Here is a 56989-nt window from a genome sequence, read left to right as displayed (position 1 = left end):
TACGGGCCGAGGAAGTCCGGAATCACCGCCAGCAGACTTTTCGACATGGCGTCGACCATGCCGGTTCCGGACAGGATACCGGTGAAGATGCCCGCAGCGAAGATCAGACTGACCACCGACAGCACGCTGCCGGCGTGGGCCGCAACGCGGTCCTTCTGCATTTGCAGGCACGGGTAGTTGACGATCATCGCGATGCTGAACGCCACCATGAACAGCACCGGCAGTGGCAGCAGGCCGGCGATCAGGGTGCACATCAGCGCCAGGGTCAGCAGGCCGTTGAACCAGATCAGCTTCGGACGACGGGCATCCGGGAACTGCGACACGCTGATTTCGCTGTGGTCGATCTCATCGCCGATCAGGTGCAGTTCACCCAGACGCGCACGTTCACGTTTGCCGTAGAAGTAGGCAATGATCAGGATCGCCACCACACCGGCGGCCATCGCCGGGATCATCGGCACGAAGATGTCCGACGGATCGACATGCAGCGCACTCGCGGCACGGGCGGTCGGGCCGCCCCATGGGGTCATGTTCATCACGCCACCGGCGAGGATGATCAGACCGGCCATGATTCGCGGGCTCATGCCGATGCGGCTGTACAGCGGCAGCATGGCGGCCACGCAGATCATGTAAGTGGTCGCGCCGTCACCATCCAGGGAAACGACGAGCGCCAGCACGGCGGTACCGACCGAAACTTTCAACGGGTCGCCCTTGACCAGTTTGAGGATTTTGCGCACGGCCGGGTCGAACAGGCCGGAGTCGATCATCAGGGCGAAGTACAGAATGGCGAACATCAGCATCACGCCGGTCGGCGCGAGCTTGGTGATGCCTTCGAGCATCATCGGGCCGATCTTCGGTGCAAAGCCACCGAACAGGGCGAACAGAATCGGGATGATGATCAGGGCGATCAGCGCAGACAGGCGCTTGGTCATGATCAGGAACATGAACGTGATGACCATGGCAAAGCCAAGGAAAGTCAGCATGGGAATACTCCAGGCGTAGCGCGGCGAGTGAAGTGAGCGGATCGGACGGGATCAGCGCAGAACGGGAAGCACGAGGCGTACGGGCGGAGTTGGAGCGAGGAGGCGGGTTACAGAGGACATCAGAATCACCATTGTTGTTGTTAATTGGGCCTGTCGTGCGAGCGATCACACGCATCGGCCAACCGGTCTGTTGCCGGTAGTGGCGGCGATCCTAATCGGGCAACCTTTCAGCTACCTTTCGCTGAAGAAAGCGTGGGGCGAATGGTCAACCGGCCGTCGGATGCGGCTAGAGTCAATCAATTCGGGGACGGGAGGGCGCGGACATGGGTGTATTGCACAACGGTGGCTGCCACTGCGGACACATTCGCTATCAGTTCAGCGGGACTTTACGTGACATCGCCCACTGCCATTGTTCGATCTGCCGCAAGGTCAGCGGTGGCATCGTCACCACGTGGATCACGCTGCCAGCGGCCAGCTTCCACTGGCTGGCCGGCACGCCTTCGCGTTATGACTCGTCGAGCAGCTGCGCGCGTTACTTCTGTGCGCAGTGCGGCGCGCAGCTGGCGCTGGTGACCCTGCTCAGCCCCGAGAGCATCGATGTGACCATCGCCACGCTGGATCACCCGGAGCACGCAGCGGCCGAGCGGCATATCTGGACCGACAGCCAACTGCCGTGGCTGCACCTGGACGAGCATCTGCCGGGTGAACCGCAAGAAACCCTGTAGGTTTACAAAAGCCTGATCAAAAAACAGACAGCTCCAGCGGGCGTATCGCGCCCATCCAGATCGCATGCTCGGTGTGGTCGAGCAAATCATCGCCAGTGTCCGGGTGCAGGAACACCACCAGTCCCTTGCGATTGAGCGCCAGCCACGGCAGCACCTCGCCAATCAGCTCCGGGCCGAAGGCCAGTTGGCAGCTCCAGTCCGGGTGCGGGCCGACCGGGCGTTCGTGCATCCGGCCCATCTTCAAGGCAAATGTCTGCGCGGCCTGTTCGCACAGGGCCCGGGCCTGGGCGATGGTGCTGGCGTCGTAATAGATATGGGCGTGGTAGCCCTTGATCGTGTGCATGTTGCAAGCCTCTGAATCGATTCGAACCCTCGCCGTTTCCTGTGGGTCACACGCCATATGACAGGAACAGGAGCTCAGCCATGAAAAATGCCGAAACCCCGACGGTGAAAGTGGTGCTGTATGGTGCCATGGCCAGCCTCGGCGGCGCGTTGATGGCTGAATTGCTGCGCAGGCAGCACGAAGTCATCGCGATTCTCGACGATTTGAACGTGCTCGCGCCACGTCCCGGCCTGCGTACCAAAAGCGGCGATCTGTTCGACGCCGAGCGGGTCAAGCAAAGCGTCGCGGGAAGCTCGGCGGTGATTTGCCTGCTGGACGCGCCGGGCTTGCCGTTCAGCAGCGACCATGTGGAGCGCTCCGTGGTGCTCGGACCGGTGGAACAGGTGCTGGCGGTCGATGCGTTGGTCGACGGCTTACAGGCGGCCAACGTGCCACGGCTGTTTCTGGTGGGGAATTTTGCCGTCCTCGATGAACCGGATCTGGACGACGGGCTGCAACGCCACGCCGCCGAAGAAATCCACGAAGCCCTGCAAAGCAGCCCACTGCAATGGACACTGGTGAACGCGCCCCATGGTGTAGCGGGGCTGACCATTGAGCATTTCAGCCAGGTCGGCGGCAATCTCGAGCCGGGGCTGGCAGAGCCGCTGGAACGGTTGAACCGGGTCGCGGTGGGGATTGCCGATGAGCTGCGGCTGAATCTGCATGTGGGGCAGCATGTGAATTTTGTCGCCGCCTCGGGTACGTAAAAAGCCAATCAAATCGCAATCGAAGGCAACGCCACGCTTGTCAGGGATTCGGCGCTGCTGGCCTGCTCGGCCATCAACCAGTCGACAAACTGTTGAATCAACGCACCACGGCGTTTGCGTTGCGGCAGCACCACGTAATAACCCAGACGCGACAGAGTGGTCTCGGCGATGGGCCGGCACAGCAACCCCTGAGTCAGCAAGTTATCCACAAGGTGACGCCAGCCGATGGCGACGCCCTGACCGCCAATCGCTGCTTGAATCAGCAGCGTGTAATTGTCGAAACGCAATTGCCCCGGTGCCGGCGGGGTAGTGATGCCCAGTTCGCGAAACAGTCCGCTCCAGTCGAACCAGTTGCTGCTGTTTTCACCGCGCAGGTGCAGCAGCGGAAATTCCAGCAACGCCTGGGCGGGCAGGGGCAGGGGCCGGTTCTTGAGCAATTGCGGGCTGCACACTGGAAACACTTCCTCACTGAACAGCCAATGGCTTTCGCCCTGTTTGAAGCGTCCGTCGCCAAACAGCACCGCAACATCGATGTCGGTGCGCAGCATGTTGTGGTTGCGCTCGCTGGTCACCAGGCTGACATCGACCTGCGGATTGGCTTCATGAAAGCGGTGCAGGCGCGGCATCAGCCAATACGCGGCAAAGGCGAAGTCGGTGGCGACCTGCAATACCTCATGCTGTTGTTGTGTGCTGATTGCGCTCAATCCTGCATCGATATTCTGCAAACCGAGCTGAACCTGCTCGAACAGAATTGTCCCGCCGTCGGTCAGTTCAATGCCCCGGTAGATCCGGTCGAACAGCCGCGCGCCCAATTGCTCTTCCAGACGCTTGATCTGTTGGCTGATGGCCGGTTGCGTGGTGCCCAGTTCTACCGCCGCCGCAGTAAAACTGCGATGGCGCGCCGCCGCCTCGAAGGCGCGCAACAGGTCGAGCGACAGGTTTCCGAGGGCGTCATACATAAGCTGTGCTTATCCTAGTCATTGTCCGGCGCGGGCTTTACCGGACTGGGCATGGGCTCCATGCTCGATCGCAGCAATGTCGCATAAATATTCACTATGGAATGCCGCGATCACATGAAGCGCAAGAACATTCTTTTCATCATGGCCGATCAAATGGCCGCGCCAATGTTGCCGATCTACGGCCCGTCGCCGATCAAACTGCCGAATCTTTCGCGCCTCGCCGCCCAAGGCGTGGTGTTCGATGCCGCTTACTGCAACAGCCCGTTATGCGCGCCGTCGCGTTTCACCCTGGTCAGCGGCCAATTGCCGAGCAAGATCGGCGCGTACGACAACGCCGCCGATTTCCCCGCCGACATTCCCACTTACGCTCACTACCTGCGCCGCCTCGGCTATCGCACCGCGCTGTCGGGCAAAATGCATTTCTGCGGCCCGGATCAACTGCACGGCTATGAAGAACGCCTGACCAGCGACATCTACCCGGCCGACTACGGCTGGGCGGTGAACTGGGACGAACCGGACGTGCGCCCAAGCTGGTACCACAACATGTCATCGGTGCTGCAGGCCGGGCCGTGCGTGCGCACCAACCAGCTGGATTTCGATGAAGAGGTGGTGTTCAAGGCCCAGCAATACCTGTTCGACCACATTCGCGAGGACGGCGACCAGCCGTTCTGCCTGACCGTGTCGATGACTCACCCACATGACCCGTACACGATTCCCAAGGCGTTCTGGGATTTGTATGACGACGGCGACATCCCATTGCCGACAACCCCGGATCAACATTCCCTCGATCCACACTCGCAACGCCTGCTCAAGGTCTATGACCTGTGGGACAAGCCGCTGCCTGTGGCCAAGGTTCGCGATGCACGCCGTGCCTATTTCGGCGCTTGCAGCTATATCGACGCCAACGTCGGCAAACTCCTGCAAACCCTCGAAGATACCGGGCTGATCGACAACACCATCATCGTTTTCTCCGGCGACCACGGCGACATGCTCGGCGAGAAGGGCCTCTGGTACAAAATGCACTGGTTCGAGATGGCCGCGCGGGTGCCGCTGTTGATCAGTGCACCGGGGCAGTTCGCGGCCGGTCGGGTCAGCGCCGCAGTGTCCACCGCCGACCTGTTGCCGACCTTCGTCGAGCTGGCCGGCGGTAGCCTGGAACCGGGCCTGCCGCTGGATGGGCGTTCACTGGTGACGCATCTGCAAGGGCAGGGCGGCCACAACGAAGTGTTCGGCGAATACATGGCCGAAGGCACGGTCAGCCCGCTGATGATGATCCGTCGCGGCGCGTACAAATTTATCTACAGCGAAAGCGACCCTTGCCTACTCTTCGATGTGCACAACGATCCCCGTGAGCTCGAAGAACTCAGCCAGTCGCCGCAACATCGCCAGCTGTTCGACGACTTTCTCGCCGAAGCACGGGCCAAGTGGGACATTCCGGCAATCCACCGCGATGTGCTCGCCAGCCAGCGCCGCCGCCGCTTCGTCGCCCAGTCGCTGAGCCTCGGCAAGCTGAAGAGCTGGGACCACCAGCCGCTGGTAGACGCCAGTCAGCAGTACATGCGCAACCACATCGACCTCGACGATCTGGAGCGCAAGGCCCGTTATCCACAACCCTGCCAAAACCAATAATGTTAAGGGGAAGTCCATGCGCAAGTTATCCACAGCACTGACGATCGGCCTGTTGGCCCTGGGCAGTGCCTCGGCCTTCGCCGAGCAAAGCTGCGAAACGGTGAAGATGGCCGATCCGGGCTGGAGCGACATCGCCGCGACCAACGCCATCGCCGGTTTTTTGCTGGACGGCATGGGCTACAAGGCCAAGGTCGACACCCTCGCGGTACCGATTACCTTCGGCGGCTTGAAGGACGGCCAGGTGGATGTGTTCCTCGGTAACTGGATGCCGGCCCAGCAGGGCTTTTACGACAAGTTCGTCGCCACTGGCGACGTGACGCAACTGGCGAAGAACCTCGACGGCACCGAGTTCACTCTGGCGGTACCGGACTACGTATGGGACGCCGGCGTGCACGATTTTGCCGACCTGAACAAATACGCCGACAAATTCGAGAAGAAGATCTACGGCATCGGCTCGGGTGCGCCAGCGAACATCTCGCTGCAGGAGATCATCAAGAAGAACGACTTCGACCTCGGGCAATGGAAGCTGATCGAGTCCAGCGAACAGGCGATGCTCGCCGAAGTCTCGCGGGCCGTTAAGAAACAGAAATTCGTCACCTTCCTCGGCTGGACCCCACACCCGATGAACGTGCAGTTGAAGATGCATTACCTGAAGGGCGGCGAGAAATACTTTGGCGACACCGGCAGCGTGTTCACGTTAACGCGCAAAGGCTACGCCGAAGCCTGTCCGAATGTGGGCAAGTTGCTGAGCAATCTTGCGTTCACTCAGGAAATGGAGAACAGCATCATGGCTGAGGTGGTGAACAAAAAGGTCAGCAATGCCGATGCGGCGAAGGCGTGGATCAAGGCCAATCCGGCGGTGCTGGACAAGTGGCTGGACGGGGTGAAGACCGTGGATGGCAAGGATGCGTTGCCTGCGGTGAAGGCCAAGCTCTGATCCAGCAAAGAGGAGCGCCTCACAGATATCTCTGTGGAAGCGGGCTTGCTCCGGGCGGCATTCGCGAGCAAGCCCGCTCCCACAAGTTTTACCCTGTTAAGCTTTCGCAAAACTCAACCGCGAGGACCCATGGCCCTGCCCAGTCGCCGCTCACTCTTGCCCTTCCTGACCTGGCTACCCCGGCAAACCCGCGCCAGCGTCGGACGGGATCTTGTCGTTGGCCTCAGCGGTGCAATTCTCGCCTTACCGCAGTCGATCGCCTACGCGCTGATCGCCGGTCTGCCACCGGAATACGGCCTCTACGCCGCGATCATTCCGGTGTTGATCGCCTGCCTGTGGGGATCGTCGTGGCACCTGATCTGCGGCCCGACGGCGGCGATTTCGATTGTGCTCTACGCCAGCGTCAGCCCCTTGGCCGTGCCGGCCTCCCAGGATTACATCACCCTCATTCTGCTGCTGACCTTTCTTGCCGGGATCTTCCAGTGGCTGCTGGGGTTGCTGCGCTTCGGCGCCCTGGTGAATTTCGTCTCGCATTCAGTGGTACTGGGGTTCACCCTCGGCGCGGCGGTGGTGATTGCCATCGGCCAGTTGCCCAATCTGCTGGGACTGGATCTGCCGGCAAAAGCCACGGCACTGGCCAGCCTGATGGATCTGCTGCAACACCTGCGAGCTGTGGATAGACCTTCTTTGCTACTCGGCGTCGCGACGGTGGTGGTCGGTGTGGTATTGAGACGACTGCTGCCCCGCTGGCCGACCCTGTTGATAACCCTGGTGCTGGGCAGTGCGGTGGTGTGGTTATGGCCGTCGATGTTCGGCCACGTGCACCGGGTCAGCGCCTTTGTCGGGCGTTTGCCGCCGTTCAGTGGCTTGCCGCTGGATCTGGATCTGATTCTGCGTTTGCTGCCGAGCGCGGTGGCGGTGGGCATGCTCGGGCTGGTCACCAGCCTGTCGATTGCCCGCTCGATTGCAGCGCGTTCGCAGCAGTTGCTCGACGCCAATCAGGAGGTTCGCGCGCAGGGTTTATCGAATATCGTCGGGGCGTTCTTTTCCGGATCGCTGTCGGCCGGCTCGTTCACCCGTTCAGGCCTGAGTTATGAGGCAGGCGCCTGTTCGCCGCTGGCCGGGGTGTTTTCGGCGATCTGGGTCGCCTTATTCGCGATGTTCGGCGCCGGACTGATTGCGCACATCCCGATTCCGGCCATGGCCGGCAGCATTCTGTTGATCGCATGGGGGCTGGTGGATCATCGCGGGATCCGCTCGTTGCTGCGGGTCAGCCGCGCCGAGTTCGTGGTCATGGCGCTGACGTGCCTCGCCACCCTGTTGCTGGAATTGCAGACGGCCATCTATGCCGGGGTGCTGGCGTCGCTGTTCTTCTACCTCAAGCGTACTTCGCAACCACGGGTGCAACATTGGCGCGATGGCGAGGACGATGTGCTGCGGGTCGGCGGCTCGATCTTTTTCGGCGCCAGCCATTACCTGCAAGTGCGTTTGCAACGACTGCACGGCGCGCGGGTGGTGATCGAGGCGCAGCAGATCAACTTCATCGATTATTCGGGAGTGGAGATGCTGCACCAGGAGGCCCGGCGTCTGCTGCGCCAGGATCGCAGCCTGACCCTGCGCCGCGCACGGCCGCAGGTGGTGGAGGAGTTGAGGAAGCTGGAAGGGGCTGAGAAATGTCCGATCCGGTTTGAGGATTGATCCCACAAACACTGCATACCTCTGCAGGAGTGAGCCTGCTCGCGAAAGCGGTCTGTCTGACACATCATTGCTGGATGTGCTGCCGTCTTCGCGAGCAGGCTCGCTCCCACAGGGCTATTTATTGGGCGAGTTGGCGACGTAGCTCGGCCAGTACCGGCGCCGTGTCCGGACGCACTGCGCGCCACAGGAAAAACGCCTCAGCCGCCTGCTCGGCCAGCATCCCCAAGCCGTCCATCGACACCGCCGCACCATGCTCACTGGTCCAGCGGCAGAACGCGGTCGGTTCCTTGCCGTACATCATGTCGTAGCACAGGGTCTGGCCCGTCTCGATCAGGCTCGGTGCAATCGGCGGCACCTCGCCGCTGAGGCTGGCGGAGGTGGCGTTGATGATCACGTCCACCGGTTCGCGCAGCCAGTCGAAACCACTGGCCGACACCGGCCCCAGATCGCAGAACAACTCGGCCAGCAGCTCGGCCTTGTCCACCGTACGGTTGGCGATGATCACCGACGCCGGTTTTTCCGCCAGCAACGGCTCCAATGCCCCGCGCACCGCACCACCGGCACCGAGCAGGAGGATGCGTTTGCCGGTCAGGCTGAACCCGGCGTTCACCGTCAGGTCGCGCACCAGTCCGGCGCCGTCGGTGTTGTCACCGAGCAACGAACCGTCGGCCAGTTTGCTCAAGGTGTTCACCGCACCGGCCCGTTGCGCCCGGGCGGTCAGGCTGTTCGCCAGGCGGTAGGCGTCTTCCTTGAACGGCACGGTGACGTTGGCGCCGCGACCTTCCAGGAAGAACGCCGTGGCGCAGCCGGTAAAATCGTCGAGTGGCGCCAGCAGAGTGCTGTAGTCGAGGCTCTGCCCGGTTTGCTCGGCGAACAGTTTATGAATCATCGGCGACTTGCTGTGGCCAATCGGGTTACCGAAAACAACGTAACGATCCATCAACAGTCCTCAGGCCTGGGCCAGCCAGTCGCGGTCTTGCAGGAAATAGTCGGTCAGGCGCGCCTCTTCGCTGCCGGGCTCGGCTTTGAAGTCGTAGGCCCAGCGCACTTGTGGCGGCAGCGACATGAGGATCGACTCGGTACGCCCACCCGACTGCAGGCCGAACAATGTGCCACGGTCATAAACCAGGTTGAACTCGACGTAGCGGCCACGGCGGAACTCCTGGAATTCACGCTGCTTGGCGCTGAACGCATCATGCTTGCGCCGCTGCACGATGGGCAGGTACGCGTCGATGTAGGCGTCGCCGATGGCGCGCATAAAGGCGAAACTGGTGTCGAAGTCCCACTCGTTCAGGTCATCGAAGAACAGGCCGCCGATACCGCGTGGTTCGTGGCGATGCTTGATGTGGAAGTAGGTGTCGCACCAGGCCTTGTAACGCGGATAGACGTCCGGCCCGAACGGCGCGCAGGCCTGCTCGGCGACGCGGTGCCAGTGGATGCAGTCTTCTTCGTTGCCGTAATACGGAGTCAGGTCGAAGCCACCGCCGAACCACCAGACCGGCTCTTCACCTTCCTTTTCGGCGATGAAAAAGCGCACGTTGGCGTGGGAGGTCGGCACGTGCGGGTTGTGCGGGTGAATCACCAGCGACACGCCGAGGGCTTCGAAGCCACGTCCGGCCAGTTCCGGGCGATGGGCGCTGGCCGAGGGTGGCAGACCGCTGCCGAACACATGGGAAAAGTTGACGCCGCCCTTTTCGATCACCGTGCCGTTTTCGATCACGCGAGTGCGACCGCCACCGCCGGCAGGCCGGGCCCAGGCGTCTTCGACGAAGCGCGTGCCGCCGTCCTCGGTTTCCAGTGCGGCGCAGATGCGGTCTTGCAGGTCGAGCAGATAGGCCTTTACGGCGTCGGTGCGGGTCGTCATGGCTTCACCTTGGATCAGGGCATAGCTACGCGGGCGCCCCGCAGGCGGGGGGTCGGCGCAAATGGGCGCGTAGCATAACACCGCAGACCCGAGCGCCGCAGTTGACGAAGATCAAGCAGGGGAGTTGGATAGGGGGCTCTCAAACGACCCAAGGAGAGCAGGCAGATGGCAAAGCGTATCCAGTTCCGCGCCCATGGCGGTCCCGAAGTGCTCGAGTATGTCGACTATCAACCCGCCGCGCCCGGCCCGAATCAGGTACGGGTGGCGAACAAGGCGATCGGCTTGAACTTCATCGACACCTATTTCCGCAGCGGTCTGTATGCCCCGCCAGCCTTGCCGTCCGGCCTGGGCGCTGAAGGCGCCGGCATCGTTGATGCGGTGGGCAGCGACGTCACCCGGTTCAAGGTCGGTGATCGCGTCGCGTACGGCAGTGGCCCGCTGGGCGCCTACAGCGAGTTGCACGTCCTGCCCGAGGCCAATCTGGTGAAGCTGCCGGACGAGATCAGCTTCGAAACCGCCGCCGGGGTCATGCTCAAGGGTCTGACCGTGCAATACCTGCTGCGCCAGACCTATGAACTCAAGGGTGGTGAAACCATTCTGTTCCACGCCGCTGCCGGGGGCGTCGGTTCGCTGGCCTGCCAATGGGCCAAGGCACTGGGCGTGAAACTGATCGGTACCGTCAGTTCCAAGGAAAAGGCCGATCTGGCCAAGGCCAACGGCGCTTGGGCAACCATCGACTACAGCCACGAAAACGTTGCGCAGCGGGTGCTGGAGCTGACCGACGGCAAGAAAGTCCCGGTGGTCTACGACGGCGTCGGCAAGGACACCTGGCTGACGTCCCTCGACAGCGTGTCGCCACGTGGTCTGGTGGTGAGCTTCGGCAATGCCTCCGGCGCAGTGGACGGGGTCAATCTGGGGATTCTCTCGGCCAAGGGTTCGCTGTACGTGACCCGGCCGACCCTGGCGACCTACGCCAACAACGCCGAGAATCTGCAGCGCATGGCTGACGAGCTGTTCGAGATGATCATCAGCGGCAGGATCAAGGTCGACATCAGCCAGCGTTATCCGCTGGCTGATGCAGCGAAGGCGCAGACCGAATTGTCGGCGCGACGCACCACTGGCTCGACCATTCTGCTGCCCTGATACCTCGCTCGACGTCTTGCCAGTCGGGTTTCAAACCACGGCTGGCAAGACTGTTGGCGCGCGTTCAGAACCTCTGCGGATGACACGCCAACGGTTTTTGCACCAAGTGGCCCGCAGCCACCTGATCCGGTTGCTGAACCGCTGCAAGGATTTGCCGCCATTCGGCTGACAACGCCCAGTACTCACCGCGTGCGCGCTGTTCAATATGCAAGGGGTTGGAAGCGATCGGCATCAGGCCAAAACGCTGGTAAAGGCGCAGCTGTGGCGACCTGCACAACGCGGTCACACCCTGGTAGCCGTGTTTTATCGCCCACTCGGCAGCGGCCGCCAGCAGGCCGTTGACCGCGATGGGCAGCTGGTTGGGCGATTGCGCGATCAAGCGGCTGAACTCGACATGGCGTGATAACGCCACCGTGGGCGAAACATGTTGCTGCGCCAGCGATGCCCATTCGAACGGTGCCGGAGTCGCCCTCAATACCGCCAGCAGTTGCTCATGCCGATACAACAGAAAGTGAGTGCTGCGTGACCTTGTCGTCAGTCGCGTTTCGAGCATCCGCGCCCTCGAGGTCAGCATGTAATGCTGCAGCCGCAGCCGAAATTGCCGATCGATAAACCGATCGAATTCCTGGGTATCCGACCCCGCTTCAAGCATCACGATGCGGCAGCCTTCATGATGACTTTTCAGCGTCACCTGAAGCGCCTGCAGGTAATCCGTGAGTTGCAAATCCGTAGTGTCCATTCTTTCTCCGCAGACCTGACTTATCGAAGTGTTTCGAGTGCAGGGAAAGGATGGTTGCTTTTGACGATAGTGCCACGGAACGTGGTCTGATAATCAGGTGGGAAAAGTCAATGAATCCGAGCACTTGGCGACTTTTCCGACACGAGAAAAAGCGTTATTGCAGGAAAAATCGCAGGCACGCGTAGTACTCCTCGCCATCAAGCCGAGGAGTACTCACATTACCAACGTCTGAGGCCGAATCAGTCAGGACGAATGACGTTGCCGGTTGCCAGATCACGGATCACGCTGGGGTTCTTGCGCCCACCCAACTGCCCGCCGAGGATCAGATCGATCTGCCCGCGAAAATACTGCTCGACGCGCAATCGCGTGCGCGCCGCCGGGCGCCCCTGCGGGTTGGCCGAAGTCGAGATCAGCGGCCCGACCATCGAGCACAGATCCCGCACCTGCGGATGATCGCTGACCCGCAGTGCCACGGTGTCGTGCACGCCCGTCACCCACTCCGGCAACAGGTTCTGATGCGGCACCAGCCAGGTGTTCGGCCCCGGCCAGGTGCTGGCCATGCGGTCGATCCACTCTTGCGGGAAATCTTCGAACAGGAAGTCGAACTGGCGAATGTTGTCGGCGACCAGGATCAGGCCCTTATCCACCGAACGGTTCTTGATCGCCAACAGCCGATCCACCGCCTCTTCGTTCCACGGGTCGCAACCCAACCCCCAGACGGCTTCGGTTGGATAGGCAATCACCGCCCCGGCGCGAATCTCTCGTGCGGCTTGTTGCACACGCCAACTGTTGACCATGAAAAAACTCTCCGAAAACAGGTTTCGCGCAGTTTACCGATCTTCCCCGTAAAACCTAGCTCACCCGCGCAAACCAGCGGCCGTTTTCATTCACAGCCCGGCCCTCCATTTCCAGCTCGGTCAGCGCAGCCAGGACTGTGGGCAGCGCCCAGCCGCTGCTGTGGGCCAGCGCCTCAGTGGTCTGCGGCGCGGCATGCAGCAGGTCGAGCAAGGGCTGATCGGTGCTCGGCGTGTCTGTGGATAACGGCAGATGCTGCCAGCCGCGCAAGGCTTCGAGGATGTGTTCGATGGTTTCCACCAGCACCGCACCGTCGCGAATCAACTGGTGGCAGCCGCGCGCGCCGGGGTGATGAATCGAGCCGGGAATCGCATACACCTCGCGCCCCTGTTCCGCCGCCAGCCGTGCGGTGATCAGCGAACCGCTGGCAACGCTTGCCTCGACCACCAGCACCCCAAGGGACAAACCACTGATGATTCGGTTGCGCCGCGGGAAGTTGCTCGCACTCGGGCCGGCGTCCAGGGGAAACTCCGACAGCACCGCGCTGCCGGAGGCGATCATCGCGTCGGCCAGGCGTTGATTGCGCTGTGGATAAAATTTTTCCAGGCCGGTGCCGAGGACACCGACGGTTTGCCCGCCAACATCCAGCGCGGCCTGATGTGCAGCGGCATCAATGCCTAATGCCAGACCGCTGGTGATGACAAAACCGGCCCCGGCGAGGCTCCGGGAAAATGCCGCAGCGGTGTCCATCCCCGGGCGCGAAGCGCGGCGACTGCCAACCATCGCCAACTGCGGTTTTTCCAGAATCAGCGGATCGCCGGCCACGAACAGCAATGGCGGCGGGTCGGGAATTTGTGCCAGCAGCGCCGGATAATCCGCTTGATCCCACATCAGCAAATGCTGCTGCGGACGCTCTAGCCAGCGCAATGCATGGCTGGCGCCGTCGCGCACTTCAGGGCTGCGCCGCGCCTCGGCACACGCCGCCGGCAATCCCAGCGCACGCCAGGCACTGGCCGGCGCACTGATGGCTTTTGACGCCGATCCGAAGGCTTCGAGCAATTTGGCAAAGCGTTTCGGGCCGACATCCGGCAAACGGTGCAGGCGCAAACGCGCTTCCAGTTCCGCAGGGGAAACCGGCGTACAGGCAGACAGCATCATGGATCATCCTTGATCGTTATAAGTCCCGAACCATTCGGAACAAGCTGTGGATAACTCTGTTGGTAACTTGTTAAGCCTGCTAAGGGTTTCGCACCTTGTCGAGCACCGCCAGCGAGCGTGAAGCGTTGAGGACCAGGCCGTAACTCAGCTTGTCGTAGGTACGGAACACCATCAGCAGCCCGGCCCGTTCGTCCGGAATTTTCAGGGGCTGGCCAGTGATCCGGTCGCGCACGGTTTCCCCGGTTTTCATCACCACCAGCACATTGCCTTCGGCCAGGCCGTCGCGCTTGCCCTTGTTCAGCGTGACCACGTCCATCACGCCAATCTGCGTGACGCCGCGCGGCACGTCGATGATCAGGCCGTTGATGGTGCCAGCCGGGGCACTGGGCATGAACGTCGAGTTGATCGAGCGCTCTTCGCCGCTGAACAAGCGGTCGCCCAGCCGCACTTCCTGGGTGGTGCGTTGCAGGGCGAGGGTGGCGACGTCACCTTCGGTGGCGACGATTTCGCCGCCGCCGATGTCATCGGCGTTGATCCCCAGGAACTCCTTGGTCTGCGGGTCGGTGTAGACCTTGCCCTGGCGGAAGATGCCGTACACCGGCCGATTCGGGTCGAAGTGGCCACGGGCGAAGATCCGGTCGCCGGTGCCGCTGAGCACACGTTCGGCATCGCCGGCGACGATGTACGGCGCCTTGTCGAAATCCTCGACCTTGTCGACGATGCGGTTGCTCAACAGAAAACTGTTGATCGACTTGAGTGGAATGCTCGGAATCGCCTCGGCCACCGGGCTGGTGCGGATGCGCGGCGACAGTTTGATCGTGCCCCGTGACTCGCCACGGTTCAGGGTCAGTTGCGGCTGGCCGTTGACGTAGCTGAGCGTCAGCGTGTCGCCGGGGTAGATCAGGTTGGGGTTTTCGATCTGCGGGTTGGCCCGCCACAGCTGTGGCCACTGCCAGGGCTCGCGCAGGTATTTGCCGGAAATGTCCCAGAGGGTATCCCCCGAAACCACCGTGTATTGCTGTGGAAAACCATCCCTGAGTTGCACTTGCCCTTGTGCAGCACCGGCCGAGGCCAGAAGCAGCAGGGCGAGTAGTGTTTTCCTCATGCAGCGAATCCCTTTATCATGTGCGTTCGCGTGAACCGTCAGAGCCCCCGTGGCTCGCTACTGCAAACTGCATTAGCTACGCTTCACAACGGTAGCCTGCATCTTCGGACCTGCCAGGCCATCGACCCGACTTTACTCAATACGTGCAGCAATCAGCCTATGGCCATTTTAAACATCCTCGAATTCCCGGACCCGCGTCTGCGTACTATCGCCAAGCCTGTGGCTGTAGTGGACGACGAAGTGCGTCAGTTGGTCGATGACATGTTTGAAACAATGTATGAAGCGCCGGGCATCGGCCTCGCCGCGACCCAGGTCAACGTGCACCAACGTATCGTCGTGATGGACCTTTCCGAAGACCGCACCGAACCCCGGGTGTTCATCAACCCCGAGTTCGAATCGCTGACCGAAGAAATGGACCAGTATCAGGAAGGCTGCCTCTCGGTGCCGGGCTTCTACGAAAACGTCGACCGCCCGCAGAAGGTCAGGATCAAGGCGCTGGACCGCGACGGCCAACCTTACGAACTGATCGCCGAAGGCCTGCTCGCCGTGTGCATCCAGCACGAATGCGACCACCTCAACGGCAAGTTGTTCGTCGACTACCTGTCCACGCTCAAACGCGACCGGATCAAGAAGAAACTGGAAAAGCTCCATCGCCAGAACGCTTGATGCCCCTCTTCAAAGGCTTGCTGCGGCAAGCCTTTTTCTTTTTATGAGACTCCTTTCATGACTGAGCCACTGCGCATCGTTTTTGCCGGCACTCCGGAATTCGCCGCCGAACACCTCAAGGCCCTGCTGAACAGCCCTTACGAGATCGTTGCGGTCTACACCCAACCGGACCGTCCGGCCGGTCGTGGGCAAAAACTGATGCCGAGCCCGGTCAAACAACTCGCGCTGGAAAATAATATCCAGGTGTTGCAGCCGCCGACTTTGCGCAACGCCGACGCCCAGTCCGAGCTGGCCGCACTGCAGCCGGATTTGCTGGTGGTGGTTGCCTATGGCCTGATCCTGCCGCAAGCGGTGCTGGATATTCCACGCCTGGGCTGCATCAACAGCCACGCCTCCCTGCTGCCACGCTGGCGCGGTGCGGCGCCGATCCAGCGCGCCGTGGAACACGGTGATGCCGAAAGCGGCGTGACCGTGATGCGCATGGAAGCGGGCCTGGATACCGGGCCGATGCTGCTCAAGGTCGTGACCCCGATCAGCACCGACGACACCGGCGGCAGCCTGCACGACCGCCTCGCCGAAATGGGTCCGCCCGCCGTGGTCCAGGCGATTGCCGGCCTGGCTGCCGGGACCCTGGAAGGCGAAGTGCAGAACGACGAGCTCGCCACTTACGCGCACAAACTGAACAAGGACGAGGCACGCATCGACTGGAGCCGTCCGGCGGTCGAGCTGGAGCGACTGGTGCGCGCCTTCAACCCATGGCCAATCACCCACAGCACCCTCAACGGTGAAGCGCTGAAAGTACTGGCCGCGACACTTGCCGAAGGCAGCGGCGCGCCGGGCACTATCCTCAGCGCCAGCAAGGATGGCTTGATCGTCGCGTGCGGCGAACATGCGCTGTGCCTGACCCGCCTGCAATTGCCCGGCGGCAAGGCGCTGAACTTCAGCGACCTGTTCAACAGCCGTCGTGAGAAATTCGCCGTCGGTACCGTGCTCGGCGCCGTGGTGGATGCGCAATGAACCCGCGTCTGGCCGCCGCCAAGGCACTCGCCGCCGTTCTCAGCGGCAAGGCTTCGCTGAACAGTTCGCTGCCGACACAACTGGACAAGGTCGAGGATCGCGATCGCGGTTTCACCCAGGATCTGGCGTTCGGCACCGCGCGCTGGCAGCCACGGCTGTCGGCACTGGCCGAAAAGCTCCTGCAAAAGCCGTTCAAGGCCGCGGACGCTGACGTCGAAGCGCTGCTGCTGGTCGGTCTCTACCAATTGCTTTACACCCGCGTACCGCCTCACGCCGCCATCGGCGAAACCGTCGGTTGCGCCGACAAGCTGAAAAAGCCGTGGGCCAAAGGCCTGCTCAATGCCGTGCTGCGCAATGCCCAGCGCGAAAGCGAAACGATTTTCGCCGAGCTGGAACGTGATCCAGTGGTGCGCACCGCTCACCCGCGCTGGCTGCAAAAATCCCTGAAAGCCTTCTGGCCTGAGCAGTGGGAAGCCATTTGCGCGGCGAACAACGCGCACCCGCCGATGATCCTGCGGGTCAACCGCCGCCATCACAGCCGCGATGCCTATCTCGGTCTGCTGACTGAGGCGGGTATCGCTGCGACGCCATGCGTTTACAGCCGCGACGGCATCGTTCTCGACGCCGCCGCCGACGTGCGCAGCCTGCCGGGCTTCGCCGAAGGCTGGATCAGCGTGCAGGATGAGGCCGCGCAACTGGCCGCCGATCTGCTCGATCTGGCCCCGGGCCAGCGCGTGCTCGACGCCTGTTGCGCCCCGGGCGGCAAGACCTGCCACATCCTCGAAGCCGAACCGGCACTGGCCGGCGTGGTCGCGGTGGATCTGGAAGCCAAGCGTCTGGTGCGAGTCAAAGAGAACCTCGAACGGCTCGGCTTGAGCGCCGAACTGATCGCCGCCGATGGTCGCGATACCGAAAAATGGTGGGACGGCAAGCCGTTCCAGCGCATCCTGCTCGACGCGCCGTGCTCGGCCACCGGGGTGATCCGTCGTCACCCGGACATCAAGCTGACCCGTCAGCCGGACGACATCGTTGCCTTGGCGCAACTGCAAGGCGAACTGCTCGACGCCCTGTGGAAAACGCTCGAGGTGGGCGGCATTCTGCTTTACGCCACCTGCTCCACCTTGCCGACCGAGAACACCGAAGTCATCGCCGCGTTCCTTGAGCGCACGCCGGGGGCCCGTGAACTGGATCTGTCGACCACGGCCGGAATCAAACAGCCCCATGGTCGCCAATTGCTGGCCCAGCAGGGCGGGCATGACGGGTTCTACTACGCCAAGCTGATCAAGATCGCTGCCGCGCGCGGCTAAATGGATTCAACGGAGTGACTGGATGAAAATCATCATCCTCGGTGCGGGGCAGGTCGGCGGTTCGCTGGCTGAACACCTGGCGAGCGAAGCCAACGACATCACTGTGGTCGACACCGACGGCGAGCGCCTGCGCGATCTCGGCGACCGTCTCGACATCCGCACCATTCAGGGCCGTGGCTCGCTGCCGTCGGTGCTGCGCCAGGCCGGCGCCGATGATGCCGACATGCTGGTGGCGGTGACCAACAGCGACGAGACCAACATGGTCGCCTGCCAGGTCGCCCACACCCTGTTCCACACCCCGACCAAAATCGCCCGGGTGCGCGAAGCGTCCTATCTCAATCGCGAGGAACAGCTGTTCCAGAACGAAGCGATTCCGGTCGACGTGCTGATCAGCCCCGAGCAGGTGGTGACCAATTACATCAAGCGCCTGATCCAGCATCCCGGCGCCTTGCAGGTAATCGACTTCGCCGAAGGCCAGGCGCAACTGGTGGCGGTGCGCGCCTATTACGGCGGGCCGCTGGTGGGTCAGCAACTGCGCCAGTTGCGCGAGCACATGCCGAATGTCGAAACCCGCGTGGCTGCGATCTTCCGCCGAGACCGGCCGATCCTGCCGCAAGGTGACACGGTGATCGAGGCCGACGACGAAGTCTTCTTCATCGCCGCCCGTGAGAACATTCGCGCGGTGATGAGCGAAATGCGCCGTCTCGACGAAACCTACAAGCGCATCGTCATCGCCGGTGGCGGGCAGATCGGCGAGCGTCTGGCCGAGGCCATCGAAAGCCGCTATCAGGTGAAGATCATCGAGATGAACCCGGCGCGCTGCCGCTATCTCTCCGACACCCTCGACAGCACCGTGGTGCTGCAGGGCAGCGCGTCGGACCGCGACCTGCTGCTGGAAGAGAACATTGCCGACGCCGACATCTTCCTTGCGCTGACCAACGATGACGAAGCCAACATCATGTCGTCGCTGCTGGCCAAACGGCTGGGGGCGAAGAAAGTGATGACGATCATCAACAACCCGGCCTACGTCGACCTGATTCAGGGCGGCGACATCGACATCGCCATCAGCCCGCAACTGGCAACCATCGGCACGTTGCTGGCTCACGTACGGCGGGGCGATATCGTCAGCGTGCACTCACTGCGCCGCGGTGCAGCAGAGGCCATCGAGGCGATTGCCCACGGGGATGCGAAATCGAGCAAGGTCATCGGCCGGCCCATCGAGAAAATCGGCCTGCCGCCGGGCAGCACGATTGGCGCGATCATCCGCAACGAAGAAGTGATCATCGCCCACGACGATACCGTGATCGAAACGGGCGACCATGTGATTCTGTTCCTTGTGGATAAAAAGCATATTCGCGATGTGGAGAAGCTGTTTCATGTGGGCCTCAGCTTCTTCTGAGGTTTGCGGTGACAGCACTGGCCTCTTCGCGAGCAAGCCCGCTCCCACATTTGGAATGCGTTTCCCCTGTGGGAGCGAGCCTGCTCGCGAAGGCGGTCTCAATAACCCCCATCAACACCTGACACACCCAAGAAAGGAATCCCCCCATGCTCGAATCCCTGGAAAAAATGCTCGCCAAGGGTGTGGATAACTCATTGCTGCGCTTTGGTCTGGGCAAGGGTTACCTGGATCTGGGCGAAAACGCCAAGGCTGCCGAGCATTTCCAGCGCTGCGTGGGCTTCGACCCAAAGTATTCGGCTGCCTGGAAACTCCTCGGCAAGGCGCATCTGGCGCTGGGCGATCACGCCGCGGCACGTCAGGCATGGGAACAGGGTCTGGAAGCCGCCCGCGCCCACGGCGACAAGCAGGCCGAAAAAGAAATGACGGTGTTTCTGAAGAAGCTCGATCGTCAGGCGCAATAAGTCAGCGGGCGTCGCTCACAAATAGCGCAGGCCGATGCCTTCGGCGTCCACCGTCACCACTTCCATTCGCACCCGCGGCGCCCCTGTGGGCAAATCCTGCACCTGGCCATAAACCACCGCGCCCTTGGGCAATGACGCCAGGCGCGGGTGCTGGACATACACCCCGGTGGGCGACAGATTGCGCGTCTGGCCCAGGCATTCGCCAAAGCTGTCGTGGGTGATTTTGATTCGAAACGATTTGCGCTGTTCGGACATCTTCTTGCGCCCTTGAGTGAACGGTTGTGGATAACCTCGGCAGTGAGGTTATCCACAGATCATGCCAATCTCGTCAATCCAGCTCAGTACCAGCGCGCTTCGCCCGGCGGGCGCTTCTTGAAGCGCTTCATGCTCCACATGTACTGGCTCGGATACGCCGCCACATAACGCTCGACCACTTTACTCATGGCCGCGCAGGACTCAGTGGTATCGGTGCTGTACATGGCCTCTGGCGCCGCCTCGAGGATTACTTTGTAGCCGGAACCGTCCGGCAGGCGCAGGGCATGCAGGAACACGCCGACCGCTTTGCCACCGGCGAGCATGTTCGGCACGAATTTGCTGGTCAGTGCCTGCGTGGCGAAGAACGGCACGAAGATTCCGGCGGATTCGGCCGGTTCCGGGTCAGCGGGGATACCCACTGCACCACCTTTGCGCACTTCCTTGATCACGCTGAGGATGCCTTCCTTGGTCGAGGCGGCGACCTTGTTGCCCAACTGCACGCGCTGTTTGCGCAGCAATTCGTCCACAGCCTTGAGCTTCGGTGGACGGTAGAAAATGATTGGTTTGCACTGGCTGCAATAGAAGTGGTTGAGCACTTCCCAGTTGCCCAGGTGGCTGGTGATGCCGACCACGCCTTTGCCCGAGGCCAATGCGTCCTTGAGGATGTCGAGGCCTTCGACTTCACGTACCAGATCGATCGAGCGCTGGGCCGGCCAGATCCATGCACAGGCGCTTTCGGTCAGCGATTTGCCGATGTCTTTCAGGCTCTGGCCGACCAGACGCTCACGCTCGGCCGGGTCCATCTGTGGAAAACATTTGGCGAGGTTGATCCGCACCACGTCGCGGGAGCGGTTGGGGGTTTTCCACATGATCCAGCCGATCGTCGAACCCACGGCCTGCACGGCCCGCCATGGCAGCAGGGCAAACAGCCGCAGAGCGCCTACCAGCAAGGCGCCTTTAAACTTTTCCACAGGTCACTCCTGATCTTGTGCTGTGCGCGAGGCGGCCATTCTAACCGCCGTTTACCAGCTGCGCGTAGCGGTCGCAGTCCCGGGTGTGATCCATGACCATGCCCGAGGCTTGCATCAGCGCGTAGCAAATGGTCGGGCCGACGAACGTGAACCCGGCCTTTTTCAGGGCTTTGCTCATCGCCAGCGCTTCGGGGGTGATCGCCGGGACTTCGCTGCGATCCTTGAAATGATTGATGATCGGCTGGTTGCCGACGAACGACCAGAGGAACGCCACCGGGTCTTCCAGCGCCAGCCAGGCCTGAGCATTGCGCCGGGCGGCATTGAGTTTGAGGCGATTGCGGATGATCCCCGGATCGAGCATCAATTCGGCTATTTCGGCGTCGCTCATCTGTGCCACGCGCTGCACGTCAAAGCCGAACAACACCTCACGATAACGCTCGCGTTTGCGCAGCACGGTGATCCAGGAAAGCCCGGCCTGGAACCCTTCGAGCAAAAGCAACTCGAACAAACCCTGCGCATCGCGTAGCGGCGTGCCCCACTCCTGATCGTGATAAGCCATGTACAGCGGATCTTCGGTACACCAAAAGCAGCGTGGCATAAGGCTCCAGGGGGTGGAGGTGCGACTGAATCGGGTATACTCCCGCTCTTTAAATCGCAGCCCAAGAAACAGGTGAATTTCGTGAGCCAGCCTACGCCAGCCGTGCGTACCTTCCAAGACTTGATCCTCGCGCTCCAGCAATACTGGGCCGAGCAAGGTTGTGTGGTACTTCAGCCCTACGATATGGAAGTAGGCGCCGGCACTTTCCACACCGCGACATTCCTGCGTGCCATCGGCCCGGAAACCTGGAACGCCGCTTACGTGCAGCCAAGCCGCCGTCCGACTGACGGCCGCTACGGTGAAAACCCGAACCGTCTGCAGCACTACTATCAGTTCCAGGTCGTCCTGAAGCCGAACCCGGACAACTTCCAGGAACTGTACCTGGGCTCCCTCAAGCACGTCGGCCTGGACCCGCTGGTCCACGACATCCGCTTCGTCGAAGACAACTGGGAATCGCCGACCCTCGGCGCCTGGGGTCTGGGCTGGGAAGTCTGGCTGAACGGTATGGAAGTGACCCAGTTCACTTACTTCCAGCAGGCTGGCGGCATCGAGTGCTACCCGGTAACCGGCGAGATCACTTACGGTCTCGAGCGTCTGGCCATGTACCTGCAAGGCGTGGACTCGGTCTACGACCTGGTCTGGGCTGACGGCCCGATGGGCAAAGTCACCTACGGCGACGTGTTCCACCAGAACGAAGTGGAGCAGTCGACCTACAACTTCGAACACGCCAACGTCGACAAACTGTTCGAACTGTTCGACTTCTATGAAAGCGAAGCCAAGCGCCTGATCGAACTCGACCAGCCGCTGCCGTTGCCGAGCTACGAAATGGTCCTGAAGGCTTCGCACACCTTCAACCTGCTGGATGCGCGCCGGGCAATCTCGGTGACCGCTCGTCAGCAATACATTCTGCGCGTACGCACCCTGGCGCGTTCCGTTGCGCAAGCCTACCTGCTGGCACGCGCCAAGCTGGGCTTCCCGATGGCGACCCCGGACCTGCGTGACGAAGTACTGGCCAAGCTGGAGGCAGCACAATGAGTGCGCAAGATTTTCTGGTTGAACTGGGCACCGAAGAACTGCCACCCAAAGCCCTGAACACCCTGGCTGAGGCGTTTCTCGCCGGTATCGACAAGGGCCTGCAAGCCGCCGGCCTGAACTACGAAAGCAAAACCGTCTACGCCGCGCCGCGTCGTCTGGCCGTGCTGATTACCGCGCTGGCGACCCAGCAGCCGGATCGCAGCATCAACCTCGACGGCCCGCCGCGTCAGGCTGCGTTCGATGCCGAAGGCAATCCGACCCAAGCGGCACTGGGTTTTGCCAAGAAGTGCGGCGTCGAGCTGAGCGAAATCGACCAGAGCGGTCCGAAACTGCGCTACAGCCAGAGCATCGCCGGCAAGCCGACCGCAAGTCTGCTGCCGACCATCGTCGAAGATTCGCTGAACGACCTGCCGATCCCGAAACGCATGCGTTGGGGTGCGCGCAAGGAAGAGTTCGTGCGTCCGACCCAGTGGCTGGTGATGTTGCTCGGTGACCAGGTCATCGACTGCACCATCCTTGCGCAGAAGGCTGGCCGTGACTCCCGTGGTCACCGCTTCCACCACCCGCAAAACGTGCGCATCGGTTCGCCGTCCAGCTACCTCGCTGACCTGCGTGCCGCTTATGTCCTGGCCGACGCCAATGAGCGTCGCGAGATCATCAGCAAGCGCACCGAAGAACTGGCAACCCGTCAGGAAGGCACCGCCATCGTGCCGCCGGCGCTGCTCGACGAAGTGACCGCGCTGGTCGAATGGCCGGTGCCGCTGGTGTGCTCGTTCGAGGAACGTTTCCTCGACGTGCCGCAGGAAGCACTGATCACCACCATGCAGGACAACCAGAAGTACTTCTGCCTGCTGGACGCCGACGGCAAGTTGCTGCCACGGTTCATCACCGTAGCCAACATCGAAAGCAAAGACCCGCAGCAGATCATCGACGGTAACGAAAAGGTGGTTCGCCCACGTCTGACCGACGCCGAGTTCTTCTTCAAGCAAGACAAGAAGCAGAAGCTCGAAGCGTTCAACGATCGCCTGCAGAACGTGGTGTTCCAGGAAAAGCTCGGCAGCGTCTACGACAAGGCCGAGCGCGTTTCGAAACTGGCGGCCTACATCGCCGCACGTATCGGCGGCAATGCTTCGTGGGCTGCCCGTGCAGGCCTGCTGTCCAAGTGCGACCTGGCGACCGAAATGGTCGGCGAGTTCCCGGAGATGCAAGGTGTCGCCGGTTACTACTACGCCCTCAATGATGGCGAGCCAGAAGACGTCGCGCTGGCGCTGAACGAGCAGTACATGCCGCGTGGTGCCGGTGCTGAACTGCCAGCGACCCTGACCGGTGCCGCTGTCGCGATCGCCGACAAGCTCGACACCCTGGTCGGCATCTTCGGTATCGGCATGCTGCCAACCGGCAGCAAGGACCCGTATGCCCTGCGTCGCGCGGCACTCGGTGTGCTGCGTATCCTGATCGAGAAGAAACTCGACCTCGATCTGAACGATGCTGTGGCTTTCGCCGTGGCCGCGTTCGGTACCAAGGTCAAGGCTGCCGGCCTGAATGATGCAGTGCTGGAATTCATCTTCGACCGTCTGCGTGCGCGTTACGAAGACGAAGGCGTGGATGTCGCGACCTACCTGTCGGTACGTGCCCTGAAGCCAGGTTCGGCGCTGGACTTCGACCAGCGTGTGCAAGCGGTTCAGGCCTTCCGCAAACTGCCGGAAGCGGCGGCACTGGCGGCGGTCAACAAGCGTGTGTCGAACCTGCTGAGCAAGGTGGAGGGCTCCGTGCCGACCGACGTTCAGGCCAAATACTTCGACAACGCCAACGAGTTCTCGCTGTACTCGGCGATCCAGCAAGCGGATCAGGCTGTACAGCCAATGGCCGCGGCGCGTCAGTACAACGAATCGCTGGCGCGCCTGGCTGCCTTGCGTGAGCCGGTGGACGCGTTCTTTGACGCAGTGATGGTCAATGCCGAAGACGCCAATGTACGGGCCAACCGCTACGCGCTGCTGGCGCGCCTGCGTGGCCTGTTCCTGGGTGTTGCCGACATTTCGCTGCTGGGTTGAGGGATTGCTGTTGAAACTGCTGATTCTCGATCGGGACGGAGTGATCAATTACGACTCCGACGCTTACATCAAGTCGGTGGAGGAGTGGATTCCGCTGCCCGGCTCGATCGAGGCGATTGCGCAGTTGAGCAAGGCCGGCTGGACGGTGGCGGTCGCCACCAACCAGTCGGGTATTGCTCGCGGCTACTACGACCTCGCCACCCTCGACGCCATGCACGCGCGCTTGCGCGAACTGGTAGCGGAGCAGGGCGGTGAAGTCGGGCTGATCGTTTACTGCCCGCATGGCCCGGACGAAGGTTGCGATTGCCGCAAGCCGAAACCGGGAATGTTGAAAACCATCGCCGGGCATTACAACGTGGCGCTTGCGAATGTCTGGTTCGTCGGCGACAGCCTTGGTGACCTGGAAGCGGCCAAAGCCGTCGATTCACAGCCAGTTTTGGTAAAGACCGGAAAAGGCGAAAAGACTCAGGGCAAAACCCTGCCGGTTGGCACTCTGATTTTTGACGATCTGGCGGCGATTGCCGCAGAACTTATCCACAACTAGAGTACTTCTGAAGTTCCTGACCAGGGATTGATCGGGAGTGCGCTTGAACAGCCGGGGATTGCCCCGTAACGGTAAACGTCACTATGTCGATACTGCGGGCCATCAGAATCCTTCTCTTTTACCTGCTGCTGGGCACCACCTCGCTGCTGTGGTGCAGTTTGAGTTTTTTTATCGCGCCCTTTTTGCCATTCAAGGCGCGTTATCGTTTCATCAACGTGTACTGGTGCCGTTGTGCCTTGTGGTTGACCAAGGTGTTTCTCGGTATCCGTTACGAAATCAAAGGCGCAGAAAATGTGCCGGATCGGCACTGTGTGATTCAGTCGAACCACCAGAGTACTTGGGAGACATTCTTTCTCTCCGCTTATTTCTCGCCCTTGAGCCAGGTGCTCAAGCGTGAATTGCTTTACGTGCCGTTTTTCGGCTGGGCGATGGCCATGCTGCGGCCGATCGCGATCGACCGCGACAACCCGAAAGCCGCGCTCAAGCAAGTGGCAGCCAAAGGCGATGAGCTGCTCAAGGACAACGTTTGGGTACTGATCTTCCCTGAAGGCACCCGCGTTCCCTACGGCACCATTGGCAAGTTCTCCCGCAGTGGCAGCGCATTGGCTGTGAATGCGGCGCTTCCGGTACTGCCGATTGCACACAATGCCGGCAAGTTCTGGCCGAAAATCGGCTGGGGCAAGAAGCAGGGCGTGATTACCGTGGTCATCGGTGAGCCGATGTACGCCGAGGGCACTGGCCCACGTGCCATCGCCGATCTGAACGACCGGGTCCAGGCCTGGAACGAGCAGGCTCAGCGCGAAATGGGTTCCCTGCCACCGGCCCCCCAGACACCGGCGGCAAATGATCAGATGGCTGTCTGAGATTTTGTGGATAACCTGTGTACGGTTTTGTTGAAAAAGCCTGAATATTGAAAGTAAATTATTGATTTACTTATATATTTCTCAAGCTCATAAAACACCGTAAAACGTGCATAAGTTTTTTTCGGAAGTAAAAAAACCGGCTGATATAGCCGGTTTTTTTGTGCCTGCTCACTCTGCAATCAGCGGTAACTGCAGCCGGAACGTTGTGCCCTGATCGATGACGCTGTGACATTCGATGCTGCCACCATGATGATCGACCACCGCCTTGACCATCGATAGCCCCAGGCCAACGCCATCAATGCCCTGCGCCGATGAAAAACGTCGGTATTGAGTGAACAGATCCGGCAGTTCTTCGGCGGCAATGCCTTTGCCCTGATCGGTCAGTTCACAACGCAGCCAGTCGCCCTGACAACTGGCGCTCAACTGAACCGTGGTGCCTGCCGGGCTGTACTTGATCGCGTTTTCCAGCAGATTGAACAAGGCGCGGGTCAGCAGCCCTTGGTCGGCCTGAATCAGTCGCTCCTGAGAGGGCTCATCCATCACGTGCAGCAGTTTGATGTTTTTCTGCTGGGCGATGGGCAGGGCCTGATCCAACACGTCCAGCACCAGCATCGCAAACAGGCTGGGCTGGAACTGGTAAGCCTCGGATTCCGCCCGCGCCAGCAATACGAAACCGTCGGTCAATTCCAGCGCGCGACGTACCTGGCGCTCGATCTGCTCGAACAACGGTGAATCCGCACCGGCCTGATGGCGATGCACATCGAGCAGGGCAAGGATCGCCGAATGTGGAGCACGCAGATCGTGGGAGAGAAAACGCAGCAATACACCGCGCTGTTCTTCAGCCGCGCGTTCGGCACTCAGGTCGGTGAGGCTCAGTAGCCAGCCGATGGGCGTGTCACCGTCCACCGGCAGCAATGCCGCACGCTCCAGGCGCAGGCTGCGTTCCTTGTAATCACGAAACTCCAGCAGCGCCAGCGCGGACAATGCCGGGTGGGGCGCTGTGGACAACTCCGGATAACCGAGACGGGCCAGTTGCTCCAGCACGTCGTCACCCACCAACGGGTGATCGAACAACACGCGGGCCTTGCGGTTGCCCAGCAGGATCTGCCCCTTGGGATCGCTGATCAGCGTCGCTACCGGCAGGTACTCCAGACCGTCGGCGATGAAACGCCGGGTATCGCGGGTGCGGCTCATGGCTTGTTCCAGGGCCATGATCTGCCCCTGCAACTGGTCAGCGCTGGTGAATTGCGCGCGGCGACGTTCCGGGAAGACTTTCGGCTCGCGGTCCAGCCGCGCCAATTCCCAGCCAAAGTACGTCAGCACCACACTCAGGCGTCGCCAGTTCCAGATCAGATAGCCGAACAACATGCCGAGCGCCGCCGGGGTCGGTGACCACCAGTGCCGGACTTGCGCCAGCCCGGCGCTGCTCAGCAACACGCACGCCACCCCGCCCAGCGTCACCCAGATCGCCCAGCGCGGGCGCCACAGCAGCAAACCGAGGACACACGCCACCAGACCCACCGAGAGCAGCGCGCTCCAGCCCGGGACCGCGTCGTGCAGATTGATCTGGGCGCGATACGACAACAGCGCAGTCAGCGGCAACAGCACTAGACTTATCCACAACCACTCACGCACCAGCCGCCGAAACAGGCGCTGGACCTGACTCGGCTCGCGACTTTCACGGCGACGCGGGCTATTCATGGCAAACGGGGCGGGGGGCAGTGAATGGTTTCATGGGTCACAGGTCTGAAGACGTAGATCCGAAGAATCATAGCGGACGTCGACCGACGGCGGACGGCTTACTTTCACTGCACAGGCCAGGCCGTTAAGGTTGTCGGCCACTGCCCAAGCAACAAGGAACCCACGCGTATGCGCGTTGCGATACTGGACGATGAACCTGCCGAACTGCGAAGGGTCGAGCAAACCCTGCAGCAAATGGCGGTCGCGGGCGACCAGCCATGGTCACTGCACAGCTTTGAGCGGGGAGAGGACCTGTTGCGCCAACTGCGCCGGGACACTTTCGACCTGCTGATTCTCGACTGGCAACTGCCCGACCTGACCGGCCTGGCGCTGCTACGCTGGACCCGCGAACACATGGAGTCGCCGCCCGCCGCGATCATGCTGACCAGCCGTGACGGCGAAAGCGATATCGTCCAGGCCCTGAACGCCGGTGCCGACGATTACGTCAGCAAACCGTTCCGCCCCAACGAACTCAAAGCCCGAGTCGCTGCCGTACTGCGCCGGCACAGCCAGCAACGCAGTACCGCCTCCGAAGTGCTGAGCTTCAATGACCTGACCTTTGACGACGCCGAACTGACCGTCACCCGCGACCACAAACCCATCGTCATGACCGAACGCGAATATCGCCTCGCGCGCTGCCTGTTCAGCAATCTGGGCCGGCCGTTGTCACGCGAGTATCTTTACGAGCGGTTCTGGCCCCATGAAGAGGTGGTCTCGTCGCGACCGCTGGACACGCACATCTACCGTCTGCGCAACAAACTGGGGCTGACGGCGGATCGGGGTTGGCAACTGTTGACGATTTATGGGTATGGGTATCGGTTGGAAAGTGTGGCGGCAGCGTCCGAGTAAACACGCAAGCCGCCAAGACGACGTCGTTGTTTGTGCTCGCCCAAAAAAAAAGGCCAACGCTAATGCGTTGGCCTTTTTTCGGGGGCGTCGACGGGGATCAGAAATCCAGGTTGGACACCGCCAGAGCGTTGCTCTCGATGAAGTCACGGCGAGGTTCGACCGCATCACCCATCAGGGTGTTGAAGATCTGGTCTGCGCCAATGGCGTCTTCGATGGTGACTTTCAGCATGCGACGCACACTTGGGTCCATCGTGGTTTCCCACAGCTGATCCGGGTTCATTTCGCCCAGACCTTTGTATCGCTGGATGGTGTGACGCTTGGTGCTTTCAGCCATCAGCCAGTCCAAAGCTTCCTTGAACTCGGTGACCGCTTTCTTGCGCTCGCCACGCTGGATGTACGCGCCTTCGTCGAGCAGGGTGCTCAGTTGAGCGCCAAGGGTGACGACAGTCTTGTAGTCGTTGCTGCCGAAGAAGTCGCGGTTGAAGGTGACGTAGTTCGACAGGCCGTGGGAGATCAGTTCGACCTCTGGCAGCCAAACGCCACGCTCACGGTCCTCACGCAGGCTGGCCTTGTAGACCAGGCCCGACTTCTCGACGGTGCGCAGACGGACTTCGTACTGGGCCAGCCAGTCCTGCATCTTGGCATGGTCGCCGAGCATTTCCAGGCTGACAGCCGGTAGGTAAATGAAGTGCTCGGTCAGCTCCTGCGGGTACAGGCGCGACAGACGCTTGAGGGTCTTCATCACCATGCGGAAGTCATTTACCAGACGCTCCAGGGCTTCACCGGAAATACCTGGGGCCTCTTCGTTCAGGTGCAGGCTCGCATCTTCCAGGGCCGACTGCGTCATGTACTCTTCCATGGCGTCGTCGTCTTTGATGTATTGCTCTTGCTTGCCTTTCTTGACCTTGTACAGCGGCGGCTGAGCGATGTAGATGTAGCCGCGCTCGATCAGCTCCGGCAACTGACGGAAGAAGAAGGTCAGCAGCAGGGTGCGGATGTGCGAACCGTCGACGTCAGCATCGGTCATGATGATGATGTTGTGATAACGCAGCTTGTCGATGTTGTACTCTTCGCGACCGATGCCGCAGCCCAGCGCGGTGATCAGCGTGCCCACTTCCTGGGACGAGATCATCTTGTCGAAACGTGCCTTCTCGACGTTGAGGATCTTGCCCTTCAACGGCAGGATCGCCTGGGTCTTGCGGTTACGTCCCTGCTTGGCAGAGCCGCCCGCGGAGTCACCTTCCACGAGGTACAGTTCAGACAGTGCCGGGTCTTTTTCCTGGCAGTCAGCGAGCTTGCCCGGCAGACCGGCGATGTCCAGCGCGCCTTTGCGGCGGGTCATCTCACGGGCTTTACGCGCCGCTTCACGGGCACGCGCAGCGTCGATCATCTTGCCGACAACCAGCTTCGCTTCGTTCGGGTTTTCCAGCAGGAAGTCGGAGAAGTACTTGCCCATTTCCTGTTCGACCGCTGTCTTCACTTCGGAAGACACCAGCTTGTCTTTGGTCTGCGAGCTGAACTTCGGATCCGGTACTTTCACCGATATGATTGCGGTCAGGCCTTCACGGGCATCGTCACCGGTGGTGGCGACTTTGTGCTTCTTCGCCAGACCTTCCTGCTCGATGTAGTTGTTCAGGTTACGCGTCAGGGCCGAACGGAAGCCCACCAGGTGGGTGCCGCCGTCGCGCTGCGGAATGTTGTTGGTGAAGCACAACAGGTTCTCGTTGAAGCTGTCGTTCCACTGCAGAGCGATTTCCACGCCGATGCCGTCTTCACGCTGGATGTTGAAGTGGAACACCTGGTTGACCGCAGTCTTGTTGGTGTTCAGGTATTCAACGAACGCACGCAGGCCGCCTTCGTACTTGAACAGTTCTTCCTTGCCGCTGCGCTCGTCCTTGAGGACGATGCCGACACCGGAGTTGAGGAAGGACAGTTCACGAATGCGCTTGGCCAGGATGTCCCAGCTGAAGTGAATGTTCTTGAAGGTTTCGCTGGAAGCCTTGAAGTGGATCTGGGTACCAGTGGTTTCGCTGTCGCCAACGATGGCCATCGGAGCCTGAGGTACGCCGTGGACGTAGGTCTGTTCCCAGATCTTGCCGCTGCGGCGAACGGTCAGTACCAGCTCTTCGGACAGTGCGTTCACTACCGACACACCTACACCATGCAGGCCGCCGGATACCTTGTAGGAGTTGTCGTCGAACTTACCGCCAGCGTGGAGGACGGTCATGATGACCTCGGCGGCGGAAACGCCTTCCTCTTTGTGCACGTCTACCGGGATGCCACGGCCGTTGTCTTTAACGGTGATGGACTCATCCGGGTGAATAATGATGCTGATGTCGTCGCAGTGGCCGGCGAGGGCTTCGTCGATCGAGTTGTCGACCACTTCGAACACCATGTGGTGCAGACCGCTGCCATCGTCGGTGTCACCAATGTACATACCGGGACGTTTGCGTACGGCATCCAGGCCTTTCAGCACTTTAATGCTCGTTGAGTCGTACGTATTTTCTTCGCTCAATGCCTTCACTCCCGATGGTCGTGGGTCTGGGTGATACGGCCCTGTTCCACGTGGAACAGAGCGACTGGCGTTTCCGTCTGCCAGCCTTCCCTCAATAATTCGTGATCTACACAGGTGATGAACACCTGGCAGCGTAAGTCTTCCAGCAAACGGCACAGCGCGCGACGGTGGCTCTCGTCCAGCTCGGACGGCAAGTCATCCACCAGATAAATACACTGACCGCGACGGGCCTGGCTCACCAGATGCCCTTGGGCAATACGCAGCGCACAGACCACCAGCTTCTGCTGACCCCGGGACAAGATGTCCGCGGCGTTGTGTGCGCCCAATCTAAGACGCAAATCAGCCCGTTGTGGCCCAGCCTGGGTATGACCCATTTGCTGATCCCGTTGCACGGAGCCAGCCAGTACGGCGCTCAATTCCCGCTCTTTGTCCCAGCCTCGGTAATAGCTGAGCGTCAAACCTTCGAGCTCAACCAGTTCGCTCAAGGTTTGTTCAAAGACTGGTTTCAAGGCTTTGATGTAAGCGCGGCGGTATTCATCGATTTCAGCGCTGGCCTGGCACAGTTCCCTGTCCCAAACCGCTTGCGAAACGGCGTCAAGTGTACCATGCCGCAGCCAGGAGTTTCTCTGGCGCAAGGCCTTCTGCAAACGCTGCCAGGTCGCCATGAACCGTGGTTCGACGTGGAAAACGCCCCAGTCGAGGAACTGCCGGCGAATCTTCGGCGCACCTTCAAGCAGGCGGAAGCTGTCGGGGTTGATCAACTGCAGCGGCAGGATTTCCGCCAGCTGCGCGGCGCTGCGGGCGTTCTGTCCGTCGATGCGGATCTGGAACTCGCCCTGACGGTCGCGAGATATCCCCAACGCACTGTGCCCACCCTCGGCCAACTCGACCTGACCGAACACGGTGCAGGCGAGTTGTTCGTACTGGATGACCGGCAACAGCCGCGTGCTACGAAACGAACGGGCAAGCCCCAGTAGATGAATGGCTTCCAGAACACTGGTTTTGCCGCTGCCGTTGGCGCCGTAAAGAATGTTGATGCGGGGGGAGGGGGAGAAGGTCACCGGGTGCAGATTGCGCACCGCGGTGACCGAAACACGACTTAAGGACATCCAGGGTCAGCTGATTACAGACGCATCGGCATGACAACGTAAGCCGAGTCGTCATTGTCGGACTCTTGCACCAGCGCACTGCTGTTAGAGTCGGACAGGATCAGGCGAACCTGCTCGGTGGTCATCACGCCCAGTACGTCGAGCAAGTAGCTCACGTTGAAGCCGATTTCCAGCGAACCGCCGTTGTATTCAACGCCTACTTCTTCTTCCGCTTCTTCCTGCTCCGGGTTGTTGGCCTGGATCTTCAACTGCCCGCTGGCCAGTTGCAGACGGATACCACGGTACTTCTCGTTGGACAGAATCGCGGTACGGCTGAACGCTTCACGCAGTGCCTGACGGTCACCGAGCACCAGTTTGTCACCACCTTTTGGCAGAACGCGCTCGTAATCCGGGAATTTGCCGTCGACCAGCTTCGAGGTGAAGGTGAACTCACCGGTGGTGGCGCGGATGTGGTGCTGACCGAGGACGATGCTGACGTTGCCTTCCGGCTCGGTGAGCAGACGTGCCAGTTCAAGGATACCTTTACGCGGCACGATCACCTGATGGCGATCAGGCTGGCCGATATCGGCTTTCATCGAGCACATGGCCAGACGGTGACCGTCGGTGGCCACAGCACGGATGATGCCTTCGGAAACTTCCAGCAACATGCCGTTGAGGTAATAACGCACGTCCTGCTGGGCCATGGCGAAGCTGGTGCGTTCGATCAGGCGACGCAGTTTGCTCTGCTCCAGGCTGCAGGTCAGCGAACCCGGGCCTTCTTCCACCGTCGGGAAATCATTGGCTGGCAGGGTCGACAGGGTGAAGCGGCTACGCCCGGCCTTCACCACCAGCTTCTGCTCGTCGACCTTGATGTCGATCAGCGCGTCGTTGGGCAGGCTCTTGCAGATGTCCATCAGCTTGCGCGCGGGCACGGTGATGGAACCTGTTTCGGCCGGCTCTTCAAGTTGCACGCGACCCACCAGCTCGACTTCCAGGTCGGTACCGGTCAGCGACAGTTGCTGGCCATCGACGACCAACAGCACGTTGGAGAGTACCGGCAAGGTCTGTCGGCGCTCGACGACGCCTGCGACCAGTTGCAGGGGTTTCAACAGGGCTTCGCGTTGAATGGTGAAATGCATGGTCTAGTCCCTTGCCTTAATAAGCTGCGCTGGTGTTCATCAAGTGGTCAGTGTACGCAGCAGGTTCTTGTAGTCCTCGCGGATGTCCGCGTCGGATTCCTTAAGTTCGTTGATCTTGCGGCAGGCGTGCAACACCGTCGTGTGATCGCGCCCGCCAAACACATCGCCGATTTCCGGCAGGCTGTGGTTGGTCAGCTCTTTGGACAAGGCCATGGCCACCTGACGGGGACGAGCCACCGAGCGCGAACGGCGCTTGGACAGCAGGTCGGAGATCTTGATCTTGTAGTACTCGGCGACTGTGCGCTGAATGTTATCCACAGAGACCAGTTTGTCTTGCAACGCCAACAAGTCTTTCAGGGATTCGCGAATCAGCTCGATGGTGATGTCGCGGCCCATGAAGTGCGAGTGGGCGATCACGCGTTTCAGCGCGCCTTCCAGCTCACGGACGTTGGAGCGAATTCGCTGGGCAATGAAGAACGCCGCATCGTGTGGCAACTCGACTTTGGCCTGGTCGGCCTTCTTCATCAAGATCGCCACGCGGGTTTCCAGTTCCGGAGGCTCGACGGCTACGGTCAGGCCCCAGCCGAAGCGGGATTTGAGGCGCTCTTCAAGGCCTTCGATTTCTTTCGGGTAGCGGTCACTGGTGAGAATGACCTGCTGGCCACCTTCAAGCAGGGCGTTGAAGGTGTGGAAAAATTCTTCCTGCGAGCGCTCCTTGCGGGCGAAGAACTGGATATCGTCGATCAGCAAAGCATCCACCGAACGGTAGAAGCGTTTGAACTCGTTGATCGCATTCAGTTGCAGCGCCTTGACCATGTCAGCCACGAAGCGCTCGGAATGCAGGTAGACGACCTTGGCATTCGGGTTCTTCTTTAACAGGTGGTTACCCACAGCATGCATCAAGTGGGTTTTACCCAGGCCGACGCCACCATAAAGGAACAGCGGGTTGTAACCGTGCTTGGGATTATCCGCCACCTGCCAGGCCGCCGCACGGGCGAGCTGGTTGGACTTGCCTTCAACGAAGTTTTCGAAGGTGAAGGTGCGGTTCAGGTAACTGGTGTGCTTGAGCGCGCCTTCAACCTGAACAGTGCGCTGTTCGGCGCGAACCGGGGCCTGTTGCGAGGCCGCACCGGCCATCGGATCAAAGCTGTCGCGGGACGGCTCTTCACTGACTTCCTCGGCTTTGTGCGTCGAGCGCTTGCTGGGGGCAGCCGTCGGGGCTGGTGCCGGAGCACTGGCTGGCGCGGCATTGGTTTGAGCCTGAGACGCTTGCGCAGCAGCCAACGGTGCATTCGGCGCGGCACGCGGTGCCGAACTGCGTTTGCTGCCTATTAATAAGGAAAGCGCAGGCGCCATGCCGTTGCCGTGCTCATCCAGCAGTTCAAGGACGCGACCCAGGTACTTTTCGTTGACCCAGTCCAGCACAAAACGGTTCGGTGCGTAGACGCGCAACTCGTCGCCTTCGGCTTCGACCTGTAGTGGACGGATCCAGGTGTTGAATTGTTGGGCAGGCAGCTCCTCGCGCAAAAGCTCCACGCACTGCTGCCAAAGTTCCACTGACACGGATATCCCCTAAGTTGAAAGCCGGTGAGGCAAAAACAAGCGGCCATTGTAGCGGCGAGCGGCCCACTTATCCACATGCAGGTTGTGTGGTGGTCATGATTAATCAATGCGTTAACCGGTAAAAAGGCGACCAACGGTGTGTGAATAAGCTCTGTGGATAACCGCCTCTGAGGGCACTGGACAACTGGGGGTAGAACTCGGTGGATAACCAGCTTGTGGATAACTACCGTTTCCACACACAGGTTATCCGACAGTGCAGCACAGGCTGGACACGGTTTTCCACTGTAGTTGTCATTCTCTGTACATCAAGCGGAATAAGGGCTCAAACCAGTTATCCACAGAAGATGGCCGCCCTAGCTTTTACAAGCTTTACAGAAAAGCTTTAAATAATTCCCTTCTTTATTTTTATATCTGGCAAACAGGATTTCGGTTCTGGAAGCTCCAGAGATCTATTTATAAGGAAACGCTGGTTGGAAATTGACCTGAAGGCTTGCTTTCTCTAGAATCCCCGGTCTCTTAAAACGGGGGCCATTCCGGCCCGTTGTGGACGAACCAGGTAACACGACATGAAACGTACTTTCCAACCAAGCACTATCAAACGCGCTCGTACCCACGGTTTCCGTGCTCGCATGGCTACCAAGAACGGTCGCGCTGTCCTGTCGCGTCGTCGCGCCAAAGGTCGTGCGCGTCTGGCAGTTTGATAATCCGGTACTGGAGGTGAGTCAGGACTTCAGTCGGGAAAAGCGTCTGCTTACCCCCCGGCATTTCAAGGCAGTCTTTGACTCCCCTACCGGCAAGGTTCCGGGGAAAAATCTCCTGCTCCTTGCGCGCAACAACGACCTTGATCACCCCCGTCTCGGGCTGGTTATCGGGAAAAAGAGCGTAAAGCTCTCCGTCGAGCGCAATCGTCTCAAACGTCTTATGCGCGAGTCGTTTCGCCTGCACCAGGATTCACTGGTCGGCTGGGACATCGTTATCGTCGCGCGCAAAGGTTTGGGCGATGTAGAAAACCCCGAATTGATTCAGCATTTCGGCAAACTCTGGAAACGCCTGGCCCGTAACAAGCCAGTTCCAGCAGTCAAAACCGAAACTGTAGGGGTAGACAGTCCAGATGCGTAAACTGGCCCTCGTTCCGATCCAGTTTTATCGCTATGCCATTAGTCCCCTGATGGCTGACCACTGTCGTTTCTACCCCAGTTGTTCCTGCTACGCGTTAGAAGCCATCGAAAATCATGGCCTTCTGCGCGGTGGCTGGCTGACCTTTCGTCGTTTAGGTCGCTGTCATCCGTGGAATCCCGGTGGTTATGACCCGGTTCCACCTATCCCTACCTCCCGTTCTTCTTCGATGGCCGAGTAATCATGGATATCAAACGCACGATCCTGATCGTCGCCCTGGCAATCGTGTCCTACGTTATGGTTCTTAAATGGAACCAGGACTATGGCCAGGCTGCCCTGCCGACTCAGAATGTTGCTTCCAGTACGACTGCATCCGGTTTGCCGGACACCGTTCCTGGCAATAACGCTTCCGCCAGTGACGATATTCCGCGTGCCGCCAGCGATACCAGCGCACCTGTGGAAACTCCGGTCGCTGCCAGCAAGGATCTGATCCAGGTCAAAACCGACGTGCTCGATCTGGCGATCGATCCACAGGGCGGTGACGTTGCGCAACTGACCTTGCCACTGTATCCACGTCGCCAGGACCGTCCGGATGTTCCGTTCCAGCTGTTCGACAACGGCGGCGAGCGCACTTATCTGGCACAAAGCGGCCTGATCGGCACCAACGGTCCGGACGCAAGCCCGGCCGGTCGTCCGGTTTACTCTTCGGAGAAGAAAAGTTATCAACTGGCTGACGGTCAGGACCAACTGGTCGTCGACCTGAAGTTCAGCAAGGACGGTGTCAACTACATCAAGCGTTTCACCCTGAAACGTGGCCTGTATGACGTAACCGTGACCTATCTTGTGGATAACCAGAGCGCTCAGCCCTGGTCCGGTTCGATGTTCGCTCAGTTGAAGCGCGACGCCAGTGCCGACCCTTCGTCGACCACTGCTACCGGTACTGCGACTTATCTGGGCGCTGCCCTGTGGACAAGTTCCGAGCCGTACAAGAAAGTGTCCATGAAGGACATGGACAAAGGTCAGCTCAAGGAAACTGTCACCGGTGGCTGGGTAGCCTGGCTGCAACATTACTTCGTGACTGCATGGGTTGCGCCGAAAGGCGAAAACAACATCGTTCAGACGCGTAAGGACAGCAAAGGCAACTACATCATCGGTTACACCGGTCCTTCGCTGACCGCTGCACCGGGTGCAAAAGTTGAAACCAGCGCCATTCTGTACGCCGGTCCAAAAAGCCAGGCTGTACTGAAAGAGTTGTCCCCAGGTCTGGAACTGACGGTCGACTACGGCATTCTGTGGTTCATCGCTCAGCCGATCTTCTGGTTGCTGCAACACATCCACGCGATTGTGGGTAACTGGGGCTGGTCGATCATCTTCCTGACCATGCTGATCAAAGGGATCTTCTTCCCGCTGTCGGCTGCCAGCTACAAATCCATGGCGCGCATGCGTGCCGTTGCTCCGAAACTGGCTGCACTGAAAGAGCAACATGGCGATGACCGGCAGAAAATGTCGCAGGCCATGATGGAGCTGTACAAGAAAGAGAAGATCAATCCGCTGGGCGGCTGCTTGCCGATCCTCGTGCAGATGCCGGTTTTCCTTTCGCTGTACTGGGTTCTGCTGGAAAGCGTGGAAATGCGCCAGGCGCCGTTCATGCTGTGGATCACCGACCTGTCGATCAAGGATCCGTTCTTCATCCTGCCGATCATCATGGGCGCGACCATGTTCATTCAGCAGCGTCTGAACCCGACTCCGCCGGATCCGATGCAGGCGAAGGTCATGAAAATGATGCCAATCATCTTCACCTTCTTCTTCCTGTGGTTCCCTGCTGGTCTGGTGCTGTACTGGGTTGTGAACAACTGCCTGTCGATTGCCCAACAGTGGTACATCACGCGTAAGATCGAAGCGGCGACGAAAAAAGCCGAGGCGTAACTTACTCTGTGGATAACACCACTCAAAACGCCCCCTAGTGGGGCGTTTTGCTATCTGTCACTTTTGTCTGGATTCCGGTTTATGAGCGCACCTCGTGAAACCATCGCCGCTGTCGCTACCGCTCAAGGGCGTGGCGGTGTCGGCATCGTCCGTATTTCCGGGCCGTTGGCCAGTGTTGCAGCCAAAGCCATCAGCGGCCGCGAACTGAAACCGCGTTACGCTCATTACGGCCCGTTTTTCAGTGATGACCAACACGTGCTGGACGAAGGTCTGGCCCTGTATTTCCCGGGACCGAACTCGTTCACCGGCGAAGACGTACTGGAACTGCAGGGCCACGGCGGCCCGATCGTTCTGGATATGTTGCTCAAACGTTGTCTGGAACTGGGCTGCCGCTTGGCGCGGCCGGGCGAATTCAGCGAACGTGCGTTCCTCAACGACAAGCTCGACCTGGCCCAGGCCGAGGCAATCGCCGATCTGATCGAAGCCAGTTCTGCACAGGCTGCACGCAATGCCCTGCGTTCCTTGCAAGGTGCGTTTTCCCTGCGTGTGCATAACCTCACCGAACAATTGATCGCTCTGCGCATCTATGTCGAAGCTGCCATCGACTTTCCGGAAGAGGAAATCGACTTTCTTGCCGATGGCCATGTGCTGAGCATGCTCGACAAGGTGCGCGATGAACTGTCCACAGTGCTTCGCGAGGCCGGGCAGGGTGCCTTGTTGCGTGATGGTATGACTGTGGTGATTGCCGGTCGTCCGAATGCCGGCAAATCCAGTCTTTTGAACGCCCTGGCCGGACGCGAAGCGGCGATCGTTACCGAGATTGCAGGGACTACGCGGGACATCCTGCGTGAACATATCCACATTGATGGCATGCCGTTGCACGTGGTGGATACCGCTGGTCTGCGCGATACCGACGATCAGGTGGAAAAGATCGGCGTTGAGCGCGCGTTGAAAGCAATCACTGAAGCGGATCGCGTGCTGTTAGTGGTCGATGCCACCGCTCCTGAAGCAGCAGATCCGTTTGCGCTGTGGCCGGAATTCCTCGAAACCCGTCCAGATCCGGCCAAAGTCACCCTGATCCGCAACAAGGCCGACCTCACGGGTGAAGCGATTGCCCTGGAAGTCAGCGAAGATGGCCATGTCACCATCAGCCTGAGCGCCAAATCGGCCGGTGACGGTCTGGAATTGCTGCGTGAACACCTCAAGGCCTGCATGGGCTACGAGCAAACTTCGGAAAGCAGCTTCAGTGCCCGACGCCGCCATCTCGAAGCCCTGCGGCATGCCAGTGCGGCGCTGGAACACGGGCGCGCGCAGCTGACGTTGGCAGGCGCTGGTGAGCTGTTGGCAGAAGATTTGCGTCAGGCGCAGCAATCCCTGGGAGAAATCACCGGGGCATTCAGTTCCGATGACCTGCTCGGCCGGATCTTCTCCAGCTTCTGCATCGGTAAATAGTCCTTCTGCTGTACACAGGCAGGCCCGTTCGCGGCCTGCCTGCCTCCCTTTTTCTCTACACCTTGTTCCAGTGCCGGGCAGATTCCTTCTCCCTGAGCGGATTTTTTGTGCCCGTGTGTTTCTCGTACAGACCTTTTCTGTGGATTAAGCCCTGTGAATAACTGGCAATGAGGTCAGTTGATAACAGGGCTTCAAAACTGGATATAACTGCCTCTGTGGATAACCACCCCATTCATCCACAGGCTTAAACCGGTTATCCAAGGGCCTCATTGGCACCTGATAACAGGGTTTTGAAACTCTGTACACATTGAATAACAAGGGTTGTAGCGATCTATCCACAGAAAGGTCGGTCAGTAAGAATAAACATAAAAACAAAGGTTTTATAAATTTCTCTCTTTTTTATTCTTTTAACTTCGAGTTCTCCACAGCTGGTTAAATTTTGTGCAAAGGGTTCTTTAGGAAGGGCGAAGTCCCTATACTTGTCGACCAGGTTCAGAAACCTGATCTCAAACTATTCCTGAATTACCTACTTAAGCAGGCACGAGGTGCGTGGTGGATTTCCCTTCCCGTTTTGAAGTGATCGTCATCGGCGGCGGTCATGCCGGTACCGAGGCAGCACTGGCCTCAGCACGTATGGGGGCAAAAACCCTGTTGCTGACGCATAACGTGGAAACCCTCGGTGCCATGAGCTGCAATCCGGCCATCGGTGGCATTGGCAAAAGCCATCTGGTCAAGGAAATCGATGCCCTCGGCGGCGCGATGGCCATCGCCACCGATTTGGGCGGCATCCAGTTTCGCGTGTTGAACAGCCGTAAAGGCCCGGCCGTGCGTGCCACCCGTGCGCAAGCCGACCGGATTCTGTACAAGGCCGCTGTCCGCGAAATTCTGGAGAACCAGCCGAACCTGTGGATATTTCAACAAGCCGCCGACGATCTGATCGTTGAGCAGGAACAGGTGCGCGGTGTTGTCACGCAAATGGGTCTGCGGTTCTTCGCTGATTCCGTGGTGTTGACCACGGGGACGTTCCTCGGCGGACTTATCCACATCGGCTTGCAGAATTTTTCCGGCGGTCGTGCCGGTGATCCGCCGTCGATCGCACTGGCTCACCGCCTGCGTGAACTGCCATTGCGTGTCGGTCGCCTGAAAACCGGTACGCCGCCGCGTATCGATGGCAAGTCTGTGGATTTCTCGGTGATGACCGAGCAACCAGGCGATACGCCGATCCCGGTGATGTCGTTCATGGGTAACAAAGAGCAGCATCCACGGCAGGTCAGTTGCTGGATCACCCACACCAACGCCCGCACTCACGAAATCATTGCCGCGAACCTTGATCGTTCGCCGATGTATTCCGCTGCCGGCGAAATCGAGGGCATCGGTCCGCGTTACTGCCCGTCGATCGAAGACAAGATCCATCGCTTTGCCGACAAGGAAAGCCATCAGGTGTTCATCGAACCGGAAGGTCTGACCACCCATGAGCTGTATCCGAACGGGATATCCACAAGCTTGCCGTTCGACGTGCAATTGCAGATCGTGCAATCGATCCGCGGCATGGAAAACGCGCACATCGTGCGTCCGGGTTATGCGATCGAGTACGACTACTTCGATCCGCGCGACTTGAAATACAGCCTGGAAACCAAAGTCATCGGCGGTCTGTTCTTCGCCGGGCAAATCAACGGCACCACCGGTTACGAAGAAGCTGGTGCCCAGGGTTTGCTGGCCGGGGCCAACGCCGCACTGCGCGCCAAGGGCAAAGAAGCCTGGTGCCCGCGTCGCGATGAAGCGTACATCGGCGTGTTGGTCGATGACCTGATCACCCTCGGCACCCAAGAGCCGTACCGCATGTTCACTTCCCGTGCCGAGTACCGCCTGATCCTGCGTGAGGACAACGCCGACCTGCGTCTGACCGAAAAAGGTCGCGAACTCGGCCTGGTCGATGACGCGCGTTGGGCGGCGTTCTGCAAGAAGCGCGAAAGCATCGAACTGGAAGAACAGCGCCTGAAAAGCACCTGGGTTCGCCCAAATACGCAGCAGGGCGATGCGATTGCCGAGAAATTCGGCACGCCGCTGACTCACGAATACAACTTGCTCAACCTCTTGAGTCGTCCGGAAATCGACTACGCTGGTCTGGTCGAAGTGACCGGCAACGGCGCCGAAGATCCCCAGGTCGCCGAGCAGGTCGAAATCAAGACCAAATACGCCGGTTACATCGACCGTCAGCAGGACGAAATCGCCCGTCTGCGCGCCAGTGAAGACACGAAATTGCCTGTGGATATCGATTACACCAACATTTCCGGTCTCTCCAAGGAGATCCAGAGCAAGCTCGGTGCGACGCGTCCGGAGACGCTTGGCCAGGCTTCGCGGATCCCGGGCGTGACGCCGGCAGCGATTTCGCTGTTGATGATTCATTTGAAAAAACGCGGCGCGGGCCGTCAGTTGGAGCAAAGCGCTTGAGTTCTAAGGTCACTTCGCAACACGCCGAAGAGTTATCCACAGGAGCCCGCAAGCTCGGTGTCAATCTCAGCGCAACCCAGCACGAATTGCTGCTGGGTTACCTGGCCCTGTTGATCAAATGGAACCAGGCCTACAACCTGACAGCGGTGCGCGATCCCGACGAAATGGTCTCGCGTCATTTGCTCGATAGTCTGAGCGTGATGTCTTTCATCGAAAACGGCCGTTGGCTCGACGTCGGCAGCGGCGGCGGCATGCCGGGGATCCCGTTGGCGATCCTGTATCCGGACTCGCAAGTGACCTGTCTGGACAGCAACGGCAAGAAAACCCGCTTCCTGACTCAGGTCAAACTCGAACTCAAACTGGATAACCTGCAAGTTATCCACAGTCGCGTTGAAGCCTTCCAGCCTGCCCAACCGTTCAACGGGATCATTTCCCGGGCGTTCAGCAGCATGGAGAACTTCACCCACTGGACTCGCCACCTCGGCGATGCCGATACGCGCTGGCTGGCAATGAAGGGCGTTCATCCGGCCGATGAGCTGGTAGCATTGCCGGCAGACTTCAAACTCGATAGCGAACACGCCCTGGCCGTACCCGGTTGCCAAGGCCAACGCCATCTGCTGATACTGCGCCGCACGGCATGATTGGGAACACAAGCAAGAATGGCTAAGGTATTCGCGATAGCGAACCAGAAAGGTGGTGTGGGCAAGACCACCACCTGCATCAACCTCGCAGCATCCCTGGTCGCGACAAAGCGCCGGGTGCTGTTGATCGATCTAGATCCACAGGGCAACGCCACCATGGGTAGCGGTGTGGATAAACATGGCCTGGAAAACTCGGTCTACGACCTGCTGATCGGCGAGTGCGATCTGGCCCAGGCCATGCACTACTCCGAGCACGGCGGTTATCAACTGCTGCCGGCCAACCGCGACCTGACTGCGGCCGAAGTGGTCCTGCTGGAAATGCAGATGAAGGAAAGCCGTCTGCGCAGTGCGCTGGCGCCGATCCGTGAGAACTACGATTACATTTTGATCGACTGCCCACCCTCGCTGTCGATGCTCACGCTCAACGCACTGGTCGCCGCTGATGGGGTCATTATCCCCATGCAGTGCGAATACTTTGCGCTCGAAGGCTTGAGCGACCTTGTGGATAACATCAAGCGCATCGCTGAACTGTTGAACCCGAACCTGAAGGTCGAAGGTTTGCTGCGCACCATGTACGACCCGCGCCTGAGCCTGATGAACGATGTGTCGGCGCAGCTCAAGGAACACTTCGGCGAGCAGCTCTACGACACAGTGATCCCGCGCAATATCCGCCTGGCCGAAGCGCCAAGCTACGGTATGCCGGCACTGGCCTACGACAAGCAATCGCGCGGCGCGCTGGCCTACCTGGCCCTGGCGGGCGAGATGGTTCGCCGTCAGCGCAAAAATTCACGTATCGCCGCTGCTCAGCCAACTTAAGGAATCCCCATGGCCGTCAAGAAACGAGGTCTCGGACGTGGACTGGATGCACTGCTGAGTGGTCCGACAGTCAGCGCGCTGGAAGAACAGGCTGCGCAGGCGGATACCCGTGAACTGCAACACTTGCCGCTGGACCTGCTGCAGCGTGGCAAATACCAGCCACGCCGCGACATGGATCCGCAGGCGCTCGAAGAGCTGGCGCAGTCGATCAAGTCTCAAGGCGTGATGCAGCCGATCGTGGTACGCCCGATTGGCGGTGGCCGCTTTGAAATCATCGCCGGTGAGCGCCGCTGGCGCGCGAGCCAACAGGCCGGTCAGGAAACCATCCCGGCCATGGTCCGCGATGTGCCGGATGAAACCGCGATCGCCATTGCGCTGATCGAGAACATCCAGCGTGAAGACCTGAACCCGATCGAAGAAGCGGTCGCCCTGCAGCGCCTGCAGCAGGAATTCCAGCTCACTCAGCAACAGGTTGCCGAGGCTGTGGGTAAGTCCCGCGTGACTGTGGCTAACCTGTTACGGCTTATTGCCCTGCCTGAAGTCATCAAGACCATGCTGTCCCACGGCGACCTGGAAATGGGCCACGCCCGTGCTTTGCTCGGCTTGCCGGACAATCAGCAGGTGGAAGGGGCGCGACATGTTGTCGCACGCGGCCTGACCGTGCGCCAGACTGAAGCACTGGTTCGCCAGTGGTTGAGCGGCAAACCGGAGCCTGTGGAAGCAGCCAAACCCGACCCGGATATCGCTCGCCTTGAGCAGCGTCTGGCCGAGCGCCTAGGCTCTGCGGTGCAGATTCGCCACGGAAAGAAGGGAAAGGGCCAGTTGGTCATCGGTTACAACTCCCTCGATGAGCTTCAGGGTGTGCTCGCACACATCCGCTGAAACATTTCCTCATGTAGCGCGCAGTCGGAAATCACTACCTGACAGTTGAATAGGGGCAGAACCGCCCCTATACTCTGCGCGCATTTTGTCGGCACAAATTATGCCAAGTTATTGAATTCTGGCAGCCGACCATTGGAGAGCAATCGTGATGGAAACCCGCAAGCCAAACCGCCTGCCGTTCCATCGCCTGGCGGTTTTTCCGGTGTTGATGGCTCAATTTGTCATTTTGCTCATTGCCGCTTTGGCGCTCTGGCAATGGCACGGAGTCGTTGCCGGATACTCGGGACTTTGCGGAGGCCTGATAGCCTTGCTGCCCAATGTTTATTTCGCTCACAAGGCATTTCGGTTTTCCGGCGCCCGAGCAGCCCAGTCCATCGTCCGGTCATTTTATGCCGGCGAGGCAGGCAAACTGATTTTGACGGCAGTGCTGTTTGCACTGGTGTTTGCAGGTGTGAAGCCATTGGCGCCGATCGCAGTATTCGGTGCCTTCGTGCTGACTCAGTCGGTCAGCTGGTTCGCTCCCCTGCTGATGAGAACAAGACTTTCGAGACCTTAGGGCGTTTGAGGCAACCATGGCAGAAACAACCGCTTCGGGCTATATCCAGCACCACTTGCAGAACCTGACCTTCGGTCAGCTACCTAACGGCGGCTGGGGCTTTGCCCATTCCGCAGCAGAAGCCAAAGAAATGGGCTTCTGGGCTTTCCACGTCGATACCCTCGGCTGGTCGGTCGCACTGGGCCTGATTTTCGTTTTCCTTTTCCGCATGGCGGCAAAGAAGGCGACTTCCGGTCAACCTGGTGCCCTGCAGAACTTCGTTGAAGTACTGGTCGAATTCGTCGATGGCAGCGTGAAAGACAGCTTCCATGGCCGTAGCCCGGTGATTGCACCGCTGGCACTGACCATCTTCGTCTGGGTGTTCCTGATGAACGCCGTCGACCTGGTACCGGTCGACTGGATTCCTCAGCTGGCCATCCTGATCACCGGCGACCACCACATCCCGTTCCGCGCCGTGTCGACTACCGACCCGAACGCGACCCTGGGCATGGCGTTCTCGGTTTTCGCACTGATCATTTTCTATAGCATCAAGGTCAAGGGCCTCGGCGGCTTCATCGGCGAACTGACCCTGCACCCGTTCGGCAGCAAGAACATCTTCGTTCAAGCCTTGCTGATCCCGGTGAACTTCCTGCTGGAATTCGTGACCCTGATCGCCAAGCCGATCTCCCTGGCTCTGCGTCTGTTCGGCAACATGTATGCCGGCGAGCTGGTGTTCATTCTGATCGCTGTGATGTTCGGCAGCGGTCTGCTCTGGCTGAGCGGCCTGGGCGTTGTTCTGCAGTGGGCGTGGGCAGTGTTCCACATCCTGATCATCACCCTGCAGGCGTTCATCTTCATGATGCTGACCATCGTCTACCTGTCGATGGCGCACGAAGAAAACCATTAAGAGCAGCCTCGGCTGATCTGATGTCCCTCCCGGTCAAACGGGAGGGGGCTCTTAACCGGGCCTCTGAAACGATTTGTTTTACCGCTTTAATCTAAAAAACCTAAACCATACGACGTAAAAGTCGGGAGGAAAGATGGAAACTGTAGTTGGTCTAACCGCTATCGCTGTTGCACTGTTGATCGGCCTGGGCGCACTGGGTACCGCAATTGGTTTCGGCCTGCTGGGCGGCAAGTTCCTGGAAGGCGCAGCGCGTCAGCCAGAAATGGTTCCAATGCTGCAAGTTAAAATGTTCATCGTTGCCGGTCTGCTCGACGCCGTAACCATGATCGGTGTTGGTATCGCTCTGTTCTTCACCTTTGCGAACCCGTTCGTTGGTCAGATCGCTGGCTAATTACCCGGATTTTTCCGAGTAATTTGATGTGATGGACAACGTAACTGCGAGGTGTTGGCGTGAACATTAATGCGACCCTGATTGGCCAGTCCGTTGCGTTCCTGATTTTTGTACTGTTCTGCATGAAGTTCGTATGGCCTCCGGTCATCGCTGCTCTGCACGAACGTCAAAAGAAGATCGCTGATGGTCTGGACGCTGCCAGCCGTGCAGCTCGCGACCTGGAGTTGGCCCAAGAGAAAGCGGGTCAGCAACTGCGCGAAGCGAAAGCTCAGGCAGCTGAAATCATCGAGCAAGCCAAGAAACGCGGTAACCAGATTGTCGAAGAGGCCGTTGAAAAGGCCCGTGTCGATGCTGACCGTGTGAAGGTTCAGGCTCAAGCCGAGATCGAACAGGAACTGAACAGTGTCAAAGACAAGCTGCGCGCCCAAGTGGGCTTGCTGGCTGTCGGCGGCGCCGAGAAGATCCTGGGTGCCACAATCGATCAAAACGCGCACGCAGAGCTGGTTAACCAACTGGCTGCTGAAATCTAAGCGAGGGCGATCATGGCAGAACTGACCACGTTGGCCCGACCTTACGCTAAGGCGGCCTTCGAGCACGCTCAGGCCCACCAGCAACTGGCCAATTGGTCAGCCATGCTCGGCCTGGCTGCAGCGGTGTCACAAGATGACACCATGCAGCGCGTGCTCAAGGCCCCGCGACTGACGAGCGCAGAAAAGGCCGCCACGTTTATTGACGTGTGCGGCGACAAGTTTGATGCCAAGGCACAGAACTTCATCAATGTCGTTGCCGAAAACGACCGTCTCCCGCTTCTGCCGGAGATTGCCGCTCTTTTCGACCTGTACAAGGCCGAACAAGAGAAGTCGGTAGACGTTGAAGTGACCAGTGCATTTGCATTGAACCAAGAACAGCAAGACAAACTCGCCAAGGTTCTCAGTGCACGACTCAACCGGGAAGTGCGCCTGCAAGTTGCGGAGGATGCTGCCCTTATAGGTGGTGTCGTGATCCGCGCCGGCGACCTGGTTATCGATGGCTCGATTCGCGGCAAAATCGCGAAACTTGCCGAAGCATTGAAATCTTGAGTTTGAAGGGGCAGCAGAGCAATGCAGCAACTCAATCCTTCCGAAATAAGTGAAATTATCAAGGGCCGCATCGACAAGCTCGATGTGACCTCCCAAGCCCGTAACGAAGGCACTGTCGTCAGCGTATCTGACGGCATCGTGCGGATTCACGGTCTGGCCGACGTCATGTACGGCGAGATGATCGAGTTTCCGGGCGGCGTCTACGGTATGGCCCTCAACCTGGAGCAAGACTCCGTAGGTGCCGTTGTACTGGGCGCTTACCAGTCTCTGGCTGAAGGCATGAGCGCCAAGTGCACTGGCCGCATCCTCGAAGTTCCGGTGGGTAAGGAACTGCTGGGTCGCGTAGTCGACGCACTGGGTAACCCTGTTGACGGCAAAGGTCCACTGGGCAACACCGAGACCGACGCGGTCGAGAAAGTTGCACCGGGCGTGATCTGGCGTAAGTCGGTAGACCAGCCTGTACAGACTGGCTACAAGGCTGTCGATGCGATGATCCCTGTCGGCCGTGGCCAGCGTGAGCTGATCATCGGTGACCGTCAGATCGGTAAAACCGCTCTGGCGATCGACGCGATCATCAACCAGAAAGACAGCGGCATTTTCTGCGTCTACGTAGCAATCGGTCAGAAACAATCGACCATCGCCAACGTGGTTCGCAAGCTGGAAGAAAACGGCGCCCTGGCCAACACGATCATCGTGGCTGCCAGTGCTTCGGAATCTCCTGCGCTGCAATTCCTGGCACCGTACTCCGGTTGCACCATGGGTGAATTCTTCCGCGACCGCGGTGAAGACGCGCTGATCGTTTATGACGATCTGTCCAAGCAAGCAGTGGCTTACCGCCAGATTTCCCTGCTGCTGCGCCGTCCACCAGGCCGTGAAGCTTACCCAGGCGACGTGTTCTATCTCCACTCCCGTCTGCTGGAGCGTGCATCCCGCGTTTCGGAAGAATACGTAGAGAAGTTCACCAACGGCGCAGTGACCGGCAAAACCGGTTCCCTGACCGCACTGCCGATCATCGAAACCCAGGCTGGCGACGTTTCCGCGTTCGTTCCGACCAACGTGATTTCCATCACCGACGGTCAGATCTTCCTGGAATCGGCCATGTTCAACTCGGGCATCCGCCCTGCAGTGAACGCCGGTGTTTCGGTATCCCGTGTGGGTGGTGCCGCTCAGACCAAGATCATCAAGAAGCTGTCCGGTGGTATCCGTACCGCTCTGGCTCAGTACCGTGAACTGGCGGCATTCGCCCAGTTCGCTTCTGACCTGGACGAAGCGACCCGTAAGCAACTTGAGCATGGTCAGCGCGTTACCGAGCTGATGAAGCAGAAGCAATACGCACCTATGTCGATCGCTGACATGGCGCTGTCGCTGTATGCCGCTGAGCGTGGGTTCCTGACTGACATTGAAATCGCCAAGATCGGCAGCTTCGAACAAGCGCTGATTGCTTTCTTCAACCGCGATCACGCCGATTTGATGGCCAAGATCAACGTTAAAGGTGACTTCAATGACGAAATCGACGCTGGCATGAAAGCCGGTATCGAGAAGTTCAAGGCCACCCAAACCTGGTAAGCCGCAGCGGGAGCCGCGAGGCTCCCGCTTGCTAACCTGATAGGTGTTACATGGCAGGCGCAAAAGAGATTCGCAGTAAGATTGCGAGCATCAAAAGCACGCAAAAGATTACCAGCGCCATGGAAAAAGTGGCGGTCAGCAAAATGCGCAAGGCACAAATGCGCATGGCTGCTAGCCGTCCTTATGCGGAGCGTATCCGCCAGGTTATTGGGCATCTGGCCAACGCCAACCCGGAATACCGCCACCCGTTCATGATCGACCGCGCTATCAAGCGTGTGGGTTATGTCGTTGTGAGCAGTGACCGTGGTCTGTGCGGCGGCTTGAATACCAACCTGTTCAAGGCCCTGGTCAAGGACATGGCGGTAAACCGCGAAAACGGCGTCGAGATTGATCTGTGTGTTGTTGGTAGCAAGGGTGCGGCCTTTTTCCGCAACTTCGGCGGTAACGTCGTTGCAGCTATCAGCCACCTGGGTGAAGAGCCGTCGATCAATGATCTGATTGGCAGCGTCAAGGTGATGCTGGATGCCTACCTGGACGGCCGTATTGACCGCCTGTCCGTGGTGTCCAACAAATTCATCAACACCATGACGCAACAGCCTACCGTGGAGCAATTGATTCCACTGGTGGCAACCCCGGATCAGGATCTCAAGCACCACTGGGACTATCTCTACGAACCGGATGCCAAAGAGCTGCTTGACGGCTTGATGGTCCGCTACGTTGAGTCGCAGGTCTACCAGGCGGTGGTCGAGAACAACGCGGCTGAACAAGCTGCGCGGATGATCGCGATGAAGAACGCTACCGACAACGCCGGTGATTTGATCAGCGATTTGCAGCTGATCTACAACAAGGCGCGTCAGGCTGCGATCACCCAAGAGATCTCGGAAATCGTCGGCGGCGCTGCCGCGGTTTAACGGTTCAAATATTCAGAGGATCCAGCTATGAGTAGCGGACGTATCGTTCAAATCATCGGCGCCGTTATCGACGTGGAATTTCCACGCGACAGCGTACCGAGCATCTACAACGCGCTGACAGTTCAAAGCGCGGCCGCAACCACTCTGGAAGTTCAGCAGCAGCTGGGCGACGGCGTGGTTCGCACCATTGCGATGGGTTCCACCGAGGGCTTGAAGCGCGGTCTGGAAGTTACCGACTCTGGCGCAGCCATCTCCGTACCGGTCGGTAAAGCGACCCTGGGCCGGATCATGGACGTCCTCGGTAACCCGATCGACGAAGCGGGTCCGATCGACACCGAAGAGCGTTGGGGCATTCACCGTCCAGCGCCTTCGTTCGCTGAGCAAGCAGGCGGCAACGACCTGCTGGAAACCGGCATCAAGGTTATCGACCTGGTTTGCCCGTTTGCCAAAGGCGGTAAAGTCGGTCTGTTCGGTGGTGCCGGTGTAGGCAAAACCGTAAACATGATGGAACTGATCCGTAACATCGCCATCGAGCACAGCGGTTATTCCGTGTTCGCCGGTGTGGGTGAGCGTACTCGTGAGGGTAACGACTTCTACCACGAGATGAAGGACTCCAACGTTCTGGACAAAGTGGCACTGGTTTACGGTCAGATGAACGAGCCGCCGGGTAACCGTCTGCGCGTAGCACTGACCGGCCTGACCATGGCCGAGAAGTTCCGTGACGAAGGTAACGACGTTTTGCTGTTCGTCGACAACATCTATCGTTACACCCTGGCCGGTACTGAAGTATCCGCACTGCTGGGCCGTATGCCTTCGGCAGTAGGTTACCAGCCGACTCTGGCTGAAGAGATGGGCGTTCTGCAAGAACGTATCACTTCGACCAAAGAAGGTTCGATCACCTCGATCCAGGCGGTATACGTACCTGCGGACGACTTGACCGACCCGTCGCCAGCGACCACCTTCGCCCACTTGGACGCCACCGTCGTTCTGTCCCGTGACATCGCTTCCCTGGGTATCTACCCAGCAGTAGATCCACTGGATTCGACTTCGCGCCAGCTGGACCCGAACGTAATCGGCCAGGACCACTACGACACCGCTCGCGGCGTTCAGTACGTTCTGCAACGTTACAAAGAGCTGAAGGACATCATCGCGATCCTGGGTATGGACGAGCTGTCGGAAGCCGACAAGCAGTTGGTAAACCGTGCTCGTAAGATCCAGCGCTTCTTGTCGCAGCCGTTCTTCGTGGCTGAAGTCTTCACCGGTGCTTCGGGTAAATACGTTTCCCTGAAAGACACCATTGCTGGCTTCAAAGGCATCCTCAACGGTGACTACGACCACCTGCCAGAACAAGCGTTCTACATGGTTGGCGGCATCGAAGAAGCGATCGAGAAAGCCAAGAAACTGTAATCCCGGCGCCCGGCAACGGGCGCTAATTTAGGTTGAGGCAATCAGATGGCTATGACAGTCCATTGCGATATCGTCAGCGCGGAAGGGGAAATCTTTTCCGGCCTGGTCGAGATGGTGATTGCGCACGGTGCACTGGGTGATCTTGGTATCGCTCTGGGTCACGCGCCGCTGATCACTAATCTGAAGCCAGGTCCGATCCGCCTGATCAAGCAAGGCGGGGAAGCCGAGGTGTTCTACATCTCCGGTGGTTTCCTCGAGGTTCAGCCGAACATGGTCAAGGTGCTTGCCGATACCGTGCAACGTGCCGCCGACCTGGATGAAGCTCAGGCTCAAGCAGCTCTCAAGGCTGCCGAAGCTGCTCTGCATGAGAAGAGCGCAGATTTCGATTACGGAGCTGCGTCCGCACGTCTGGCCGAGGCTGCAGCTCAGCTGCGCACCGTCCAGCAGATCCGCAAGAAGTTTGGCGGTTAATCCGTCAGCCACTTGTTGTGCGATTGATAAAAAAGGGTAGCCTCGGCTACCCTTTTTTCTTTTCCGAATTCCCAAAACCCGGTCGCAGTAGCTGACCACCCAGGATTGGTAGCCAGTCATGTCTCTCGAAATCGTTATTCTCGCGGCCGGTCAAGGCACCCGTATGCGTTCGGCGCTGCCGAAGGTTTTGCACCCGGTTGCCGGCAATTCCATGCTTGGTCATGTTATCCACAGCGCACGCCAACTTGATCCGCAGCGTATCCATGTGGTCATTGGCCATGGTGCCGATGTGGTGCGCGAGCGCCTGGCTGCTGATGATCTGAATTTTGTACTGCAAGACAAGCAACTGGGCACCGGTCACGCCACCGCCCAGGCCGTGCCGTTCATCACCGCCGACACCGTGCTGATTCTCTACGGTGACGTGCCGCTGATCGAAGTTGAAACCCTGCAGCGCCTGCTCAAGCATGTTGTGCCGGGACAAATGGGGCTGTTGACCGTTGAGCTGGAAGACCCGACCGGTTATGGCCGTATCGTGCGCGACGCGGACGGCAAGGTTGCCGCGATTGTCGAGCACAAGGACGCCAGCGAAGCCCAGCGCGCAATCACCGAAGGTAACACCGGTATCCTCGCCGTCCCGGCCAATCATCTGGCCGACTGGATGAGCCGCCTGTCGAACAACAATGCACAGGGCGAGTACTACCTGACCGACGTGATTGAAATGGCGGTCAATGACGGCCTGGTGGTTGCCACCGAGCAACCGCATGACGCGATGGAAGTGCAGGGCGCCAACGATCGCAAGCAACTGTCGGAACTGGAGCGCCATTACCAGTTGCGCGCTGGTCGCCGGTTGATGGCACAGGGCGTGACCCTGCGTGACCCGGCGCGTTTCGATGTACGCGGCGAAGTGACCGTTGGTCGCGATGTGCTGATCGACGTCAACGTGATCCTCGAAGGCAACGTTGTTATCGAAGACGACGTGGTGATCGGTCCGAACTGCGTGATCAAGGACAGCACCCTGCGCAAAGGTGTGGTGATCAAGGCCAACAGCCACATTGAAGGGGCGATTCTCGGCGAGGGCAGCGATGCCGGTCCGTTCGCCCGTCTGCGTCCGGGCACCGTGCTCGAAGCGCGTGCGCATGTGGGTAACTTCGTCGAACTGAAAAACGCGCGCATGGGCGAGGGTGCCAAGGCCGGACACCTGACCTATCTGGGCGACGCCGAAATCGGTGCGCGCACCAACATCGGCGCCGGCACCATCACCTGCAATTACGATGGCGCCAACAAATGGAAAACCGTGTTGGGCGAAGATGTGTTCATCGGTTCCAACAACTCGTTGGTGGCGCCTGTGGATATCTCCGACGGTGCGACGACGGCAGCCGGTTCGACCATCACGCAGAATGTGGATAAAGCGCAGTTGGCCGTCGGTCGGGCGCGGCAGAAAAATATCGATGGCTGGAAGCGGCCGGAGAAGATCAAGAAGAGCTGAGTTATCCACAGCGCTTCAATCTGAAAGATCGCTGCCCACGGGCAGCGATTTTTTTTCATCGGTGGCTTGACGGTTTTGCTTCGATAGGTTTTGATTGCTTTCATTATCTTTCGAATCGAAACTTATCGCGCCATGTCGAAACGCAATACACCCCAACGTCGCCACAACATTCTGGCTCTGCTCTCCGAGCAGGGTGAAGTGAGTGTCGACGAACTCGCCAAGCGTTTCGAAACCTCGGAAGTGACGATTCGCAAGGATTTGGCCGCGCTGGAAAGTCACGGTCTGTTGCTGCGTCGGTATGGCGGGGCGATCACCATGCCTCAGGAATTGGTGGCCGACGTCAGTCAGAACGTTTCCAAATATAAACAGGCAATTGCCCGCGCTGCCGTCAAACGCATTCGCGAGCACGCCAGGATCATCATCGACAGCGGTAGCACTACCGCCGCCATGATCCCCGAACTTGGCCAGCAACCGGGTCTGGTGGTCATGACCAACTCCCTGCACGTTGCCAACGCCTTGAGCGAGCTCGAACACGAGCCGGTCCTGCTGATGACCGGCGGCACCTGGGATCCCCATTCGGAATCCTTTCAGGGCCAGGTCGCCGAGCAGGTACTACGCTCTTACGACTTCGATCAATTGTTCATCGGTGCCGACGGCATCGATCTGGTGCGTGGCACCACGACCTTCAATGAGTTGCTCGGCCTGAGCCGGGTGATGGCGGAAGTGGCGCGGGAAGTGATCGTGATGGTCGAGGCCGACAAGATCGGCCGCAAGATTCCAAACCTGGAGCTGCCGTGGAGCAGTGTCCATACCCTAATCACCGATGATCGCCTGCCGCAGGAGGCACGGGATCAGATTCAGGCTCGCGGTATCAATTTGATTTGCGCGACGGTCAGTCAGGAGAAATAAGCATGTGTGGAATTGTCGGCGCGGTAGCTGAACGTAATATCACCGCCATCCTGGTCGAAGGCCTCAAGCGCCTCGAATACCGGGGTTATGACAGTGCCGGTGTGGCGGTGTACACCAATGACGGCACGCTGGAACGCACCCGTCGCGTGGGTAAGGTCAGTGAACTGGACGCAGCCCTGGCTGAACATCCGCTGATTGGCCGTCTCGGTATCGCCCACACCCGTTGGGCAACTCACGGTGCGCCGAGCGAACGCAACGCCCACCCGCATTTCTCCGGCAACGTCGCGGTGGTGCACAACGGCATCATCGAAAACCATGATGCGCTGCGTGAGCAACTCAAGGCGCAGGGTTACGTGTTCTCTTCCGACACCGACACCGAAGTCATCGCCCACCTGCTGACCGAAAAACTCAAGGCGCTGCCGGACCTGTCCGACGCGCTGAAGGCAACCGTCAAGGAACTGCATGGCGCCTACGGTCTGGCGGTCATCCATGCGCTGCAACCGGATCGTCTGGTCGCGGCTCGCAGCGGCAGCCCGCTGGTGATCGGCCTGGGCCTGGGCGAAAACTTCCTCGCCTCCGATCAACTGGCCCTGCGTCAGGTCACTGACCGTTTCATGTACCTGGAAGAGGGCGATATCGCCGAAATCCAGCGTGACAAGGTGCAGATCTGGGACGTGACCGGCAAAGCCGTCGAGCGCCAGACCGTGCAGTACACCGACGGTGCCGAAGCCGCCGACAAAGGCGAGTTCCGCCACTACATGCTCAAGGAAATCCACGAGCAGCCTGCCGTGGTTCAACGCACCCTCGAAGGTCGTCTGAGCGAGAATCAGGTCTTGGTACAAGCCTTTGGTCCGCAGGCCGCCGAGCTGTTCGCCAAGGTGCGCAATGTGCAGATCGTCGCGTGCGGCACCAGTTATCACGCAGGCATGGTTGCCCGTTACTGGCTCGAAGAGCTGGCCGGTATTCCGTGTCAGGTCGAAGTCGCCAGCGAATTCCGCTACCGCAAGGTGGTGGTGCAGCCGGACACGCTGTTCGTCACCATTTCCCAGTCCGGCGAAACCGCCGACACCCTGGCCGCCCTGCGCAACGCCAAGGAGCTGGGCTTCCTCGGCAGCCTGGCGATCTGCAACGTCGGCATCAGTTCGCTGGTGCGTGAATCCGATCTGACCCTGCTGACCCAGGCCGGTCGCGAAATCGGCGTGGCCTCGACCAAGGCGTTCACCACGCAACTGGTCGGCCTGCTGCTGCTGACCCTGTCCCTGGGCCAGGTGCGCGGCACTCTGGAAAAAGGCGTTGAAGCCCGACTGGTCGAAGAACTGCGTCGCCTGCCAACTCGCTTGGGCGAAGCGCTGGCCATGGACAGCACCGTGGAAAAAATTGCCGAACTGTTCGCCGACAAGAACCACACCCTGTTCCTCGGTCGTGGTGCGCAATACCCGGTAGCGATGGAAGGGGCTTTGAAGCTCAAGGAAATCTCTTACATCCACGCCGAAGCCTACCCGGCCGGCGAATTGAAGCATGGCCCGCTGGCGCTTGTGGATAACGACATGCCAGTGGTGACCGTGGCGCCGAACAACGAACTGCTCGAGAAGCTCAAGTCCAACCTGCAGGAAGTCCGCGCCCGCGGCGGCGAACTGATCGTGTTCGCCGACGAGAAGGCCGGGATGACCAACGGCGAAGGCACCCACGTGGTGCAGATGCCGCACATTCACGACATCCTCTCGCCGATCCTCTACACCATTCCGTTGCAACTGCTGTCGTACTACGTCGCTGTGCTCAAGGGCACCGACGTGGATCAGCCGCGCAACCTGGCGAAGTCGGTGACGGTGGAATAAGTTATCCACACGGGTAACCCGCAATAATCAGCCACAGCCTGGAGGCCCGTTGGGTCTCCAGGCTGTGGCATGTTCCCCACTTTTTGTTACCGAACACCCCAGCGCGGCGCAACGCCACGCTTCTGTAACAGCCTCCCGCCGCTCAGAGCTCCCCCTGCAAAAAAACTGAAACACGCCAAAACCCTTGATTTTGTTGCTCTACAGCCGTGTCCACGGTTCTTGTTGGAGGACTTCTCGGCAAGTTGGCCGTTCAATTGCATATGCTTGTATGTACAAGTAAAGACGTATGCATACGAGTCGAAAGAAACGCCGCATTACGTCCACTGATTCGCTTGTCGCGCCAAGGGGCGCACAAGCCGCTTGCCCACCGCCAGGGTTGGTTTGAATTGATCGCTGAGGAGTCTTTTTCGTGACTGACAATACCCAGAAACCTACGAAGTATCGTGACGTCGAAATTCGTGCATCGCGCGGCAACACGCTGACCGCCAAGAGCTGGCTGACCGAAGCGCCGCTGCGCATGCTGATGAACAACCTCGACCCGGAAGTGGCCGAGAACCCGAAAGAGCTGGTGGTTTACGGTGGTATCGGTCGCGCCGCACGTAACTGGGAGTGCTACGACAAGATCGTCGAAAGCCTGACCCATCTGAACGACGACGAGACCCTGCTGGTGCAGTCCGGCAAGCCGGTCGGCGTGTTCAAGACCCACGCCAACGCCCCACGCGTGCTGATCGCCAACTCCAACCTGGTGCCGCACTGGGCGAGCTGGGAACACTTCAACGAACTCGACGCCAAAGGCCTGGCCATGTACGGCCAGATGACCGCTGGCAGCTGGATCTACATCGGCAGCCAGGGCATCGTCCAGGGCACCTATGAAACCTTCGTCGAAGCCGGTCGCCAGCACTACAACGACAACCTCACTGGCAAGTGGGTGCTGACTGCCGGCCTCGGCGGCATGGGCGGCGCCCAGCCACTGGCTGCAACATTGGCCGGTGCCTGCTCGCTGAACATCGAATGCCAGCAGGTGAGCATCGATTTCCGCCTGAAAAGCCGTTACGTCGACGAACAGGCCAAAGACCTCGACGACGCGCTGGCCCGCATCGAGAAATACACCAAAGAAGGCAAGGCGATTTCCATCGCCCTGCTGGGCAACGCCGCGGAAATCCTCCCGGAACTGGTTCGTCGCGGCGTGCGCCCGGACATGGTCACCGACCAGACCAGCGCCCACGACCCACTCAACGGCTACCTGCCGGCGGGCTGGACCTGGGACGAATACCGCGCCCGCGCCAAGACCGAACCGGCCGCCGTGATCAAAGCCGCCAAGCAGTC

55 protein-coding genes (1 of these 55 cut by a window edge) are annotated in these 56989 nt (G+C 59.7%); 38 read left to right on the top strand and 17 right to left on the bottom strand.

The features are described from left to right. Positions 1-980, bottom strand: the 5' portion of a protein-coding gene (locus U862_RS0121400; protein ID WP_007954069.1) for a CitMHS family transporter. Its footprint begins 328 nt before the window's first position; only the first 980 of its 1308 coding nucleotides appear in the window; the start codon lies at positions 978-980; the stop codon falls past the left edge of the window. Positions 981-1303: 323 nt separating this feature from the next. On the opposite strand from U862_RS0121400, the gene U862_RS0121395 reads away from it, so the two are divergent. Then, the gene (locus U862_RS0121395) at positions 1304-1705 is read left to right on the top strand and encodes a GFA family protein (protein WP_025112282.1); all 402 of its coding nucleotides are present in this window, start codon (positions 1304-1306) and stop codon (positions 1703-1705) included. Between the two features lie 16 nt (positions 1706-1721). Here U862_RS0121395 and U862_RS0121390 read toward each other — a convergent pair whose 3' ends face one another. After that, positions 1722-2048, bottom strand: a complete 327-nt coding sequence (locus U862_RS0121390; RefSeq protein WP_025112281.1) for a DOPA 4,5-dioxygenase family protein — start codon at positions 2046-2048, stop codon at positions 1722-1724. Between the two features lie 80 nt (positions 2049-2128). Here U862_RS0121390 and U862_RS0121385 point away from each other — a divergent pair, with 80 nt between their 5' ends. Beyond that, on the top strand, positions 2129-2794 hold the full coding sequence (locus U862_RS0121385; protein WP_025112280.1) for an NAD(P)-dependent oxidoreductase: 666 nt from the start codon (positions 2129-2131) through the stop codon (positions 2792-2794). An 8-nt stretch (positions 2795-2802) separates the two neighbouring features. On the opposite strand, the gene U862_RS0121380 is transcribed toward U862_RS0121385, so the two are convergent. Continuing rightward, positions 2803-3753 carry a LysR family transcriptional regulator gene (locus U862_RS0121380; RefSeq protein ID WP_025112279.1) on the bottom strand — a complete coding sequence of 317 codons (951 nt, stop codon included), beginning with the start codon at positions 3751-3753 and terminating at the stop codon, positions 2803-2805. A gap of 114 nt (positions 3754-3867) precedes the next feature. On the opposite strand from U862_RS0121380, the gene betC reads away from it, so the two are divergent. From betC to U862_RS0121365, 3 genes are all read left to right on the top strand, one after another. After that, positions 3868-5382 (top strand): choline-sulfatase, encoded by a 1515-nt coding sequence (betC, locus tag U862_RS0121375; protein ID WP_025112278.1) that lies wholly within the window; start codon positions 3868-3870, stop codon positions 5380-5382. Positions 5383-5398: 16 nt separating this feature from the next. Continuing rightward, the gene (gene choX, locus U862_RS0121370; RefSeq protein ID WP_025112277.1) at positions 5399-6319 is read left to right on the top strand and encodes a choline ABC transporter substrate-binding protein; all 921 of its coding nucleotides are present in this window, start codon (positions 5399-5401) and stop codon (positions 6317-6319) included. Between the two features lie 129 nt (positions 6320-6448). After that, the gene (locus U862_RS0121365; RefSeq protein ID WP_025112276.1) at positions 6449-8017 is read left to right on the top strand and encodes a SulP family inorganic anion transporter; all 1569 of its coding nucleotides are present in this window, start codon (positions 6449-6451) and stop codon (positions 8015-8017) included. Positions 8018-8135: 118 nt separating this feature from the next. On the opposite strand, the gene aroE is transcribed toward U862_RS0121365, so the two are convergent. Both aroE and hemF read right to left on the bottom strand, forming a co-directional pair. Beyond that, positions 8136-8957 carry a shikimate dehydrogenase gene (aroE, locus tag U862_RS0121360; protein WP_025112275.1) on the bottom strand — a complete coding sequence of 274 codons (822 nt, stop codon included), beginning with the start codon at positions 8955-8957 and terminating at the stop codon, positions 8136-8138. Between the two features lie 9 nt (positions 8958-8966). Then, positions 8967-9881, bottom strand: a complete 915-nt coding sequence (gene hemF / locus U862_RS0121355; RefSeq protein WP_025112274.1) for an oxygen-dependent coproporphyrinogen oxidase — start codon at positions 9879-9881, stop codon at positions 8967-8969. A 165-nt stretch (positions 9882-10046) separates the two neighbouring features. Here hemF and U862_RS0121350 point away from each other — a divergent pair, with 165 nt between their 5' ends. Further along, a complete protein-coding gene (locus U862_RS0121350; protein WP_025112273.1) occupies positions 10047-11024 on the top strand; it encodes an NADPH:quinone reductase in 978 nt (325 codons plus the stop codon). 64 nt (positions 11025-11088) lie between these two features. Here the strand turns inward: U862_RS0121350 and U862_RS0121345 are convergent, their stop codons facing one another. The 4 genes from U862_RS0121345 to U862_RS0121330 all read right to left on the bottom strand — a co-directional run bounded on the left by U862_RS0121345 (position 11089) and on the right by U862_RS0121330 (position 14821). Further along, the gene (locus tag U862_RS0121345) at positions 11089-11763 is read right to left on the bottom strand and encodes a hypothetical protein (RefSeq protein WP_025112272.1); all 675 of its coding nucleotides are present in this window, start codon (positions 11761-11763) and stop codon (positions 11089-11091) included. A 239-nt stretch (positions 11764-12002) separates the two neighbouring features. Continuing rightward, entirely contained in the window at positions 12003-12560 is a 558-nt protein-coding gene (locus U862_RS0121340) for an L-threonylcarbamoyladenylate synthase (RefSeq protein ID WP_025112271.1), read from the bottom strand. Between the two features lie 55 nt (positions 12561-12615). Further along, the gene (gene dprA, locus U862_RS0121335; protein ID WP_025112270.1) at positions 12616-13716 is read right to left on the bottom strand and encodes a DNA-processing protein DprA; all 1101 of its coding nucleotides are present in this window, start codon (positions 13714-13716) and stop codon (positions 12616-12618) included. A gap of 79 nt (positions 13717-13795) precedes the next feature. Beyond that, positions 13796-14821, bottom strand: coding sequence for a LysM peptidoglycan-binding domain-containing protein (locus U862_RS0121330; RefSeq protein WP_025112269.1), 1026 nt, complete (start codon positions 14819-14821; stop codon positions 13796-13798). A 159-nt stretch (positions 14822-14980) separates the two neighbouring features. On the opposite strand from U862_RS0121330, the gene def reads away from it, so the two are divergent. From def to U862_RS0121305, 5 genes are all read left to right on the top strand, one after another. After that, positions 14981-15487, top strand: a complete 507-nt coding sequence (gene def, locus U862_RS0121325) for a peptide deformylase (protein ID WP_025112268.1) — start codon at positions 14981-14983, stop codon at positions 15485-15487. A 57-nt stretch (positions 15488-15544) separates the two neighbouring features. After that, positions 15545-16504 carry a methionyl-tRNA formyltransferase gene (fmt, locus tag U862_RS0121320; RefSeq protein ID WP_025112267.1) on the top strand — a complete coding sequence of 320 codons (960 nt, stop codon included), beginning with the start codon at positions 15545-15547 and terminating at the stop codon, positions 16502-16504. Beyond that, positions 16501-17811, top strand: coding sequence for a 16S rRNA (cytosine(967)-C(5))-methyltransferase RsmB (gene rsmB / locus U862_RS0121315; protein WP_025112266.1), 1311 nt, complete (start codon positions 16501-16503; stop codon positions 17809-17811). Before fmt ends, rsmB begins: the two co-directional genes overlap by 4 nt. Positions 17812-17833: 22 nt before the next feature. After that, entirely contained in the window at positions 17834-19210 is a 1377-nt protein-coding gene (trkA, locus tag U862_RS0121310) for a Trk system potassium transporter TrkA (RefSeq protein WP_003220233.1), read from the top strand. A 146-nt stretch (positions 19211-19356) separates the two neighbouring features. Continuing rightward, complete coding sequence (locus U862_RS0121305) at positions 19357-19671, top strand: tetratricopeptide repeat protein (protein WP_025112265.1); 315 nt, start codon at positions 19357-19359, stop codon at positions 19669-19671. Between the two features lie 15 nt (positions 19672-19686). Here the strand turns inward: U862_RS0121305 and U862_RS0121300 are convergent, their stop codons facing one another. The 3 genes from U862_RS0121300 to tag form a co-directional block, all read right to left on the bottom strand. Further along, on the bottom strand, positions 19687-19926 hold the full coding sequence (locus tag U862_RS0121300; RefSeq protein WP_025112264.1) for a PilZ domain-containing protein: 240 nt from the start codon (positions 19924-19926) through the stop codon (positions 19687-19689). 83 nt (positions 19927-20009) lie between these two features. Further along, positions 20010-20897, bottom strand: coding sequence for a lysophospholipid acyltransferase (locus tag U862_RS0121295; protein WP_025112263.1), 888 nt, complete (start codon positions 20895-20897; stop codon positions 20010-20012). A 40-nt stretch (positions 20898-20937) separates the two neighbouring features. Then, positions 20938-21495, bottom strand: a complete 558-nt coding sequence (gene tag, locus U862_RS0121290; RefSeq protein ID WP_025112262.1) for a DNA-3-methyladenine glycosylase I — start codon at positions 21493-21495, stop codon at positions 20938-20940. An 81-nt stretch (positions 21496-21576) separates the two neighbouring features. Between tag and glyQ the strand changes: the two genes are divergently transcribed. From glyQ to U862_RS0121270, 4 genes are all read left to right on the top strand, one after another. Beyond that, complete coding sequence (gene glyQ, locus U862_RS0121285; protein WP_025112261.1) at positions 21577-22530, top strand: glycine--tRNA ligase subunit alpha; 954 nt, start codon at positions 21577-21579, stop codon at positions 22528-22530. Further along, positions 22527-24581 carry a glycine--tRNA ligase subunit beta gene (gene glyS, locus U862_RS0121280; protein WP_025112260.1) on the top strand — a complete coding sequence of 685 codons (2055 nt, stop codon included), beginning with the start codon at positions 22527-22529 and terminating at the stop codon, positions 24579-24581. The genes glyQ and glyS overlap by 4 nt, the downstream gene beginning before the upstream one ends. Before the next feature lie 4 nt (positions 24582-24585). Continuing rightward, the gene (gmhB, locus tag U862_RS0121275) at positions 24586-25125 is read left to right on the top strand and encodes a D-glycero-beta-D-manno-heptose 1,7-bisphosphate 7-phosphatase (protein ID WP_177327360.1); all 540 of its coding nucleotides are present in this window, start codon (positions 24586-24588) and stop codon (positions 25123-25125) included. A gap of 83 nt (positions 25126-25208) precedes the next feature. Beyond that, a complete protein-coding gene (locus U862_RS0121270) occupies positions 25209-25988 on the top strand; it encodes a 1-acyl-sn-glycerol-3-phosphate acyltransferase (protein WP_025112258.1) in 780 nt (259 codons plus the stop codon). Positions 25989-26156: 168 nt separating this feature from the next. On the opposite strand, the gene U862_RS0121265 is transcribed toward U862_RS0121270, so the two are convergent. Continuing rightward, positions 26157-27689: a HAMP domain-containing sensor histidine kinase gene (locus tag U862_RS0121265; RefSeq protein WP_025112257.1), complete on the bottom strand. Its 1533-nt coding sequence runs from the start codon at positions 27687-27689 to the stop codon at positions 26157-26159. Between the two features lie 168 nt (positions 27690-27857). Between U862_RS0121265 and U862_RS0121260 the strand changes: the two genes are divergently transcribed. Then, on the top strand, positions 27858-28577 hold the full coding sequence (locus U862_RS0121260) for a response regulator transcription factor (RefSeq protein ID WP_025112256.1): 720 nt from the start codon (positions 27858-27860) through the stop codon (positions 28575-28577). A 97-nt stretch (positions 28578-28674) separates the two neighbouring features. Here U862_RS0121260 and gyrB read toward each other — a convergent pair whose 3' ends face one another. From gyrB to dnaA, 4 genes are read right to left on the bottom strand one after another with little or no spacing between them, the layout of a single operon-like run. Beyond that, positions 28675-31092: a DNA topoisomerase (ATP-hydrolyzing) subunit B gene (gene gyrB / locus U862_RS0121255; RefSeq protein WP_007960764.1), complete on the bottom strand. Its 2418-nt coding sequence runs from the start codon at positions 31090-31092 to the stop codon at positions 28675-28677. Positions 31093-31097: 5 nt separating this feature from the next. Beyond that, the gene (recF, locus tag U862_RS0121250; RefSeq protein ID WP_025112255.1) at positions 31098-32201 is read right to left on the bottom strand and encodes a DNA replication/repair protein RecF; all 1104 of its coding nucleotides are present in this window, start codon (positions 32199-32201) and stop codon (positions 31098-31100) included. Between the two features lie 14 nt (positions 32202-32215). Next, positions 32216-33319, bottom strand: a complete 1104-nt coding sequence (gene dnaN / locus U862_RS0121245; protein ID WP_025112254.1) for a DNA polymerase III subunit beta — start codon at positions 33317-33319, stop codon at positions 32216-32218. Positions 33320-33358: 39 nt separating this feature from the next. After that, positions 33359-34882, bottom strand: coding sequence for a chromosomal replication initiator protein DnaA (gene dnaA / locus U862_RS0121240; protein ID WP_025112253.1), 1524 nt, complete (start codon positions 34880-34882; stop codon positions 33359-33361). Positions 34883-35448: 566 nt separating this feature from the next. On the opposite strand from dnaA, the gene rpmH reads away from it, so the two are divergent. The 22 genes from rpmH to hutU form a co-directional block, all read left to right on the top strand. Further along, positions 35449-35583: a 50S ribosomal protein L34 gene (gene rpmH / locus U862_RS29775; RefSeq protein WP_003213577.1), complete on the top strand. Its 135-nt coding sequence runs from the start codon at positions 35449-35451 to the stop codon at positions 35581-35583. Between the two features lie 16 nt (positions 35584-35599). Beyond that, positions 35600-36001: a ribonuclease P protein component gene (rnpA, locus tag U862_RS29770; protein ID WP_011336726.1), complete on the top strand. Its 402-nt coding sequence runs from the start codon at positions 35600-35602 to the stop codon at positions 35999-36001. Beyond that, complete coding sequence (gene yidD / locus U862_RS29765) at positions 35994-36239, top strand: membrane protein insertion efficiency factor YidD (RefSeq protein ID WP_010565858.1); 246 nt, start codon at positions 35994-35996, stop codon at positions 36237-36239. Before rnpA ends, yidD begins: the two co-directional genes overlap by 8 nt. Positions 36240-36241: 2 nt before the next feature. Next, positions 36242-37924, top strand: coding sequence for a membrane protein insertase YidC (gene yidC, locus U862_RS0121230; protein ID WP_025112252.1), 1683 nt, complete (start codon positions 36242-36244; stop codon positions 37922-37924). Positions 37925-38005: 81 nt separating this feature from the next. Beyond that, positions 38006-39376 carry a tRNA uridine-5-carboxymethylaminomethyl(34) synthesis GTPase MnmE gene (gene mnmE / locus U862_RS0121225; protein WP_025112251.1) on the top strand — a complete coding sequence of 457 codons (1371 nt, stop codon included), beginning with the start codon at positions 38006-38008 and terminating at the stop codon, positions 39374-39376. Positions 39377-39928: 552 nt separating this feature from the next. Further along, positions 39929-41827, top strand: coding sequence for a tRNA uridine-5-carboxymethylaminomethyl(34) synthesis enzyme MnmG (mnmG, locus tag U862_RS0121220; RefSeq protein WP_025112250.1), 1899 nt, complete (start codon positions 39929-39931; stop codon positions 41825-41827). Next, positions 41824-42468, top strand: a complete 645-nt coding sequence (gene rsmG / locus U862_RS0121215; RefSeq protein WP_025112249.1) for a 16S rRNA (guanine(527)-N(7))-methyltransferase RsmG — start codon at positions 41824-41826, stop codon at positions 42466-42468. Before mnmG ends, rsmG begins: the two co-directional genes overlap by 4 nt. An 18-nt stretch (positions 42469-42486) precedes the next feature. Beyond that, the gene (locus U862_RS0121210) at positions 42487-43284 is read left to right on the top strand and encodes a ParA family protein (protein WP_003229787.1); all 798 of its coding nucleotides are present in this window, start codon (positions 42487-42489) and stop codon (positions 43282-43284) included. A 9-nt stretch (positions 43285-43293) separates the two neighbouring features. After that, positions 43294-44166, top strand: a complete 873-nt coding sequence (locus tag U862_RS0121205; RefSeq protein ID WP_003229785.1) for a ParB/RepB/Spo0J family partition protein — start codon at positions 43294-43296, stop codon at positions 44164-44166. 148 nt (positions 44167-44314) lie between these two features. After that, entirely contained in the window at positions 44315-44722 is a 408-nt protein-coding gene (locus U862_RS0121200; RefSeq protein ID WP_003229783.1) for a F0F1 ATP synthase subunit I, read from the top strand. 16 nt (positions 44723-44738) lie between these two features. Beyond that, positions 44739-45608 (top strand): F0F1 ATP synthase subunit A, encoded by an 870-nt coding sequence (atpB, locus tag U862_RS0121195; protein ID WP_025112248.1) that lies wholly within the window; start codon positions 44739-44741, stop codon positions 45606-45608. 133 nt (positions 45609-45741) lie between these two features. Beyond that, on the top strand, positions 45742-45999 hold the full coding sequence (atpE, locus tag U862_RS0121190) for a F0F1 ATP synthase subunit C (protein ID WP_003097235.1): 258 nt from the start codon (positions 45742-45744) through the stop codon (positions 45997-45999). A 59-nt stretch (positions 46000-46058) separates the two neighbouring features. Beyond that, a complete protein-coding gene (locus tag U862_RS0121185) occupies positions 46059-46529 on the top strand; it encodes a F0F1 ATP synthase subunit B (RefSeq protein WP_007954149.1) in 471 nt (156 codons plus the stop codon). Positions 46530-46541: 12 nt separating this feature from the next. Continuing rightward, complete coding sequence (locus tag U862_RS0121180; protein ID WP_007911956.1) at positions 46542-47078, top strand: F0F1 ATP synthase subunit delta; 537 nt, start codon at positions 46542-46544, stop codon at positions 47076-47078. A 21-nt stretch (positions 47079-47099) separates the two neighbouring features. Next, positions 47100-48644, top strand: coding sequence for a F0F1 ATP synthase subunit alpha (gene atpA, locus U862_RS0121175; RefSeq protein WP_016984064.1), 1545 nt, complete (start codon positions 47100-47102; stop codon positions 48642-48644). Positions 48645-48694: 50 nt separating this feature from the next. Continuing rightward, positions 48695-49555 (top strand): F0F1 ATP synthase subunit gamma, encoded by an 861-nt coding sequence (gene atpG / locus U862_RS0121170; RefSeq protein WP_008084419.1) that lies wholly within the window; start codon positions 48695-48697, stop codon positions 49553-49555. A gap of 27 nt (positions 49556-49582) precedes the next feature. Further along, entirely contained in the window at positions 49583-50962 is a 1380-nt protein-coding gene (atpD, locus tag U862_RS0121165) for a F0F1 ATP synthase subunit beta (protein ID WP_025112247.1), read from the top strand. Between the two features lie 45 nt (positions 50963-51007). Further along, complete coding sequence (locus U862_RS0121160) at positions 51008-51433, top strand: F0F1 ATP synthase subunit epsilon (protein ID WP_007954164.1); 426 nt, start codon at positions 51008-51010, stop codon at positions 51431-51433. A gap of 118 nt (positions 51434-51551) precedes the next feature. Further along, positions 51552-52919 (top strand): bifunctional UDP-N-acetylglucosamine diphosphorylase/glucosamine-1-phosphate N-acetyltransferase GlmU, encoded by a 1368-nt coding sequence (gene glmU / locus U862_RS0121155; protein WP_025112246.1) that lies wholly within the window; start codon positions 51552-51554, stop codon positions 52917-52919. A 132-nt stretch (positions 52920-53051) separates the two neighbouring features. Beyond that, on the top strand, positions 53052-53828 hold the full coding sequence (locus tag U862_RS0121150) for a DeoR/GlpR family DNA-binding transcription regulator (protein WP_025112245.1): 777 nt from the start codon (positions 53052-53054) through the stop codon (positions 53826-53828). 2 nt (positions 53829-53830) lie between these two features. After that, positions 53831-55663: a glutamine--fructose-6-phosphate transaminase (isomerizing) gene (glmS, locus tag U862_RS0121145; RefSeq protein WP_025112244.1), complete on the top strand. Its 1833-nt coding sequence runs from the start codon at positions 53831-53833 to the stop codon at positions 55661-55663. Positions 55664-56072: 409 nt separating this feature from the next. Beyond that, positions 56073-56989, top strand: a 917-nt coding sequence (hutU, locus tag U862_RS0121140; RefSeq protein WP_025112243.1) for a urocanate hydratase, incomplete at its 3' end; no start/stop codon positions are given.

This window comes from Pseudomonas sp. H1h (assembly GCF_000633255.1).
In the GTDB taxonomy this organism is placed as follows: domain Bacteria; phylum Pseudomonadota; class Gammaproteobacteria; order Pseudomonadales; family Pseudomonadaceae; genus Aquipseudomonas.
This window is presented reverse-complemented; position numbering and strand designations above follow the sequence as displayed.

What these genes read in the sequence shown, in the direction of transcription:
- betC (WP_025112278.1), top strand. Translation starts at nt 3,868, where the DNA reads ATGAAGCGCAAGAACATTCTTTTCATCATGGCCGATCAAATGGCCGCG.
- yidD (WP_010565858.1), top strand. Translation starts at nt 35,994, where the DNA reads ATGCGTAAACTGGCCCTCGTTCCGATCCAGTTTTATCGCTATGCCATT.
- rsmB (WP_025112266.1), top strand. Translation starts at nt 16,501, where the DNA reads ATGAACCCGCGTCTGGCCGCCGCCAAGGCACTCGCCGCCGTTCTCAGC.
- mnmE (WP_025112251.1), top strand. Translation starts at nt 38,006, where the DNA reads ATGAGCGCACCTCGTGAAACCATCGCCGCTGTCGCTACCGCTCAAGGG.
- choX (WP_025112277.1), top strand. Translation starts at nt 5,399, where the DNA reads ATGCGCAAGTTATCCACAGCACTGACGATCGGCCTGTTGGCCCTGGGC.
- glmS (WP_025112244.1), top strand. Translation starts at nt 53,831, where the DNA reads ATGTGTGGAATTGTCGGCGCGGTAGCTGAACGTAATATCACCGCCATC.
- U862_RS0121150 (WP_025112245.1), top strand. Translation starts at nt 53,052, where the DNA reads ATGTCGAAACGCAATACACCCCAACGTCGCCACAACATTCTGGCTCTG.
- U862_RS0121210 (WP_003229787.1), top strand. Translation starts at nt 42,487, where the DNA reads ATGGCTAAGGTATTCGCGATAGCGAACCAGAAAGGTGGTGTGGGCAAG.
- U862_RS0121390 (WP_025112281.1), bottom strand. Translation starts at nt 2,048, where the DNA reads ATGCACACGATCAAGGGCTACCACGCCCATATCTATTACGACGCCAGC.
- trkA (WP_003220233.1), top strand. Translation starts at nt 17,834, where the DNA reads ATGAAAATCATCATCCTCGGTGCGGGGCAGGTCGGCGGTTCGCTGGCT.
- dnaN (WP_025112254.1), bottom strand. Translation starts at nt 33,319, where the DNA reads ATGCATTTCACCATTCAACGCGAAGCCCTGTTGAAACCCCTGCAACTG.
- atpE (WP_003097235.1), top strand. Translation starts at nt 45,742, where the DNA reads ATGGAAACTGTAGTTGGTCTAACCGCTATCGCTGTTGCACTGTTGATC.
- atpD (WP_025112247.1), top strand. Translation starts at nt 49,583, where the DNA reads ATGAGTAGCGGACGTATCGTTCAAATCATCGGCGCCGTTATCGACGTG.
- fmt (WP_025112267.1), top strand. Translation starts at nt 15,545, where the DNA reads ATGACTGAGCCACTGCGCATCGTTTTTGCCGGCACTCCGGAATTCGCC.
- U862_RS0121200 (WP_003229783.1), top strand. Translation starts at nt 44,315, where the DNA reads ATGGAAACCCGCAAGCCAAACCGCCTGCCGTTCCATCGCCTGGCGGTT.
- U862_RS0121350 (WP_025112273.1), top strand. Translation starts at nt 10,047, where the DNA reads ATGGCAAAGCGTATCCAGTTCCGCGCCCATGGCGGTCCCGAAGTGCTC.
- aroE (WP_025112275.1), bottom strand. Translation starts at nt 8,957, where the DNA reads ATGGATCGTTACGTTGTTTTCGGTAACCCGATTGGCCACAGCAAGTCG.
- atpG (WP_008084419.1), top strand. Translation starts at nt 48,695, where the DNA reads ATGGCAGGCGCAAAAGAGATTCGCAGTAAGATTGCGAGCATCAAAAGC.
- U862_RS0121395 (WP_025112282.1), top strand. Translation starts at nt 1,304, where the DNA reads ATGGGTGTATTGCACAACGGTGGCTGCCACTGCGGACACATTCGCTAT.
- yidC (WP_025112252.1), top strand. Translation starts at nt 36,242, where the DNA reads ATGGATATCAAACGCACGATCCTGATCGTCGCCCTGGCAATCGTGTCC.
- U862_RS0121300 (WP_025112264.1), bottom strand. Translation starts at nt 19,926, where the DNA reads ATGTCCGAACAGCGCAAATCGTTTCGAATCAAAATCACCCACGACAGC.
- atpA (WP_016984064.1), top strand. Translation starts at nt 47,100, where the DNA reads ATGCAGCAACTCAATCCTTCCGAAATAAGTGAAATTATCAAGGGCCGC.
- U862_RS0121340 (WP_025112271.1), bottom strand. Translation starts at nt 12,560, where the DNA reads ATGGTCAACAGTTGGCGTGTGCAACAAGCCGCACGAGAGATTCGCGCC.
- U862_RS0121345 (WP_025112272.1), bottom strand. Translation starts at nt 11,763, where the DNA reads ATGGACACTACGGATTTGCAACTCACGGATTACCTGCAGGCGCTTCAG.
- U862_RS0121265 (WP_025112257.1), bottom strand. Translation starts at nt 27,689, where the DNA reads ATGAATAGCCCGCGTCGCCGTGAAAGTCGCGAGCCGAGTCAGGTCCAG.
- hemF (WP_025112274.1), bottom strand. Translation starts at nt 9,881, where the DNA reads ATGACGACCCGCACCGACGCCGTAAAGGCCTATCTGCTCGACCTGCAA.
- tag (WP_025112262.1), bottom strand. Translation starts at nt 21,495, where the DNA reads ATGCCACGCTGCTTTTGGTGTACCGAAGATCCGCTGTACATGGCTTAT.
- def (WP_025112268.1), top strand. Translation starts at nt 14,981, where the DNA reads ATGGCCATTTTAAACATCCTCGAATTCCCGGACCCGCGTCTGCGTACT.
- U862_RS0121270 (WP_025112258.1), top strand. Translation starts at nt 25,209, where the DNA reads ATGTCGATACTGCGGGCCATCAGAATCCTTCTCTTTTACCTGCTGCTG.
- glmU (WP_025112246.1), top strand. Translation starts at nt 51,552, where the DNA reads ATGTCTCTCGAAATCGTTATTCTCGCGGCCGGTCAAGGCACCCGTATG.
- U862_RS0121305 (WP_025112265.1), top strand. Translation starts at nt 19,357, where the DNA reads ATGCTCGAATCCCTGGAAAAAATGCTCGCCAAGGGTGTGGATAACTCA.
- atpB (WP_025112248.1), top strand. Translation starts at nt 44,739, where the DNA reads ATGGCAGAAACAACCGCTTCGGGCTATATCCAGCACCACTTGCAGAAC.
- U862_RS0121160 (WP_007954164.1), top strand. Translation starts at nt 51,008, where the DNA reads ATGGCTATGACAGTCCATTGCGATATCGTCAGCGCGGAAGGGGAAATC.
- U862_RS0121365 (WP_025112276.1), top strand. Translation starts at nt 6,449, where the DNA reads ATGGCCCTGCCCAGTCGCCGCTCACTCTTGCCCTTCCTGACCTGGCTA.
- U862_RS0121385 (WP_025112280.1), top strand. Translation starts at nt 2,129, where the DNA reads ATGAAAAATGCCGAAACCCCGACGGTGAAAGTGGTGCTGTATGGTGCC.
- dprA (WP_025112270.1), bottom strand. Translation starts at nt 13,716, where the DNA reads ATGATGCTGTCTGCCTGTACGCCGGTTTCCCCTGCGGAACTGGAAGCG.
- U862_RS0121330 (WP_025112269.1), bottom strand. Translation starts at nt 14,821, where the DNA reads ATGAGGAAAACACTACTCGCCCTGCTGCTTCTGGCCTCGGCCGGTGCT.
- recF (WP_025112255.1), bottom strand. Translation starts at nt 32,201, where the DNA reads ATGTCCTTAAGTCGTGTTTCGGTCACCGCGGTGCGCAATCTGCACCCG.
- glyS (WP_025112260.1), top strand. Translation starts at nt 22,527, where the DNA reads ATGAGTGCGCAAGATTTTCTGGTTGAACTGGGCACCGAAGAACTGCCA.
- U862_RS0121260 (WP_025112256.1), top strand. Translation starts at nt 27,858, where the DNA reads ATGCGCGTTGCGATACTGGACGATGAACCTGCCGAACTGCGAAGGGTC.
- U862_RS0121180 (WP_007911956.1), top strand. Translation starts at nt 46,542, where the DNA reads ATGGCAGAACTGACCACGTTGGCCCGACCTTACGCTAAGGCGGCCTTC.
- U862_RS0121380 (WP_025112279.1), bottom strand. Translation starts at nt 3,753, where the DNA reads ATGTATGACGCCCTCGGAAACCTGTCGCTCGACCTGTTGCGCGCCTTC.
- rpmH (WP_003213577.1), top strand. Translation starts at nt 35,449, where the DNA reads ATGAAACGTACTTTCCAACCAAGCACTATCAAACGCGCTCGTACCCAC.
- U862_RS0121205 (WP_003229785.1), top strand. Translation starts at nt 43,294, where the DNA reads ATGGCCGTCAAGAAACGAGGTCTCGGACGTGGACTGGATGCACTGCTG.